This window comes from Parvibacter caecicola (assembly GCF_003725335.1).
Classification (GTDB): domain Bacteria; phylum Actinomycetota; class Coriobacteriia; order Coriobacteriales; family Eggerthellaceae; genus Parvibacter; species Parvibacter caecicola.
The window spans coordinates 57,672-111,379 of sequence record NZ_QIBY01000005.1 but is presented as its reverse complement, the minus strand read 5'-3'; the positions used below and the strand labels follow the sequence as shown (position 1 = coordinate 111,379).

Sequence of the window (53,708 nt, the reverse complement as noted above, 5' to 3'; positions counted from 1 at the left end):
TGTTTCAACGGGCCTTGTGGCATAATTGCGTTTACCGATAACATGGCGGCAAGGGGCAAGCAGCAGATATGGCTTACGGAGAAAACCACCAGCGCTTCAGCGATGCGGCACCGGGCGAAACCCCGGCTCCTCGTCGCACGGCCCGGTCCGTTCCCTCCGCTTCCGGCTCCCTCGGCAGCCCCCTTGCTCAAGAGCGCCCTGCGCACCGGGGCGCCCACGCGCGTCGCAGCGGTGGCAGTCGCGAGGTGATAGACGCCCGCGGCAGCATCGACTCCCGCACGTTCAACGAAACTCATGAGATCAGTTCTACCACCAAAGACGTGCGCGACCGCCATGCCGCCGAATTAGACTCCATGAGTCACACCAGCTGGCATTCCCGTGCTGGCCAGGGCTTCGACGCCGTGCCCGATGCCGGTGCCGCCCGCCGCATCGCGCCGCGGCCGCCGTCGAACATCGGCTTTTCCGGTGGTGTGATGAGCGGCGGTCCAAATTATGGTCGCGGCGTTGCGCCCCGTGGGCTAGTGGTGGCGCTTACGGTAGTGGCATTGGCGTTGGTGGCTGTGATGGTGTTCCTGTTGCTGCGGTAGTGTTTTTCGCAGGAAAGAGCGCTGTCGCTTAAGGTTTTCTAAACGGGTGGGAAAACTGCCAACGAGCGCGCACGCCGGCCCTCAAGTTCGCTACAATGAATCCCATGATTGAGAACGAACGCATATTGGTCGTAGACGATGAGCGTGCCATTGCCGATTTGGTGGTAAGCCTTCTGCTACGCGAGGGGATGCAGGCGCGAGCCTGCTACAGCGGCGTACAGGCGCTGGAAGCATTGGAAAAGGAGCCGTTTGATTTGGCCATTCTCGACATCATGATGCCGGGTATGGATGGCTTCGAGCTCTGCGTCCGCATGAGAAAGATGCGCGACATCCCCATCATCTTTCTGTCGGCGAAGGACGAAGAAGCCGACCAAGTGGTGGGCTTCACCCTGGGGGCCGATGATTACGTGACTAAGCCCTTTCGTCCCCGCGAGCTGGTGGCCCGGGTGCGGGCCCGATTGCGCCGCGCCGCCGCTGTGCCGGCGCCGAACGATTCGCTGATTGCCGTGGGGCCGCTGGAAGTGGACGTGGCCGCCCATAGCGCATCGCTGCACGGTCAGAAAATGAAACTCACCCCCAAGGAGTTCGCTATTCTAACGCTGCTGGCGCAGCAGGCGGGGCGTCCAGTTTCCGCGAAGGACCTGTTTGAGGGCGCGTGGGAAGAGCCCTTCGACGACGCCGCCAGCAACACCATCATGGTGCACATCCGCCATCTGCGCAAAAAGCTGGCTGCCATCGATTCCTCCACTCAGTTCATCGAAACCGCTTGGGGCGTTGGCTATCGCCTGAAGGCCAGCCACGGCGGCGATGGCCGTACCGGCGATATGGAGCCAGTGGGCCCTGAGATGCCGGAGTTGCCCGCGACTCCCGCCGAGCAGCCGGCGGTCCACCCCAAGCGCGGCGCGGGTAAGGGCACTGGCCGCCTGCCGCTGCTGGGCCGGCGCGGGGGCACTCGTGGCGCTTAGGAGCGACCAGGCGAAAATCCTGCGGCGCAAGGTGGTGCGCTCCGCCTTCGTGCGCATCGGCGTGTTTACTTTGGTAGTGGCACTGGCGGCCGTGGGATTCACCTTGTTTTTGCGCGACAGTGTGGCCAATTTCGTGGCCGATAACACCTCCCGCTGGGTGTCGCTGAACTCTGATGCCCAGCTGCAGCACGTGCTGCGGGAAAACGGCCTCATGGACACTTCGGTGGCGCTGGCCTACGCTGATTCCAGCCTCGACCCGCTGGCCATTCCCTTTTCCGGCGAAGAGTACGACGAGGAGCTGGCGGCCATCGAGGAGATGAGGGAGTTGGGCAAGGAGTCTGCGTCGGCGGACACTTCCCAGAAGGCGGACGGTCCGACCGAAGGGGCCGGGGACGTTTCCGTTTTCGTTGAGGGCGAAGGGGAAAACGACGCCGAGGGCGCCCCGTCTGCCGACAACACGCTTCTCACCTGGGAAGAGGCCCAGGAGCAGCAGGCGCGGGAAAACTATTTCCGCGCGGTGAAGAACCGGCTGCACACCGAGGACGACGTGCTGGCTCGCACTGTGTACGGCTGCGCCCGCATGGCGGAGTTGAGCGAATCGGAGGCGGCCACCATGCTGGAGGGGCTCTACCGCGAGTCCCAACAGCAGGCGCTGGACGTGTGGCGCGAGCAAGATCCGCAGCAGCAGGCGCAGCAGCTGTCGCTTTCGTTGGTCACCCCCGATCCGGTGTACCAGGTGCTCACCGATAGCGCGGGCCAGGTGCAGATCCGCGACATCTCCATTTACTCCTTCATCCGCAGCCTGCGCATACCGCTGTTGCTGTTGGTGCTGGTAGTGGGCTGGTTCGTGATCATTTGGCTGTCGCTGAACAAGTCAATGCGCTACTTCGACGACCTCTCTGAAGCGGTGGCGGGGCTGCTTTCCAACCGCCAGGCGAAGATAGAGCTGCCGGATGATTTGTCCATCGTGCAGAACGAGCTGGCGGTTATCCGGGCCCAATCGCTGGCGGACGAGCGGGCGGCCCAGGCGGCCGAAACCCGCAAAAACGAACTGGTGGCCTATCTGGCCCACGACATCCGCACGCCGCTCACCTCGGTGCTGGGGTATCTGGACCTGCTGCGGGAGGGGCGCGAGCTGCCCCGTTCGGTGCAGCAAAAGTACGCCGACATCGCCTACGCGAAGGCGGTGCGGCTGGAAGACCTCATCAACGAGTTCTTCGAGATTACCCGCTACAACCTTTCTGCCATTCCCATCGAGCGGGAAATGGTGAACGTGCGCTTCTTCTGCCAGCAGGTGGCGGAGAGCTTTTTCCCTGAAGCCCAGTCACGCCACCTGGAGATTCGCGTGGTGGCCGGCAGCGAGATGCAGTTTTTCATCGACCCGGACAAGCTGGCCCGCGCCATCGGCAACATCATGCGCAACGCGGTGGCCCACGCCGAGGAGGGCACGCCCATCACGCTGGAGGCCGTCCAGGGGGAGGACAACGCCACGGTGATCGCCGTCACCAATTACGGCCGCGAGATTTCCCCGGAGCACCTGAAGACGGTGTTCGAGAAGTTCTACCGTGAAGACAGCGCCCGTTCGTCCGATTCCGGCGGCACGGGGCTGGGGCTGGCCATTACTCGCGAGATTGTGGTGGCCCACGGCGGCATCATTACCGCCGCCAGCGAATCCGGCCGCACCGTGTTCACCATAGTGCTGCCATACGTGGACCGCGGGTGGTAATGTTCCGCGGTTCTGGCGAACCGCGGAAACCCTCGGCTGCTGGCGTGGACCTGAAATGATACGAAGGCGCATCGCGCGGTTTTCGGAGGGCAGAGATTCTATCTCTGCCTAATGCCACAAGGGCGAATCGGCCGTGCCTTTGGGCCGGAGTGGAACCCGGCCCGGCATTGAGCGCTTACAGCATATGGGCGCGGAGGTAATCGGGGGTTTGGGGGGCCAGCAACGCCGGCGCGATGTCGAAGATGGTGCGGCAGCCGGTTTCTCCGGCGTCGGCCAGGCGCTTGGCGGCGCGGGCCACGGCCACCAGCACGCTGCCGGTGAACTCGGGATTGGAATCCAGCTTCAGCGAGTATTCGATCACATGGGTGTTCTCGCCGTTTTGCCCGGTGGTGCCGGCGCGGATGACCGAGCCGCCATGGGGAATGCCGGCATGGTCGCGGTTCAGCTCTTCCTGGCTTATGAAGGTGACGGTGGTGTCGTAGTCGGCGAAGTAGTTGGGCATGGTGACGATGGCCTCGCGGATGGCGTCGGTGTCGGCGTCCTCTTCCGCCACCACATAGCACTCGCGGGTGTGCTTTTCGCGGGTGGTCAGCTGCGGGTTCTTGCCGGCGCGCACCGCTTCAAGCGCCGCGGGCACCGGCACGGTGTACTGGCGGGCGTCCGCCACGCCGGGGATGCGGCGGATGGCGTCGCTGTGACCTTGGGAAACGCCGCGGCCCCAGAAGGTGTAGTCGGCGCCGCCGGACAAGATGGCGTTGGCGTACAGGCGCGCCACTGAGAACATGCCCGGGTCCCAGCCCACCGAAATGACGCCGATGTGGCCAGTTTCCTTGGCGGCGGCGTCCACGGCGGCGAAGTGCTGCGGGATGTTGGCGTGGGTATCGAAGGAGTCCACCACGTTGAACAGACGCACCGCTTCCGGCGTTTGCTGGGGCAGGTCGGTGGCGCTGCCGCCGGCGAGCACCAGCACGTCCACCTTGTCCGTCCATTGCTCCAGCTCGGCAGCGGCCACCACGGCGGCGCCGGGAGTGAGCAGCGTCAGCGACTCAGGATTGCGGCGGGTGAACACCGCCATCAGTTGCATGTCCTCGTTGGCGGCGCAGGCCAGCTCGACGCCCCGCCCCAAATTGCCGTATCCCAAAATGCCAATGCGGATAGGTTCCATTGCGCAACTCCTTTTAATAGCGAAGGGATGCCCCGCCGGCGATCGGGTTCCAGGGCCGTGGCGGGGGCGGCGCCGCGAGGGGCGCCGGATTCAAACGGGTAAATGGTACCAGCGAATTGCCCATTCGCCCGCAGCCGCCCGCAACTCATCGCAAAAAAAAGCCTTTGTGGCGCGCGGGGTGCGGGTCGGCTGTGAGCGGTGGGCCGGGCGAGGCCGCCGCCCGCTCTGCGCGGGCTAGCGGCCCAGCCCCAGCAGTTGGCGGCTGGTGGCGGCGACGGTGGCCCCCAATTCTGCGGCGTCGGTGCGGCGAAGGGTGGCCAGCTGCTCCAGCGCTCCCTCCAGCTGCGAGCGCCAGGCGGCGCCGTCCAGCACGGCTCCCTGCGGCGGTTCATCGGTTTCCAGCAGCAGCTTTGACAGGGGGATTTGCGCTCCGTAGGCGCGTCCCCGGCGGCTGGCCAGCATGTGGGGGCCTACCGAGAAGTAGCAGCCGGCCTGCCGCGCCGCCGCCAGCTCTTCCCCGGAACCGGAAAACCAGTGCAGCACCACCTGGCAGTTTTCAAGGGCGCCGGTTTTCCGCAGCGCTTCCAGCACGGCGTCGGCCGAGCGCACCGCGTGCAGCGATAGCATGGGAGGGGTTGCCGATTGCCGCGCTCGGGCGACGATGGCCTGCAGCAGGTGATGGAAGGCAGCCATTTGCGCATCGGCGCTGCCCTGGTGACGGGCGGAGAAGTCCAGCCCCACCTCCCCAAAGGCCCTGACCTGTGGCATCAAGGCTTCGAAGGCCTCCACTTGGGGGCGCCAGTTCTCCGCCACGTACCAGGGGTGCAGCCCCAGGGCCCACGTGACGGGGGAGCCGCTGCACCGTCCGGCACCGCCGTCGGCACCTCCGCCCCCCACGCCGCCAGCCGCCCCCCGCGCCGCGAACTCCTCCGGCGTCACCGTGCAGGAAAGGGCCCCGATGTGCGCTGCGGCCGCGATGGCGCCCGCCTGTGCGCTGTTGGCGGCGAACCCCAGATGGCAGTGCATGTCGTAGAGGGCGTCCACGGGCGTTCCTTCCGCTTCACATAAATGATGCATTTCTGAAAGTATAGAATGCCCCCGCCGGCTTCTGGTACCATTTGTTGCCGATTTGCCCCCGCGCGGGGCGGTAGGGTTCATTTCCGCACATCAGCGGCGGGTTCGATTTTTAGGAAGCGGCGAAACATGATCACGGAAATCCTGAAGGCACTGGTCATCGGCATCGTGGAGGGCATCACCGAGTGGCTGCCCGTTTCCTCCACCGGCCACATGATCTTGGTGGACGAGTTCGTCAAGCTGGCGGTGAGCCCGGAGTTCCTGGAGCTGTTTTTGGTGGTCATCCAGATCGGTGCCATTTGCGCGGTGCTCATTCTGTACTTCCACAAGCTGAACCCCTTTTCGCCGCGCAAGACGCCGGCTCAGAAGCGCAGTACCTGGCGCTTGTGGGGCATGGTGGTAATCGGCTGCATTCCCGCTGCCATCATCGGGTTCACGCTGGACGACTTCTTCAACGAACACTTCTACAACGCCTGGACGGTGGCCATCGCCCTTATCGTGTACGGCGTTGTGTTCATCGTGCTGGAGCACCACAACCGCAAGCGGGAGGCCGCCTACCTGGCCGGCCGCAATGCCCGCAGCGGTCGCGCCCAGCGCCCCCGCGGCCGCCATGCGCGCCCTGAGGTTCAGCCGGCTGCGGCGCAAAGTAGCCGCCTGGTGCGCAACACTGCCTCTTATTACAACGATCCCTCCATTTCGGGGCGCCTGCCCAAAACCCAGCTGCGGGAAACCGCGCTGGGCCATGAGGAGCCCCGCCCCGGCTTCGACGGCGACGACGCCGAGAGGGCCCTGTTCAAGGTGCAGACGGTGGACGACATCGATTGGAAGACGGCGCTCAAGATCGGCTGCTTCCAAATGCTGGCCATCATTCCCGGCACCAGCCGCTCTGGCTCTACCATCATCGGTGGCATGCTGTGCGGCTGCTCTCGCACCGCGGCGGCCGAGTTCACCTTCTTCCTGGCCATTCCCGTGATGTTTGGTTGGGGCCTGCTGAAGACGGTGAAGTACATCGCCGAGCTGGGGCTTGCCATGACCGGCACCGAGGTGGCGGTGCTGGTAACCGGTATCCTCACGGCGTTCGTGGTGTCGGTGGTGTCCATCAAGTTCCTGATGGGCTACATCAAGAAGAACGATTTTACCGCGTTCGGCGTGTATCGCATCGTGGTGGGCGTAGTGGTGCTGGCTTACTTCGGCGCCAAGGCGGTTGGGGTGCTGTAGCGCCCGCCCAAACGCAGCAGTTCGCTTACTGCACGGTTTCGGATTGTCCCTGTGTGCCCTTTTCGGGGCCTGTCCTTTTATCATCGGCGAAAAGTTTCACCGGCCGGCGTGGGTGTCGGCCACGAATGCCCCGAGGAGGACGTCATGGGAAACCTGATGAACACGCTTCGTTCCAATACGCTGGCCCAAGCGGTGGTATCGCTTCTGTTCGGCCTGCTTCTGCTGGTGTGGCCCGGTGCCACCATTGTAACCGTCATTTACCTGCTGGCAGCAGGGCTGGCCATTTCCGGCATCGCCAGTCTGTTCAGCTACTTCCGCGACAAGAGCGACCGCTACCGCAACGGCAGCGTGCTCACGGTGGGCATCTTCTACCTTATTTTGGCGCTGGTGGTGTTCATCTTCCCCGAACCCATCGCCTCGGTGGGGGCCATTGTGCTGGGGGCGGCGCTGGCGCTGTGCGGCGTGGTAAGCCTGGTGCGGGCGCTTGACCTGCGGCAACTGGGGGGCTACCACTGGGTGGCTGGCGTGGTGCCCAGCGCGCTGGTGGCCCTGGGCGGCATCCTCATCATCGCCAATCCCTTCGGCGCCACTTCGGCTTTCGTGATGGTGCTGGGGGTGGTGCTCATCGTGAACGGCGTGGTGAACCTCTACGTTTCCGGCGAACTGCACCGGCTGGTGAGCGCGCCGGCCAAGTAGGCCGCCGGCTTCGCGCTGCGCCGCCACTGTTCCTGATTGCATTTTACGGGGCTGTAACGCTGGGTTGCGCCCCGTTTTGCTATCATGTGCCCACACGAGTCAGCCGCCCGCGCTTTTGCGGGCGTTTCTCTCGTTAAAGCATCACGGGAAAGGACATTCAATGTCTGAAGAGAACGCGAATCTTGAGGAAATTCAGAAGCATCGCGAGCAGATCGACGCCATCGATCGCCAGCTGGTGGAGCTGCTGAACAAGCGCGCCGGCCATGCGCTGGTGATTCGCGGCCTGAAGCCGGGCGCCCACATGGGGCTCTACGACGCGCGCCGCGAGGAAGAGATCATGGACCGCATTGCCTCCTACAACGACGGGCCGCTGTACAACGAGTACCTGCGCGAGATTTACACCACCATTCTCAAGGTTATGAAGGAGACGCCGGCCCTATGAGCGTGAACGAAACCGTTATCCCGGGCATCCCCGATTTGGGCACCCGCGACGATACCATCACCATCTACGCCGGTCCCTGCTCGGTGGAGTCGGTGGAGCAGTTCGACGAAGTGGCCTCGTGCATTCACGATTTGGGCCTCACCTGGATCCGCGGCGGCGCCTTCAAGCCCCGCACCAACCCCCACTCCTTCCAGGGCCTGGGGGAAGAGGCGCTGAGGATCATGCACGACGCCGGCCAGAAGTACGGGCTGAAAACCCTCACCGAGGTGATGGACTCCGCCCATTGCCAGATGGTGGCCGATTACGTGGACGGCCTGCAGGTGGGCGCCCGCAACTTCCAGAACTTCAGCCTGCTGAAGAAGATCGGCCAGGTTACCGCCGACAGCCACCAGATGGTGCTGTACAAGCGCGGGTTCGCCGGCACCATCGCCGAATGGCTGGCTGCTACCGACTACATCACCGCCTGCGGCAACAACAACGTGGTGCTGTGCGAGCGCGGCATCCGCACGTTTGAAACCGCCACCCGCTTCACGCTGGACATCGCCGCCGTGCCGGTGATTCACAAGCAGTCGCTGTTCCCGGTGTGCATCGACGTGTCGCATCCGGCCGGGCAGCGCGACCTGGTGCCGTCGCTGGCCTACGCCGCCATCGCCGCCGGCGCCGACTCCATCATGATCGAGGTGCACCCGCAGCCGGCCAAGGCCCTCTCCGACGGCCCGCAGCAGCTCACCCCCGCCCAGTTCGAGGTGCTGGTGGCCCAGCTGCGCGACATCGCCGCGGTGTTCGGCAAAACCATCGCGTAAAATTATTCCGATGTCCTGTCGAACATCGGAACTGCTTGGCGCTGCGAAGCCCCCTGCCACCCAATATTGCCCTTCAGAGCTTTCCCTCGCGCACCGAAGTGCGCTCGGCCGCTCTTCAGGGCAATCTTGGGCACCAGGGGGCTTCTCGCTTGCTTTGGTGGATTCGTGAGGGCCACGCGGTGTGGTTGCGTAGGGCTTTGCTTACTTCGGGGGTTGCGCGAAGGCCGCGCGGCGCTTGCTTTGGCGGATGCGCGAAGGGCGCGCGGCGCCCCGCGTAGGTTTCGTTTCTTTGCCGAGGCTTAGGGCCGTGGTGTTGTGGGCTGCGATACAATAGCGAGCCGTTGACTTCTCCGCGCCTCAGCGCGCGTTTTGTTCGCCCCAGGAGGTTTTTATGCCCATCGACATCGATTCTCTGAACGAGCCGCAACGGCAGGCGGTGCTCACCACCCAGGGGCCGCTTTTGGTGCTGGCAGGGGCCGGGTCGGGCAAAACCCGCGTGCTCACCTACCGCATCGCGCATTTGCTGGAGGACGAGGAGGTTTGGCCGTGGCAGATTCTGGCCATCACCTTCACCAACAAGGCGGCCGCCGAGATGCGCGAGCGTTTGGGTCGCTTGGTGGGGCAGCGGGCCCGCGGCATGTGGGTGTCCACCTTCCACAGCATGTGCGTGCGCATCCTGCGCCAAGATGCCGACCGGCTGGGGTTCACCAACAGCTTCACCATTTACGACACCGACGACATGAAGCGGCTGTACAAGGAAGTGATGGCCGAACTGGACATCAACCCCAAGGTGTTTCCGCTGAACAACATCATGAACCGCATTTCTGATGGCAAGAACAAGCTGTTGGTGCCTGGCGAGTTCGCGAAGGCGGCAACCGACCCGGTGGGGAAGGTGGCCGCGCGGGTGTACACGCGGCTGCAGGAGCGGTTGCGCGCGGCCAACGCCTTCGACTTCGACGATTTGCTGCTGTACGCCTACCTGCTGCTGAAGCATCACGAAGACGTGCGGGAGGCCTACCAGCAGCGCTTCCGCTACATCATGGTGGACGAGTACCAGGACACCAACCACGCTCAGTACGCCATCACCATGATGCTGGTGGGGCCCGAGAAGAACATCATGGTGGTGGGCGACGACGACCAGTCCATTTACTCGTGGCGCGGCGCCGACATCACCAACATCTTGAATTTCGAGCAGGATTTCCCCAATGCCAACGTGGTGAAGTTGGAGCAGAATTACCGCAGCGTGGGCAACATTTTGGCCGCCGCCAACGCGGTGATAGCCAATAACTCGAAGCGCAAGGAGAAGCGGCTGTTCACCACTGCCGGCGACGGTGAGAAGATTCAGGTGTACCTGGCCACCGACGAGCGGGACGAGGGGCGCTGGATTGCCGGCGAGATTGAGAAGCGCCATAGTCGCGGCCAGTCCTACGACGACATGGCGCTGTTCTACCGCACCAACGCCCAGTCCCGTATGCTGGAAGACATGTTGCTGCGGGCCGGCGTGCCCTACCACATCGTGGGGGGCACGCGCTTTTTCGACCGCGCCGAGATCCGCGACGTGATGGCCTACCTCACGCTGGCGGTGAACCCCGCCGACGATTTGGCCGCCAAGCGGGTGATCAACGTGCCCAAACGGGGCATCGGCAAAACCACGGTGGAGCGCATCGAAGGGCTGCAGCGCACCTTCGGCATTACGTTTTTGGAGGCTTGCGAGCAGGCGGTGACCGAGGACGACCTGCGGGCCGCCACCCGCAACGCCCTGGCGGCCTTCGTTTCCCTGATCAAGGAAGCGGGCACCTGGAGCGGCGATCTGCGCCAGGTGATTTCGACGATTGTGGACCGGGCCGGGCTGGTGGAGGCGCTGCTGGCGGAGGGCACCGACGAGGCCAAGAGCCGGGTGGAGAACATCCAGGAGTTCATGGGCGTGGTGCAGGAGTTCCAGGAAACCCACGAGGACGACGACGCCCTGTATGCGGCGCCGGCTGTGGGAGAGGGCGCCCAGGTAGCGGCCGTGCCGGGAGAAGCGGTGGCGGTCGAGGCGGCTGCTGGCGCGGCCACAGGCGAGGGGCTGTTCGCTGGAGTTGCCGATGTGGCGGCCGATGACCAGCCGGTGCGGGTGCTGCGGGGCAATTCGCTGGCGGACTTCATCGAATGGGTGCGGTTGCGCACCGATTTGGACACCATGACCGACGACGGCCACGCGGTGACGCTGATGACGGTGCACGCCGCCAAGGGCCTGGAGTTCGATTGCGTGTGGGTGGCCGGCATGGAAGAGAGCCTGTTCCCGCACGTGAATTCCATGCGCGACCCGGTGGCGGTGGAGGAAGAGCGGCGGCTGGCCTACGTGGCCATCACCCGGGCTCGCAAGTGCCTGTACCTCACCTGCGCCCAGCAGCGGCAGATTTTCGGCCAGACGTCCGCCAATCCCACATCGCGGTTTCTGCAGGAGATTCCGGCAGAGCTGCGCCAAACGTCCGGTTTGGGGTCTTCCGGCTTTTCCGGTACCGGTTGGGAGAAGCGCGGCAGCCGTCGCGGCATTGCCGGCAGCGGCACCGAGGCGGGGGAGGGGCGCGTGTTCGGCCGCTCCAGCGCGTCCGGGTCGGCCGGCCGCGGCGACCGCGACCGGGCGGGACGCAGCGGTTATTCCGGCCGCGGCTCGTTCGGTTCAGGCACGGGCCGCTCCTTCAATGAGATGACCCGCGGCGGCAGCGACGGCGGGCGCGCGTTCGGCGCCAGCGGATCGGGCGGATTGGGCTCGGCGGCTTCCCGGAAGAAGTCCGGTGCCGGCGCCACCTTCGCCGTGGGAGACACGGTGGACCACAAAACCTTCGGCCGCGGCCGCGTGGTGAAGGTGGACGGCGACACCCTGCACATCAAGTTCGCCAAATCAGGCCAAACCAAAAAGCTGCTGAAAGACTATGCCCCCATAGTGAAGGTAGGGTAGTTCCGCCGAGGCTTCCCCATGCACCCCATCTTGCGCCGGGGGTTCCGCCGTCCTGGCGGACGACGGAACTGCTCGTCCGCCGAGGCTTCCCCATGCGCCCCATCTTGGCGCTCAGGCCTTACCCTCGCGCACCGAAGTGCGCTCGGCCGGCCTTCGGGCCAATCTGGGGCACCTGGGAAACCCTCGGCTACTGTCGTGGACCTGTGATGTGTCGGGGGTGTGCCGGGGGCCGTTCACTTTTGGCACGCGCGGGTTCTTCGTAGGGCAGAGATTCTATCTCTGCCTGGGCCACGGGCCCCTAGTTGCAGGGCTGGGCGCCGGGGGCGCAGGCGCCGCACAGTTGGCAGGCGCTGGGGGTGGCGGCCAGGCCGCCCAAGGCGCTTTCCCGCAGCTCGAAGGGCAGGCTGCGGCCCACCGCGTACATGGCGGTCACCGTTTCGTCGAACCCCACGTAGCTGTCGATGCCGGCCAGCGCCAACTGGGCCGCGGCCAGGGCATTGGCGGCGCCGGTGGCGTTGCGCTTCTGGCACGGGGCCTCCACCAGGCCGCCGATGGGGTCGCACACCAGCCCCAGCAGTCCGGCGATGGCGATGGCGGCCGCCTCCAGGCACTGGGCCGGGGTGCCGCCCATTAGCTCCACCGCGGCGCTGGCCGCCATGGCGCTGGCACTGCCCACTTCCGCTTGACAGCCGCCCTCGGCGCCGGACACGCTGGCGTTCTCCATGATCAGCATGCCTATGGCGCCAGCGTTGGCCAGGCCGCGGGCCAGTTGCTCGTCGGTGAAGTGGTACACGTCTTGCAGCGCCATCAGCACCGCCGGCACCACGCCGGCCGACCCGGCAGTGGGTGCGGCAACGATGCGGCCCATGGAGGCGTTGGTTTCCAGCACCGCTTGGGCGTACATCACCGCGCGGGTTTGCAGGCTGTCGCCGAACCCGTCGCCTTTCTGCATCTGCTGCCACAGCTTTTGGGCCTCGCCGCCAATGAGGCCGCCCATGGATTTTTTGGGGTCGGTGAGGGGGCCAGTGGCCGACGCCTTCATCACCTGCAGCGCTTCGCCCAGGTAGCGGTGGGTGTCGTCCACGGCAATGCCCAGCGACGCCAGCAGGCAGCGCTCGCGGCGGCAGATGGCGTCAGACAGGGCCAGATGCTCTTTTTCGGCGAAGGACAGCAGCTGGGCGCCGTTTTTGAAGTCCACCGCTTCGAACAGCAAGCTGGCCTCTTCGGCGGAAAGATCGGCCCCGAAGCCGGTGGGGGCAAGCCCTTCTTCCAGCGCTTCCTGTTCGCTGATGGGGGCCGCGCTTTCGGCCGAGCGGTCGCTGGGCACGATGCGCACCTGCAGGATCTTCGGGTTGGCGGCCAGCATCTGCCCGATGGCGGGCGGGATGGGGTCGTCGGTTTCCATCACCGTGTAGGCCACGTCGCCCTTGCGCTCGCGGAACAGCTTGGTGGTGGCGATGTTCACTTCCATCTCCGCAACGCAGGCGGCGATGAAGGCCAGCACGCCGCGCACGTCCTTCTGCTTCACCACCAGCGAGTGGTACTGGCCGGTGAGCAGCACGTCCACGCCGTTGATGGCGGTGATCTGCGCCGCGCCGCCGCCGATGGATTCGCCGCGGATTTCGGTGACGGCGCCGGAGGCGTCCTTCACGCGGATGTCCACCGTGTTGGGGTGGGGCGTTTGGGTTTTGTCGTCGGGGTGGAAGGAGAAGGCCAGCCCCGCCTCCTTCGCCAGTTGGAACGAGTCGCGCACCCGCAAGTCGTCGGGGGCCAGCCCCAAAAGCCCCGCCACCAGGGCGCGGTCGGTGCCGTGGCCGTGGTAGGTGTGGGCGAAGCTGCCGTACAGTTTGAACACCGCTTCCACCGGCTCGGCGCCCAAAAGGCGACGGGTCATGAGCGCGATGCGCAGGGCACCGGCCGTGTGCGAACTGGACGGGCCCACCATGAAGGGGCCGATAACGTCGCGGATTCCGTAAGTGGTCATGGCGAACTCCTTTGAGCTTCTCGATGGGAAAATGATAGCCCATGCGCCCCGTTTTCCGCCCGCCGGGCCCGTTCCGTCAACAGGATTTCGCTTTTCCTCTTGACGTCAACGCGTGGTCGGCGTTTACAGTTTCAGCCAACAGCTGAGGAACGGCGGCGCCCGCAGCGCTAAAATTGCCGCATGACGTGGAGAAACGGGAAAGAGGAACCCAGATGGAAGAGTTGCTGACGGTTCGCGAAGTGGTGCGCATGACCGGCGTGAGCGAGCGAACGCTGTACCTCTACGACAAAAGCGGCCTTGTTACAATTGCGCTGTCTGTCAGCAACGGTGGGGGTGAATGCTGCGCTCGATTGGGATGGCGCCGATTTGGGGTCGTTGAAACAGGAGGATCACTACCATTTCTCGATTCCATTCGAATACATTAGGACAAATCATGGTAACGACAATTACGACATTGCTACGGCCTGTATGGAAGTCGACGTCGATTGGGACGATTCTGTCGGAGGGTATGGCGTGTGTTACTATTGTCCGGATGAGAGCCATATTGATCAGTCGCAGGGTGATAGCGACATAGATGGTTTTTTCGAATACGGTGTCAGCGATGCATTGCGTGAAATGCTTGAGGATGAAGGAATTGGCGGTGAGACAATGAGCTTCTAGCCGGACTGGCTTGAGAAGTCGGCACAGTTTGGTCTCAAGGATCCTCATTACTTGGAATTGCGGTGGCCATGAGTGCCTTCCTGCTTGTCTGGGCAGCAAAATGGAGCGTGCGTCTGAACGCAGGCATAATATTCACGTTTCATTTGGAGGATTTGAAAGGGAGTAATATGGGTATTTTGGATGGCGTTTTGAGTGCCTTTTCCGGCAGCAGTTCGGAAGACTCAGATTATTACGAGACGGGAACATGTCCAAATTGCGGGAGCGAAATGCATCGGCGTTATAGCTATAGCGGTTGGTGGTGTGATACGTGTCACAATAGCCCGTATGGCGAATGCGATGATGACGACGGCGAAGGAGAGTCAATCAGCGTATACGATGCGGCTGATATCTGGATGTCCAATGGCAAGGATGAGGATTACATGTTTGGCTATACGAGGGAAGAGCTAGAGGACGCTTTGTAAGCTCACTTTATGGATTCGAAATGGATCCAGATGGCGCTGCATCGGGCTTTCGCGTTAGGTTTTATCGCCGCGACGATGGGCGAATGTTTATAATGCATCCCCCGTCCGTCAAGCGAGGTGAATGCGGCGCAAGCGTGCATCGCGTTGCTTCGCAAAGGGAACGTTTCGTGTGCAATGTGCTTACTTGCAAGGGGTATTACGCGACGGCGGAGTTCGACGGGGATTCCAAGTTACTTTGCGGGTCCGTTGTGGGCATGCGGGACGGCATTTACTTCGAGGCCGAATCGGCCGCCGATGTCGAGCGGGCCTTTCATGAGACCGTAGACGATTATCTAGCTTTCTGCGTGGAGAAAGGCAAGAGTCCTGAGGAATCTGCATTGACTCATTCAGCATTTGCGTAAGCCTTGTGTTTCACGGGTCCGGCGTCCAGAAGGCGGTGGGCCATGGGCGCGATGGTCTGGGCATCGGCTGTGTGCGGTCTGGAGGGACCCACTGTGAAGCGCTCGATAGCGTCAAGAATTTCATCGACGACCATGGTGAGCTCTTTTGAGTTTCTCAATAGGGGGTGTGATGGCCCACGCGCTCCGTTTCCGGCCGCCGGGCCCCGTCAATTTCGCCCCTTCTTTGACATCGTCGCGCGGTTGGCATCTGCGGCGGCGCAGATCGGCGTAAAGAAGATAAGAGAGTTTTGCTGTGATGGATGCCTCTGGAACCTTGCGGAATAAGGTATCGAAAGTAGTGCAGACGGTCGGTGGGTATCCGCATTCCATCGATCGTCTGTTTAGCGCATTTATGCTGGGCAGCCATCCGGGAAAGACCTTAGGTCTTTCCCGGTGATGAGTCGCAGATCTCACGAGTTCCGTTTTTGCTTGGCAAGAATCTCGAATAACTCGTCATCATTATGCGGCATTTCGTCGTCTTCGAACTCGCCTAAGTATGCGATGCTGTGGTAGCGCTGCCCATCATATTCGTAACCCGTGTACGGATACCCCTCTTGAGTCGTTCCCTCGTACTCTTCAAATTCCGTCCTGGCTGCCTCTTCTGTGTACTTGTCCGAGTCGAACCAGATACCCTCTTTCTCTTCGTCCCATCCAAGTTTTGTTGCTTTGAAAAGGTGCTTCATGATTCTCCCTCTCTATTTATTTGTCTTCTTTCGCAATGTGCCGAGCTTCATATCGCTCCGGATGTCTCGACCGCTTGGGTGGCGAAATGCTCCTTTGCCCAAACCGAGCTTCTTCTCTAGGGTGCCGATCCTGCAATCGCTCCGCGTTCTCCTGGCCATTGTTCTCTCCTTTTCTTGTTCTGCGACCTTTAGCCTCGATACTTGCTATTCTTTCGGAATTTGAATTTCATGTAGGTGCCGGTAAAGGAAGTGATGAGTTTCTTCTTCGTCGGCAACCCACTCATCGTCAAAACGGCTATCAGCCCAAGAGGTTTTTCCTCGAGCTCGGATATGAAGCTCACCGCCTTCAATGCTGTAATCGCGCTGCTCTCGGAAGTTCTTACCCTCGTAGTAGGTCGAGGTGGTGAAGCCGTCGTTGTCGTCCAACAGCTGCTGCCTTACAGCCTTGGTCAATCTCAGTCCCATGGTTTCTCTCCTTCGGTCTCGGGAACTTTGATGTTTCATATTTTGGGGATTAAGGGGAAAATAGACGCATGCAGGATTCGTGGAAACCGGGGTCTTTTTTCCTCAATTTTCGCGAAAATAACGAAGGGTTCCGCGATGAGCGACAGCAAGAAAAAGCGATATTCGAGTCTGTACGAGCAGATCAGGTGTGAAAAATTGCACTGGACTAGGGCAAAGGCTGCTCTTGAATTGAAGTGCATAGACGAGAACAGGCTCGAGCGGATAGAAAAGAACCGGGCGGCAATTAGGCCCGATGAGGTGCTTGTTCTGGCCGAGGTTTATGACGAGCCGTCTCTGTGCAATTATTACTGTGCAATGCAGTGTCCGATTGGAAGGGATGAGGGTGTTCCCTACATTGAGCAGCCTGAGCAATCAGAGCTGCCTATTATAGTGCTGCAGATGATCGCCTCTCTAAATAGCACGAGCCAGATGAAGAACAGGCTTATAGAGATTGCTGCAGATGGGGATGTTAGCGAAGACGAATTAGCTGAGTTTGAGAAAATACGCCAGGAGCTGGAAAAAATTACGTCTACTGTAAAGGCGCTTGAAATGTGGTCGGGTAAGGCGATTAAGCAAGTTGCGAAATAGGATGACGCGACCATTTCCTGATTCCGTTTGGACGCGTTGAGATAAAACATGGTAACGGCCATTGCGGTATTACTACGGCCTATGTGGAGCCCGATGCCGGTTGTGGAAAACGAAGGATGCTGGCATAATCGGCCCGAGTGCGCTGCTATTGCAGTTGATAGCATCGGGGCGATTGGTCCGATGCTGAGCTGGGCCTCCTTATAGAAGAAGGATTCGTGTGGATGAGATGGCAAAGACGGAAATTTGGCTGGATGCTGTTCCGGTAGGGGAAAAACGGAACAGAGTGGCGTGCATCGATGTCGCAAAGCTGTCGGAAATTGCTGCAAGCTCTATGGCCAAAATCGCCCAGTATGCGCAACTGGGCAAGGATGTTCTTGAGTCGTTTGAGCCCGAAGAAGTGCTCATTATCAAAATTCCTAACGATGTAAAATCGGAAATCGATAAAGGAGTTGCCTGGCTAAACAAAAGAAAAGATGGGAGCGGGATACTGCCGCAGGTCATGGTTGAAACCGAAAGCGGTCGAAAGCAAGTTAAGAGAATGCTTACAGCTGAAGCAATGCCTTTGGTGCCCGACGACATGCGCAGAGCGTTGACTCAGGATCTAAATGGCATTTACCTACAACAGCAGTTGCCAATGATTGCGGCACAGCTGGAGGAGACTTTAGACTGCGTTTGCCGAATCAAGCAAGGGCAACAGGGCGATCAACCAGATTCGTTATGCCCTGGATACGGGCGATAAGGCGGCGCTAAAAAACGCGATAGGCGCTCTTCAAGGCAGCGTAGGGGTACTTGGGGAATCTCTCAAGACGCTCGTATCCTCTTTCGAGAAAGTGCCTGATTCAAAACTTGGGCTTGCTGCGAAAATGCTTTTCGGGGTGGATTATTCGGGCAAAAAGAAAAGCGAATTAGAGGAAATTTCTGAATACTTCGATTTGTACGAAAAAGCACAGGAGGCTCTGGTGGTTGGGGCCTATTTGGCCAACGGAGAGAGTGGAATAAAATCAATTTTGGCTCAACGAAGGAGTTTTTTGGAGGGCCTCAATGTGACTGAGCTTCAGACGTTGAAGCATCTCTTGCCGGCGACCACGCTTGAGTACCGCTGGATTAATGAGCTTGAAGCATATATCGATGAAGGGGAGGCCGAATATCGGCTTCTTCCAGAAGGGCCCCACGGCTCAATAGAGGTGAAGGTTGCCGCTGGTCAGCTGATGCAAGCATTGGAGGATGTCGATGCAAATGAATAAAAATAGGGTGGAAGAAGAGGTCGAGCGAAAAAACATCGCCGTGAACAAAGTAATTGATGTGGCAAAGTTGGCTGTCCCTGTTGTGGCGGGAGCGGCTATGGCGGCGGTAAAGGCTGTGCCACGAGTCGTAAGGCTTATCAAGCGGTAAAGGACATTTCATGAGCAATGTGCTTGCTTATAAGGGGTATTGTGCGACGGTGGAGTTCGATGGGGGCTCCAAGCTGCTTTGCGGTTCCGTCGTGGGTATTGCGGGACGGCATTTATTTCGAGGCCGAATCGGCTGCCGACATCGAACGGGCCTTCCGTGAGGTGGTTGACGACTACCTTGCCTTCTGCGCGGAGAAGGGCAAGAGCCCCGAGAAATCCTACAAGGGCTCGTTCAACGTTCGCATAAGCCCCGAGCTTCATCGGGCGGCCGCAACTGTTGCCGCAATCAAAAACGAATCCCTCAATCAGTTCGTTTCCAAAGCCATCGCGGCGGCCCTGTAGGAGGCCCGCTAGCCGCCGTTTGCTGTGGAAATACTGGGGGTTTATCGACTGGTCGGGGGCGTCTTCGCTGTTTGGCGCCGTTTGCCCCCTATACTCATCGGCTTTGTGAACCTGTTTGCATAAGAAGCCAAAGCGTTAAGGAACCACCCCATGCCCAAACCTGTTGTAGTAATCGGCCACCGCAATCCGGACAACGACTCCATTTCGTCCGCCGTTGCGTATGCCTACCTGAAAAACCAGCTGGCCGCCCGCGACGGCAGCGCCCAGCGCGTGGAGTACGTGCCCGGCCGTCTGGGCCCGCTGCCGCCCGAAAGCGCTTGGGTGCTGAAGGAAAACGGCCTGCCGGAGCCGCGCAAAATCGCTCACCTGCACACCCGTGTGGCCGACGTGATGACCCCGAACCCGGTGTCCATCGGCCATGACGAAACCATGCTGGAAGCCGGTCGCCGCCTGCGCAAGCACAATGTGCGTGCCCTGGTGGTGGAAGGGGCCGACGGCCAGTTCGAGGGCCTCATCTCCACCCGTGCCATCGCCGAGCGCTACATCTCCGCCACCGACCTTTTGGAGGACGACAACCCCAACCACATGGCCGTTGCCGCATCGCTCATCGAGTCGCTGGGGCAGAAGGTGGGCGAGCTGATGGCCACCGATGTGCTCACCCTGGATAAGGAGACCCTGCTGAAGGACGCCGCCGAAGACCTCGTGGCCTCCGAGCTGCGGGAAGGCGTGGTGCTCAACGACGAGGGCCGCGCCATCGGCATCGTCACCCGTTCCGACATCGCCAACCCGCCCAAGCGCAAGGCCATCCTGGTGGACCACAACGAAACCCGCCAGGCCGCCAATGGCATCGAGGAGGCCGACGTGGTGGAAATCATCGACCACCACCGCATCGCCGACGTGTCCACCACCAACCCCATCCAGTTCATCAACTTGCCGGTGGGCTCCACCGCCACCATCGTGTGCATGGAGTACCGCAAGTACGGCGTGGACATCCCGCCGGCCATGGCGGCGGTGCTGCTTTCCGCCATCATGACCGACACGATTATCCTCAAGTCGCCCACCACCACCGACACCGACCGAGAGCAGGCGCAGTTCCTGGGCGCCATCATCGGCGAGGACCCCACCGAATTCGGCCTCAAGGTGTTCAAGGCCCGCGGCAGCGTGAACGACGTGCCCATCGACCGGCTGGTGGAGGCGGACTCCAAAGAGTTCCCCTTCGACGACACCACGGTGCTCATCTGCCAGCGGGAAACGGTGGATTTGGCCGGCGTGCTGGAGCGCGAGCAGGAGATTCGCGAGCACATGCGCAAGCTGGCTGCCGACCACGGTTACGAGTTCGTGCTGTTGATGGTGACCGACATTCTGGCCGAGGGCAGCCAGTTCATCTGCGAGGGCAACCGCCGCGTGGTGAACCGCGTGTTCGGCATCAACTGCACCGGCGTGGGCGGCACCTGGATGCCCGGCATCCTGTCTCGCAAAAAGCAAGTGGCCCCCCGCATTTTGGGAAATTAGGCGAAGACGAAGACCGCCAGACTCTTCTCGGGGCGCGGGCGGAAAGGGGAGAGATATGAACTCCGAGCGGCTGATTGACAGCTTTGTGACGTTTGCCCAGATAAGTTCGCCGTCGCGCCACGAGGGCGCCATGGCCCGCGTTCTGCAGCCGCTGCTGGAGGAGCTGGGCTTTACGGTGCGCTTCGACGATTCCGCTGCCGCTACCGGCTCCGACACCGGCAATCTGATCGCGCACCTGCCCGGAACGGTGCCCGGCCGCATCGCGTTTTCCGCCCACATGGACACGGTGGAACCCTGCGAGAACATCCAGGTGAAACGGGAAATGCGCCCAGCCGGCAGCTTGGCCCAGCGTCCGGTGGACGCCGCCGGCAACCTGTTTGCCGAGGACGACCTGGTGGAGGTGCTGTGCTCGGCGGGAAACACCATCCTTTCCGGCGACGACAAGGCGGGGCTTGCCGCCATCATCGAGGGGGTGCGCACCACCTTGGAAAAGGGCACGCCGCGCCCCGACATCCAGCTGGTGTTCACCACCTGCGAAGAGCTGAGCCTGTTGGGCGCCTCCGCGCTGCCAGAAGACGCTTTCGCCCCCGGCACCCCTTGTTTCGTGCTGGACGCCAACGGCCGCCCCGGGTCCATCGTCACCCAGGCCCCGTGCCACCTCACGTTCTTCGCCGACTTCTATGGCACAGCGGCCCATGCCGGCATCGAGCCGGAGCATGGCAAGAGCGCCATCCGCATGGCGGCCGCTGCGGTGGATGCCATGCAGCTGGGCCGCCTGAACGACCACACCACCGCCAATGTGGGCTATATCATGGGCGGTTGCACGGTGAACGTGGTGCCGGAGCATTGCGAAGTGCGCGGGGAGTGCCGCTCGCTCATTCGCGAGGAGGCGCTGGCCCAGCGCGACGCCATGACCGCTGCCATGGAGAAGGCGGCCGCCGATGGGGGCGGCACGGTGGAGGTGCGCTGGGAGTTCAGCTACCCGGAGGTGGCCTACGACGCCGAAGATCCGCTGGTCATCCGCATCAAGGACGCCGCCCGATTGGCAGGCCTGGTGCCGCGGCGGGTGAAAACCGGCGGTGGTGCCGATGCCAACGTGATGGGGGAGAAGGGGGCCCGCGCCATCACGCTGGGCATCGGCATGACCGACATCCATTCCGAAGAGGAGTACATCGCCGTCCGCGACATCGAGGGCTGCGCCCGCTTGGTGCAGATGCTGATAGCCCTCTACGCCCGCGATGGCCAGAAGGCGGTCGCCGCCGGTTAAGCGGCCCGTTTCCCGGCATTTGTGAAGCCTTCGTGCCGCTTACCGGCAGCGATGGATACGCCCGGGTGCGTGGCGTTTGACATACTGGTTAACCCTGATAATATGCATCCTCGCGTCTCTATGAGGCGCTTGTTTTTGTGCGCTTTTAACCCAGCGCGCGAAAGTGTGAGATGTAGTAGAAGAAGCGATAAGAAGAAGGAGTTGAGACTTTGCCTACTATCAATCAGCTCGTACGCAAAGGCCGTCAAAAGACGGTCGACAAGTCGAAGACCCCGGCTCTGAAGGGTAACCCGCAGAAGCGCGGCGTGTGCACCCGTGTGTACACCACCACCCCTAAGAAGCCGAACTCGGCACTGCGCAAGGTGTGCCGTGTGCGTCTCGTGAACGGAATGGAAGTGACCGCTTACATTCCCGGCGAGGGTCACAACCTGCAGGAGCACTCGATGGTGCTCATCCGCGGCGGTCGTGTGAAGGACCTGCCTGGTGTGCGTTACAAGGTTATCCGTGCCGCTCTGGACTGCGCCGCTGTTGACAAGCGCAAGCAGGCCCGCAGCCGCTACGGCGCCAAGCGCCCCAAATAAGTAAGCCGTTAAGCCGTGCGGGGCGCTTCGGATAAGCGCCTTAATGGGGAAGAAGGGCTTCCCTCGAAGCACGCAGGAAAAAAGGAGTAAAAGTATGCCGCGTCGTGCAGCAGCTGTCCGCCGTGAAGTAACGCCGGACGCCCGTTACAGCAACCGTCTTGTCACCCAGCTCATCAACAAGGTGTTGCTGGACGGCAAGAAGTCCATCGCCGAGAACATCGTCTACGGTGCCTTCGACATCGTAGCCGAGAAGACCGGGGAAGATCCCCTGACCGTGTTCAAAAAGGCCATGGACAACGTTCGCCCCACCCTTGAGTGCAAGCCCAAGCGTGTTGGCGGCGCCACTTACCAGGTGCCGATGGAAGTGAATTCCCGTCGCGCCACCACGCTGGCCATCCGCTGGATCGTGGACTTCTCGCGCAAGCGCAAGGAGCACACCATGCAGCAGCGCCTTGCCGCCGAAATCATGGACGCTTCCAACAACACCGGCGCCTCCGTGAAGAAGCGCGAGGATATGTACAAGATGGCCGAGGCAAACCGCGCCTTCTCACACTATCGCTTCTAAGAACAGGCAGGATTGACTTTTATGGCTAAAATCGATCTTAAAGATACGCGCAACATCGGTATTATGGCCCACATCGACGCGGGCAAAACCACTACTACCGAGCGCATTCTTTACTACACGGGTAAAACCCACAAGATCGGCGAGGTCCATGACGGTGCAGCCACGATGGACTGGATGGTGCAGGAGCAGGAGCGCGGCGTAACCATTACCGCCGCCGCCACCACTTGCTTCTGGAAATACCCCGGCGGCAAGGCCGACGGCAAAGAGTACCGCTTCCAGATCATCGACACGCCCGGCCATGTGGACTTTACCGCCGAGGTGGAGCGCTCGCTGCGCGTCCTGGACGGCACCGTTGCCGTGTTCGACGCCGTGGCCGGCGTTCAGCCCCAGTCCGAAACCGTTTGGCGTCAGGCCGAGCGTTACCACGTGCCCCGCATCGCTTTCATCAACAAGTACGACCGCGTGGGCGCCGATTTCTTCCATGCCATCCAGACCATGCGCGACCGCCTGGACGCCAACGCCGTTGCCGCCCAGATTCCCATGGGCGCCGAGGACAATTTCTGGGGCGTCATCGACCTGGTCACCATGACCGCGTGGGACTTCAAGGCCGACGAAAAGGGCATGACCTATCCCGAGCCCATGGCCGAGATCCCGGCCGAATTCAAGGACGATGCCGAGATGTACCGTCAGGAGCTTCTGGAGGCCGCCGCCGACTGCGACGACGACCTGATGGAGAAGGTGCTGATGGAGGAAGAGGTGACGGTCGAGGAGTTCAAGGCCGCCATCCGCAAGGGCGTCATCGACTGCAAGATCAACCCGGTGTTCGTGGGTTCTGCCTACAAGAACAAGGGCGTGCAGGAGCTGCTGGACGCCGTGGTGGACTACATGCCCTCCCCGGTGGACATTCCCGCCATCCAGGGCGAGAACCCCGAGACCGGCGCGGAGGAGTCCCGTCCGGCCGATCCGAAGGCGCCGTTCTCGGCTCTGGCCTTCAAGATTATGACCGACCCCTACGTGGGTAAGCTCACCTACCTGCGCGTGTACTCTGGTTCGCTGGATGCCGGCAGCTATGTGCTGAACGCCTCCAAGGATAAGAAGGAGCGTATCGGCCGTCTGCTGCAGATGCACTCCAACCAGCGCGTCGACATCGACAAGTGCGGTGCTGGCGACATCGTGGCCGTGGTGGGCCTGAAGGACACCTCCACCGGCGACACCCTGTGCGCCGAGGACGCCCCGGTCATCCTGGAGTCGATGGAGTTCGCCGAGCCGGTTATCGACATCGCCGTGGAGCCCAAGACCAAGGCCGAGCAGGACAAGATGGGCATCGCCCTTCAGAAGCTGGCCGAGGAAGACCCCACCTTCCGCGTGTCCACCAACCACGAGACCGGCCAGACCATCATCGCCGGCATGGGCGAGCTGCACCTGGAGATCATCATCGACCGCCTGCTGCGCGAGTTCAAGGTTGAGGCCAACGTGGGCAAACCGCAGGTAGCCTACCGCGAGCGCCCCGGCAAAGAGGTCATGGGCGCCGAGGGCAAGTTCGTGCGCCAGTCCGGTGGTCGCGGTCAGTACGGCCACGCCATCATCAACATGTACCCGCAAGAGCCGGGCAAGGGCTACGAGTTTGTCAACAAGATTGTTGGCGGCGTGGTGCCCAAGGAGTACATCCCCGCCATCGACAAGGGCATCCAAGAGGCCCTGCACACCGGCGTTCTGGCCGGCTACCCGGTGGAGGACATCAAGGTGGAGCTAATCGACGGTTCCTACCACGAGGTGGACTCCTCCGAAGCCGCGTTCAAGGTGGCCGGTTCCATGGCCATCAAGGACGCCCTGCGCAAGTCCAACCCGGTTATCCTGGAGCCCGTCATGAAGGTGGAGGTGGAAACTCCCGAGGAGTACACCGGCTTCGTCATGGGCGACATTCCGTCTCGTCGCGGCATGATCCAGGGTCAGGACAAGCGCGGCAACGCGCTGGTGGTGGAGGCCAAGGTGCCCCTGTCCCAGATGTTCGGCTACGCTACCGATCTTCGCAGCGGCACTCAGGGCCGCGCTGTGTACACCATGCAGTTCGACTCCTACGAGCCGGTGCCGAAGAACGTGGCGGAAGAAATTATCAGCAAGGCTGGCGGAAACGCCTAAGGGCGCGCCGCAGCAGCATTATTGGAGGTAAGGTAAGTGGCTAATCAGAAGATTCGCATTCGCCTGAAGGGCTACGATCACGAGATCGTGGATCAGTCCACCAAGCTCATCGTGGACACCGCCCTTAAGACGGGTGCCAAGGTTTCCGGACCTATCCCGCTGCCGACGGAGCGCAACCTGTACTGCGTCATCCGTTCGCCGCATGTGAACAAAGACTCCCGCGAGCAGTTCGAGATGCGCACCCACAAGCGCCTCATCGACATCCTGGAGCCCACCCCCAACACGGTGGACTCCCTGATGCGCCTCGATCTGCCGGCCGGTGTCGACATCGAGATCAAGCTGTAAGGAGGTTTGGGCATGATTAACGCTATCTACGGCAAGAAGCTGGGCATGACCCAGATCTTCGCAGAAGACGACACCGTGATTCCCGTTACGGTTATCCAGGCCGAGCCCAACAAGGTGTGCCAGGTGAAGACCGCTGCCACCGACGGCTACGAAGCGGTGCAGATGGGCTTTGGCGCTATCAAGCCGAAGAAGGTGAACCGCCCCATGGCCGGTCACTTCGCTAAGCAGGGCACCGAGCCGGTGCGCTACCTGCGCGAGGTGCGCGTGGAGGACGCTTCCCAGTACCAGGTGGGCGACACCCAGACGGTGGCCGCTTTCGCCGAGGTGAAGAAAGTGGACGTCACCGGCACTTCCAAGGGCAAGGGCTTCGCCGGCGTTATGAAGCGCTGGGGCTTTGCCGGCGGTCCGGGCGGCCATGGTGCGCACTTCCATCGCGCCCCCGGTTCCGTGGGCCAGTGCGCCACCCCTTCCCGCGTGTTCAAGGGCCTGCACCTGCCCGGCCACATGGGCTGCGAAACGGTTACCGTGCGCAACCTGGAAGTGGTGCGCGTGGACGAGGAGCAGAACCTCATCCTGGTGAAGGGCGCCGTACCCGGCGGCAAGAACGGCATCGTGCGCGTGCGCATGGCTTAATCCGACTTTATCGAGGAGATTTGAATGACTACCATCGAGATCAAAGACGTGAAGGGGGCAGCTGTCGGCACCGCTGAGCTGAGCGACGCAGTGTTTGCCATCGAGCCCCACATGCACGTCATGCATTCCGTGGTGCGCGCGCAGCAGGCCTCTTGGCGCCAGGGCACGCACGACACCAAGACCCGTGGCCAGGTGCGCGGCGGCGGCAAGAAGCCGTGGCGCCAGAAGGGCACCGGCCGCGCCCGTCAGGGTACCATCCGTGCTCCCCAATGGGCCGGTGGCGGTACCGTGTTCGGTCCGCATCCCCGCTCCTACGAGCTGAAGACCAACCGCAAGGAAGTGAAGCTGGCCATGCGCAGCGCCCTTTCCGCCAAGTTGGCCGACGGCGAGCTGATCGTGGTTGACGACTTCGGCTTCGAGAAGCCCTGCACCAAGGACGCGGTGGCTTTCCTGAAGGCCTTCGGCCTGGACGGCAAGCGCATTACGCTGGTGATCGGCGACGAGGACGTGGAGACGTTCCTGTCGTTCCGCAACATCCAGCGCGTGAACATCCTGCCCGCTTCCTGCATGAACACCTACGACTTCCTGGACAACAAGGCGCTCGTGGTGACCAAGCAGGCCCTGGAGAAAATCGAGGAGGTGCTGGCATAATGAAAGACCCCCGCGAGGTAATCATCCGCCCGGTCATCACCGAGCATTCCTACGACCTCATGGAGCACAACACCTACACCTTCGAGGTGGCCAAGGACTCCAACAAGGTTGAAATCGCGCAGGCCATCGAGGCTATCTTCAACGTGAAGGTGGTCAAGGTGAACACCCTGAACGTGAAGCCGAAGCCCAAGCGCGTGCGCTATCATGCGGGCAAAACCCGCACCTGGAAGAAGGCCATGGTGACCCTGAAGGAAGGCGACACCATCGAAATCTTCAGCGCCTAGTGTAGCCAAGCGCTGAGCCAGCTTTCTGACACGGCCCCGAGGTTCAATCATCGAGCCTCGGGGCTTTTTCATGCTCTGGGGGGGGGCGAGGCAAAGGGACAACCCTGATGTCTCATGTTGCATGAGACATCAGGGTTGTCCCTTTGCCTCCCTTCCTTTGCCTCCCTTCTCATTCCCCGGTGGCATTCTCTGATGCGGTAATGGAATTACAGGCCTTGGGTTTGCGGCTCGCGCCTGAGCTTTTGGGCCGGGGCGTTTGCTAGAATGCGAAAGAAGGGGAAGAAAGTCGAGGGGCGGCAAACGGGTGCTTCCGTTTGCTTTCAAGGGGGTGACATCCGTGGACTTGAACTATCTGCGCGAGTTCAAAGAACTGGCGCAAACGCTGAATTACGCCAAAGCGGCCAGCCGGCTTTACATTACGCAGTCTACGCTGAGCAAGCACATCAACGCGCTTGAACGCGAGTTGGGTTGCCGCCTGTTGGATCGCGATCGCCGGAAGGTGGAGCTGACGGAGGCGGGGCGCCGATTCGCCGCCGCATCCATGACCATTATCGACACTTTCGATCGCATGCAGGAAGAGTTGGGGGCCTTGGAGCAGCAGGAGCCGCTGCGAGTAGATGGCGTGCTGTACGACAACACCCTCTCGTCAATTTTTTCTGTTGCCACCATGTTGCTGGAAAGCGCGGGGCTCCCGCCGGTGGATTACTCTCATAAAGCTGAAAAGGACTGCCTGGACCTCCTGATGGAGGATGAGATAGATATCGCGTTTTCGTCCGTGTCTCCGCAGGAGTGCGAGGAGGCTGGTTTCGTTACCATCCCCATGACCCGTACCCGCTTTGTGGGGCTCATGAGTAAAAACCACCCTCTGGCCTCGCGAAAGTTCCTCACCATAGACGCTTTGCGCGATACGTGCCTGCTGAAATTCGCAGACACTTATTCCATCAATGGCTGGACCATTATTGAGCAGCGGTGCAAGGATCGCGGTTTCACGCCCACTTCCCGCACGGTGCTGGGGCGCAATCAGAACAATTACGTGACCACGCCGGTGGGGGAGAATGAGGTTTCCATCCTCTCGTCCAATATCCCCCAGATGCGGTTTTTGAGCGAAGTGGCGCCAGTGGTTGCCTTGCCCTTCACGGACGAGGACGCTTTCTTTCCGCTGTACGCAATATATAAGAGGGACAAGGAAGAGAAGGTGCGGGCGGTGATGGACGTGTACCGCCAAGCCCGCGACATGGTGGTGCATCGAGAGGATTAGCGGGGGTTCGGCATGGCGCCATCCCCGTCCCCTGTCAGCCAGCCCCTACTGTTTCCGTTCCTGCCGGGCTGCCCTGCGGGCGGCTTCTTTCTTTTGCGCGTAGGCTCGCCGTTCGGCCATCTCTCCGGGTTTGTTGGTGGCCTGCGGGTCTTGCACGGCATCAGTGGCGAAATAGCGGGCCATGCGGGTGGATATGGAGTCGGGCGCACTGGGGTTCCAGCCAATGGGGTCCATCTTGAAACGGAATTGCTTGCCTGTCAGAAATTCCTCAAGGGACACCTCGTCCGAAACGGATATCGCCCGCTCGGGGCAGATGGTTTCGCACAGTCGGCATTGCATGCAAAGCGCACTGCGGTGACTGATGCCGAAGGAGCCATCCGACTTGTCGTAGGGGGAAATGGCAGCTGTCGGGCAGAACACAGCGCACATGCGGCAAGAGCGGCAGATGTCGGTGTCCACGCTCACTTGCCCCCACAGCTTGGTGTTGAGCGTTTGCTGGCACGGTTCCCCCAGGGCTTTCAAGCTGTTGAACAACCGCAGACGTCTTTGTGGTACGAAATGGGGGAGGGTGCCATCGCTCTGCACATGCTGGAAGCTCAGTTCCTCGGCCGCGGGTTTGGGGAGCGGGACGGGCGATTCGGAGGGGTTGTCCGAGCGGGAGAGGGCGCTGGCGGCCTGCTGGGGTTCAACTTGGGCCAACGTAAGCTTCTGCAGCGGAACATTACGGCCGAAGCATGCCAGCAGTCGAGCGGCCGACGCCAACGCTGCATCGCATTCCTGGCCGCCGCGCTGGTGGGGGCAATCGCTGCAGTTGCCGCTTATCAGCGTGATGGATACGGCCCCGCGAACGACGGCTTCTACCAAGAACGTTTCGTCGATGCGCCCCAGGCATTCCACTGTAGGACGCGTGCCCGCAGCGGCGGCAGCGGTGGCGCAGGTGAGCACTACGGGGGCGCCGCCTTCCGTGAGCTCCTCGGCCATGGTGCCGAATAGGGCTTCATCGGGTGGATTCTGAGGCTCTAAGCACCCGCTGGGGCACACGGTGGCGCAGGTGCCGCATCCAATGCAGAGCTGCGGGTTTACGGCGATGCCGCCTTCGGGTGCGCGTGAGATGGCCCCGGTGGTGCACACGGCGGCGCAGCGCAGGCACTCTGCCTTGCGATGGCGCACCAGCACGCAGCGATTGCCTTCCACTGCAAGCAGCGGGCTGTTCATCTGGCTGATGATGTACAGCATGTCATCGGTGCGTATCACTGCGCGTCGCCTTCCGCGTTCGCCCCCAAAACGTCGGCCAGGAATTCCCGGTCGGCCTCAAGGAACCCTTCGGTTAGTTGGGCAACGCCCTGGTAGAACTGGGTTTTGCAAAAACGGCGCACATCGGCGGTGAACATGGGCGCCCAAGCAAGCAGGCGCTCGTCCAAGAAGTTGGCCATGGTGGCAATCAGCCGCTGCGCTTCTTTCTCGTCCTCGCTGCGCAGCGCGACGGCGCTTCGCAGGCAAAGTACCCGCATGAACTCCAGCTCTACGGCAATGTGGTCTTCTCCCACGTTCCATTCCGCCTGCTTGTCCAGCCCGCAAGAGCGGTAGATGGCCAGCACCTCATCGCGGGCCTCTTGCATCAGCAGCCGCTTGGGGGAGGTGTAGACCGATTCGTAGGGGTAGGCGCAGGAATACGTGTCCATGCCATCACCCAGGAAGGCCCGGGCGTAATCCACCCCCAGCTTGCGTAGCGGGTCAACCCATTCGTTGCTCAGGTATTTCGCGATGGCGTAATGGCCCGCGTCAATCTTTTCGTTGCCAGACTTCACCGGGTACATGGTGGCGCAAAGGGCCTGAAGGAACTCCTCGTCCACTTCCGTGCGGAAGAAGCGGGAGAGCAGCGCGTAGGTTTCCGACCGTGTTTCGCAAGCATCGGCAAGCTCCTCGAAATCGTTTGCAATTGTTTCTTCGGCCATGGTCTACTCCTCGCTCTCATCGGTGGAATCTGCCAGGTAATCGCGGCCTGCGGCGGTTGCCATCCACGAACCCTGCCAGTCCACGGCGCCCGTCCGCTCAAGTTTGTCCATGAAGTAGGTGGCGTAGCGCTTGGGGTTTTGCGCAGCCTCGTCGGCCAGGATGAAGGGGTCCAGCTGGCCCACCGTTGCTCCGCCATCGAGGGCCGTCTGTTCCAGCACATGGCGATAGAGGTGGGCGTAATGGGGCTCATCGGCGAAGAGGGTGCGGATCTGCTCTAATGGCTGGTAGGCGTCGAAATAGGCGCGCCCCTCGTCGGTGAGGGTCCAGAACACTTCTGGCGGCGGGGCCACCATCCAGAAGTCCTCGCCGTCCACCGTTACCACGTCCGGCTCCCGCTCGATATCCTTGAGAGGCACCCCTTCTTCGTTGGTTTGGCAGATGGCCCCCGCGCGATCCAGCAAATCGCAGAAGGTGGAGGGGGCGTACACCGAGTGATGGTGCTGCTGCAGTTCGGTTATCTGGTCGTTCACCTCTCGGGGCGCCACGGGCTGCTGAGCCAGGTCCATGATGGCCATGAGCACGCGCGTGTGGGGCACCATGCGCTCGAACAGCGTAGAGATGCGCTCCTCGGCGCTTTCCGCCTTGTCGAAGGCGTCTGAGCTGAGCTTGGGGGCGTTGGCCCCCACCGGCAGGCCGTACGGGCCGTCGTCCAGCGTGCCCGGGTCCGCCTCGCCTTCCAGGTCGTCGTCGAAGGCGAAGTCTTGCAATGGGTCGAAGCCCTGCAGCGGGCTGAAATCTTCGTTGCTCATCGATCCCCCAAATCAAACGGTTGCCTTTGTCCGCCCGGCTCTTGGGTCCGCGGCGGTTGTCCGTGCAAGCAGCATACGAAAGCGTGAAACCCAGTGTCAAACTGCTGGTGATGGCGATTCCGCACCGTCTGATTCCGTATGCGAAAGAGCAGCCGCAGCCCTGGGGCGTACAATGCGGGTGTTTAGCCTCGGCGCATTGCGCCCTCGACGGAAGGAGCCGTCATGCCGCTTCCAAGACCTTCAGTGGTGATCAAGGCGTTTCTCGAACCCCAGCTGTGCTCGGAGGCGATGGAGTGCGAATTCAAGCGCAGTTTCATGATCATCGCCCAAAGTCTGGTTGAGCCGCTGCCGGATGAAGAGGCCGGCGAGGGCAACTGCCTGCGCTTGTGCGTGCGCATGCATCGTCCTTATTGGGACTGCACCGACCCCGCTGCCCAGGAGCTGTGGGAGGGTTCGCTCAGCCTGTGGCTGGAAAACCTGCTGCGCAACCTCAACAACACCATGCGCACGTTCAACCAGGTGCTTCACCCGGCAGGAGCCGATAACCTGGACTTCGCTTCGGTGGAGCTGGAGTTCGGCGGCAACGTTTCGGTGCGCTTCGCTCTTGCGGACAACCGGCTTCCGGAAAGTGCTGCCGCGATGGTGGAAGAACTGCGCCGGCTTATGGCCGACGGCTCTTTTGGGGAAGGGGAAGTGGCGACAGTGGCCATCCCTTCGGCTGCCTCTTTGGCGGCGCGAAGGGCAGCGCTAGAGGAGGCCGCGATGGCTGCTGAAGAGTGCGAAGCGGAAGGGGAGGGCGAGCCTGCGCCCGTTTCGGACATCCCGCTCGATTACAACGCCTGGGGCATTTCCTTTTCCGATGGCCGTCAGCAGGAGTATGCCTTCCAAGGGGGAATCAACTGATTCCCGAAAGGAATCACAACGCGCTAGCATTCTCAAACATCGCTTCCTTATTCGCATCCGCCTTCCCATAATGGCCGTTGGGAAGGCGGATGTTTTTGCTCCGGAAGCTGCGGGGCCGTTCGCCAAAGGAAACTCCAAGAGAGAAGGAGGAGGAAATGAGTACGCTAACAATGTCGCGTCGCTCGTTTGTCAAGACTGCCGCAGCCAGTGCGGCCGTCGCTGCCTTCGTCGGTACCGGTGCCCCTTTGCAGGCGCTGGCCGAGGGCGAGGCGAAAACGACGGGCAGCGGCGCTGTCACGCGCATTCGTTCCACCTGCCGTGGGTGCGGCAAGGTGGAATGCGGCGTGTGGGTGTACGTGCAGGACGGCAAGGTAATCCGCACCGAGGGCGACGAGGATTGCTTCCTCACCATGGGCAATCATTGCTCTAAGGGGCAGGCGTCCATTCAGGCGGCTTACCACCCCGATCGCATCAAGTACCCCATGAAGCGCACCAACCCCAAGGGCGACGACGACCCCGGTTGGACCCGCATCACCTGGGACGAGGCCTATCAGACCATCGCCGACAACATTATGGAAATCACCGACAAGTACGGCCGCGAAGCCACCTTCACCTGGTGCGGCACTGGCCGTCAATGGTGCATGCAGTCCGACGCCGGCATGGCGCTCACCCACTTCGGCACCCCCAACATCGTGGCCGCCTACCAGGTGTGCAAGGGCCCGCGCCACTTCAGCTCGCGCTTGGACAACGTGCAGGCCTATTCCTGGTCGGAGCTGATCAACCACTCCACCAAGTTCGTGCAGTGGGCCACCGACCAGTCCATGTCCAACTACGACGATGCTTCCCGTACAGTGGTTGACGTCGCCCGGTGCGCCGATGCGTTTATCTCCGTCGACCCGCGCCAGACCAACCTGGGTCGCACTGCCAAGTACTGGCTGCCCATCCGCCCTGGCACCGACAACGCTCTTGCCCTAGGCTGGTGCCACATCATCCTGAAGAAAGACCTGGTGGACTGGCCGTTCATCAAGCGCTGGTCCAACGCTCCGTTCATCGTAGTGCCCGACATGGACCCCACCGGTTACATGGAGGCGGTGCAAAACGGCGGCTATCCGTGGCAGTACCAAACCCGCTTGCTCACCGAGGCGGACATCGACCCCGCTATGGTGGACTGGGAAGTGGAAGGCGAGGGCGATCCGCAACGCTACCTGGTGTTCGACCAGCTGAACAACCGCTGGACCTACTGGCAGGCCCATCCGGCCGTGGGCGAAGCCCATTGGGAAGGGGAGAACTGGCAGAAGTCCACGTCCTACTTCGATCAGGATCTGTCCCGCCTGCGCGACGACGAGTCGAAGAAGCCTGGCAAGATCTACGACATTTCCGAATTCAATCCGCTGATCGATCCCGCCCTCTACGGCGAGTTCGAGGTGAAGCTGAAGGACGGCAGCACCCATCAGGGCCGCCCGGTTTGGGATTTGTGGGCCGAGTACCTGGAGGGCTTCGACCCCCAGACAGTGTCGGAAATCACCACAGTGGACGCCGACCTCATCGAGATGGCTGTGACCGAATGGGCCACCCGCGACGACCCGCGTATCCCCAACGGCGGCATCAACTACGGCCTTGGCGTCGAGCATGCTGGCAACTCCACCCAGAACTGCCGTGCCATCATGGCCGCCTGCGCCATGGTGGGCGCCATCGACACCCCTGGCGGCCAGCGTGGCGCCACTAACGGCTGGACCACCCAGTCCGGTCCCACGGCCATGATGCCCGGCACCGACATCGGCATCGGCTTCGATCGCTTCCCCATGGACATCTACGATCGCATCGCCGGTTACGAGAAGCACCCGCTGCTGTACTGGTACGCGGTGTGGGCCGACGCCAACGCCACCATGGAGGCGGCGCACCGCGAAACCGATGCGCCGTACCACATCCATGGCGGCATGATTGGCTCTGGCGACCACATGAACATGGGCAACGCTGCCTATAACTGGGAGGCGCTGCTGATGCAGGACTTCCTGTTCGAGGCCAACCTGTGGCACTCGCCCACCTCTGGCGCCGCTGACATTCTGTTGCCGGTGTGCCACTGGCTGGAAATGAATGCCCAGCGCATCGCCCAGGGTTCTGGCGGCAGCTTCAGCCTGTGCGTCCGCGCCGTTGACCCTCCGGGAGAGTGCAAGAGCGACCCGCTGTACTTCATGGAGCTGGCCCCGTACTTCGGTTTGGCCTCCAGCCCCTATCCGGACGACCCGAACTACGAAAAGGCCATGGCTGCTACCGGCAAGACCATCGACATCCTGGCGCTGGAGCACGAGTGCTTCGAGAGCGAATTGAACGGCGGTTGCGCTCCCTACAGCTCCTGGGAGGAGTTCGTGGAGGCCTATCAAGAGCACGGCACCTGGAACATGAAGGAGGTGTTCCCCGACGACTGGGGCACCTATCGTCGCTTCGAGGTGGGCCAGGCTTACCGCAAGGCGCCGCATCAGCAGCCCACGAAGCTGGACATCAACATCCCCGGCTTTCCCACGCCCACGATGAAGCACGAGTTCTGGTGCACCGCCATCGAGTCCCATTATCCCGATGGCGCCGACGGCCCCGAGCTGGCTCCCGGGTTCAAGTCCGAGGCGCTGCCCTATTACGTGGAGCCGGCGCATGGCCCGGTGGCGGACGCGGAAACCTACAAGGAGTACCCGCTCACCTGCATCACCGGCCGTCGCATTCCGGTGTACTTCCACAGCGAGCATCGCCAGCTGCCCTGGTGCCGTGAGCTGTGGCCGGCGCCCCGCATGGAGATCAACCCCGAAACCGCTGCCGAGCTTGGGCTCGACCAGGGCGATTGGGTGTGGATCGAAAGCCCCTGGGGCAAGGTGCGCGAAACTGTGGACCTCTACTACGGCATTCGCCCCGGCATGATCAACGCCGAGCATCAATGGTGGTATCCCGAGCTGGGACAGGCGGACAAGGGCTTCTCGCTCTCCTGCATCAACTGCATCACCGACCGCAATGCCCAGGACAAGTACAATGGCTCGTCCACCGTGCGCTGCTATCCGGTGAAGGTGTACAAGGCCACGGCAGAGAACAGTCCCTTCGGCAACCCCGTGCCCTGCGGCAATGACGGCACGGAAATCATCCACGATGCCTCCGATCCGCGCCTCAAGCTGTGGGAGATCGGCGCCGAGGGCATCCATCCCGACAATTTCGGTGAATAGGGGGAGGAGCGAACATGACCCAGTATTCCATCGTCACCGACCTCGACCGCTGCGTGGGTTGTTTGGCCTGCAGCGTTTCCTGCAAGGTGGTAAACGGCGTTCCCACCGGAAACTTTTGGAACAAGACCCTGCGCATCGGGCCCCACCCCAAAGAGGGCGGCTCCGGTCAGTATCCGGATGTGGAGATGTACTTCCTGAACGTGCAGTGTCAGCACTGCGAGAACCCTGAGTGCGTGAGCGTGTGCCCCACCGAGGCAAGCCACAAGACGGCCGACGGCACTGTGCAGATTGACAAGGAGCGCTGCATCGGCTGCCAGTTCTGCGCTATGGCCTGCCCTTACGGAGTGCGATACCTCAACGAGGAAGAGCGCGTGGTGGAGAAGTGCACCCTTTGCGAGCAGAAGATCTCCCAAGGTGAGCTGCCCCAGTGCGTTTCCCAGTGCTGCGGCATGGCCCGCTGGTTCGGCGATGCCGAACAGGGCATTGAGGGTTTCAAAGGCCCGCGCGGCGAGACTCTCGGCTCATTCCTCAACCCCTTCGACGATTCTCAGGTGTATCGCCTGGTGAACGTGGGCAATGGCCCCTCCATGGCCTATATCATGCGTGAGATGAAATGGCAAGGCATGGCTTAGCCTAGTTAAGCTTCTAGACGGCAGCGGCCGCCGCCCCCTCCGCGGCGGCCGCTTGTTGCAAGACAAAGGGACGACCCTAATGCCTCATATTGCATGAGACATTAGGGTCGTCCCTTTGTCTCTCTTCCTTTGCCTTCCTTTATGTGCGCAGCTGTTATAACGTGTTATAATGACGCCAACGAAAGGAGTTGGCATGACTACGGCTACTCTCACGAAGGTTGGCAACAGCATGGCGGTTGTGCTGCCGAAGGGCCTGCGGCAGCAAGCGGGGTTCGAAGCGGGTGAAAAGCTGAGCATCGACTCGCCGCGCAAGGGAGTGGTGGTGATAACGGCTATTCACGACGACGTTGAAGACCGTCTTGCCCGTCTGGAAAAGGTGGAGGCCCGCATTTCGAAGCGCAGCAGGCTGGCGCCATGGCCAAAAGGCAAGACGGCAGACGATTTCATTCGCGAAGCGCGGGATGCGAGGGCAGATGAAATCGTTTCTCTTTGACGCCAATGCCCTCATTTACTGGGTTAACGAAGGGGCGGAGCCCCATGGCGATGTTTCAGCGCTCATTCGAAAGGCCGTTTCGGAGAATATGCCTGTATTTGCTCTCGCCTCGTCGCTGAACGATGTTTATTACGCTATGCGCCGCCATTATTCGAGCGAGGCGGCTGCGCGCGAATCCGTCCGCGATATTGCCGAGCTGTTCGATTTGGTGGATTTGGCGGGGCCGTTTGTCTTCGAGGCCCTTGATTCCGACGAGCCTGACTATGAGGATGGGCTCATCCGCGCTGCCGCCGAGGCGTTACAGGTGAGCGCCATCGTTTCCTATGACAAAAAGGCTTTCCAGCGGTCGGTTGTCCCCAGGATAACCGCCGCCGAAGCTCTGACAAAAACGATTGTTTAGCCCAGGGCCACGTCCAGCACCATCATGAGGGTGAAACCCAGGGCCACGCCGATGGTGCCGATGTTGGTGTGGGTGCCCATTTGGGTTTCGGGGATGAGCTCTTCCACTACCACGTAAATCATGGCGCCGGCGGCAAATGCCAGGATAAAGGGAAGGAAGGGCTGCAGGATGCCGGCGATGGCCAGCATGATGAGGGCCCCCAGCGGCTCCACGGCGCCGCTGCCCACGCCGTAGGCGAAGGCGCGCCTCTTCGACAAGCCGTTGCCCAACAAAGGCGCCGCCACTATGGCTCCTTCCGGCACGTTTTGAATGGCGATGCCGATGGCCAGCGCCGCCACCGCCGCCAGGCTCATGCCGGCGTCTCCCGCTAGCCATCCCGCCAGCACCGCGCCCACCGCCATACCCTCGGGCAAGTTGTGCAGGGTTACGGCGAAGATGAGCATGGTGGGCTTCTTGAGCGCGCTGGGCGGCCCTTCCACTTCTTCGTCCAGGTGCATGTGGGGCAGCAGGTGGTCGAAGGTGAGCAACATGCCCACCCCCAAGAGGAAGCCCACGGCGGCCGGCAGCCAGCCCACCATGCCCTGGGCCTCGGCCGACTCGATGGCGGGCGCGATGAGGCTCCACACGCTGGCGGCGATCATCACGCCGGCGGCAAATCCCAGAAGCGCCTTTTGCACGGAGGGGCGCATCTCCCGTTTCATGGTGAGGGAAAACGACGCCCCCAGCGCCGTGCCCATAAACGGCAGCAGCAGCGCCAGCAAGATGCCCAATGCGGTTTCGTCCATAGTCCCTCCTGTGAAGCTCGCGGTTTTGGCAAAACCTTAGGGCAACGGGGGCCCCGCCGCATCGTGCGCAGCAATCTGTGACGTAATTGCTGCGAATCGGACACGCTCGGACGTGCGTCCACCCCCGTGAGGGGCGGGCAGTTCAGGCGCAGGCGGTAACTGTTGGGTGTGGATATGGTTGAATCCCCAAGCTTGCTTGGGCGCCGGCGCCTTCGATGCGCTAGAATAGCGCGGATATTGATTCGCGGGGCCGGCGCTGCGGCGCTGGGGGCCCGCCTTACGGCAGAGGAGACCGAACCGATGAAAGTCAACATGCGCAAGACCAGCGACAACACGCTGCGCCTGGAGTGCGTTGCCAATGAGAAGGAAGTGGGCCACGTGCTGGACATGGCCAGCTGGGCGTTTGCCGAGGCCAACGGCGTGCAGCCGCAACCGGGCAAAACCGTGGGCCAGTGCTGCCAGGAGCAGTTGGGCATTAAGAACCTGGACTCGCTGGTGGAGAAGGATGCGGTGGAGCTTCTGCCCCCCTTCGCGCTGGACGAGAAGGAAATCATCCCCGCCTGGCCCCCTAAGCCCATCATCGACGGCGCCCTGAAGCGCGGCGACAGCTTCCGGTTTGTCATAAACGTCACCACCAAGCCCGAGTACGAGCTCACCTCCTATAATCCCATCACCATCGATGTGCCCCCCTTCCGCTTTGACGACAGTGTGGTGGAGGCTCAGCTGAACCAGATGGTGCAGGGCTTCCCGCAGTTCGAGACCGCCGACCCCAAGCCGCTGGAAATGGGGGACAACTGCCTGATCGCCCTCAAGTGCTTCGAGGACGGCGAAGAGCTGAAGAACCTCACCACCGAAAGCCGCTCCTACAAGCTGGGGGTGGGCTACATGCCCCCCAGCTTCGACGAGGGGCTGCTGGGGATGCAGCCGGGCGACGAGAAGGAATTCACCTTCAAGGCCCCGGGCGTGGACGCCGAGGGCAAACCCACCGAAAACGATGTGCAGGCTCAGGTACGCATCATCGAGATTCAGAAGCCGGTGGCCCCCGAACCCAACGACGAGTGGGTGTCCATGAACTTCCCCATGTACTCGTCGCTGCAGGCCCTGAAAGACGACATGACCCTCACCATGAGCATGCAGGCGCGCCGCGAGTACGACCAGCAGGTGGAGGGCATGGCCATCGCCGAAGCCGCAAAGCGCTTCACCGGCAAAATTTCCGATGAGATGTACGAGCGCACCCGCGAGGCCATAATCCAGAACCTGCAGCAGGAAGTGGCCCAGCAGGGCATGAGCTGGGAGCAGTTCATGCAGCAGAACGGCGGCGAGCAGCAGATGGGCATGATGCTGATGCTGCAAACCCGCGAGATGCTGGTGCAGGGCTTCACGCTGGATGCCATTTACCGTCACGAGAAGTTGAAGATTGGCGACAACGACCTGCTGAAGGCCTGCAACACCATGAACCCCGGCGCCGACCCGCGCCAAACCCTGGCCCGCTTCAAGGACGGCGGCCGCATGTTCGCCCTGCGCGAAACCGCCCAGCGCATGAAGGCGGCCCAGTGGCTGGTGTCCACCGGCACCATCAACCCCCTGGGCGACCCCACCGCCGCCGTGGTTTCCCCCACGGCGCAGGAAGTGGCCGACGCCCTGAAGGAATCGGACATCTCGCTGCACTAGCGCGAGGCAAAAAGGCAGAAGGCGAAGGGCCGCCGAAACCGGCGGCCCTTGTACTTTCTGCCCCGAGAAGAAATGGGAGAACCCCCATGCTGGGCAAAACTCTGCTGATAGCCAATCCCGCCGCCCAAAACGGCGAAGGGGCCCGGGCGGCCCGCGAGGTGGCGGGGCTGCTGAAAGAGCGGCTGGGGGAGGGCCGGCTGGAAGTGAGCACCACCCTTTATCCCTATCATGCAGCTGAGATTGCCGCGAGTGCCCGGGGGTTCGATTCGGTGGTGGCGCTGGGAGGTGACGGCATCATCCACGAAACCGTCAACGGCCTCATGAAGGTGGACGCCGCCGAGCGCCCCGCCCTGGGGGTTGTGCCGGTGGGCTCGGGCAATGACTTCGCCAAAACCCTGCGCATATCCCCCAAACTGCCCCAGGCGGTGGCCCAGCTGGCCGACGCGCAGCCGGTGCCGATGGATTTGGGCCTGGTGAACGGCCGCTTCTTCGTGGAAACCCTGTCGTTCGGACTGGACGCCGCCATTGCGCTGGATACCGTGCAGCGGCGCCAGCGCACCGGCGCTACCGGTACAAAGCTGTATTTGGCCGCCGCTCTCGACCAGCTGATCAACCACCTGGAGCGCTACCGCTACCGCATCGCGCTGGACGGCGGCGCGGCCGAGAGCGGCGAGATGTATCTGATGGCAGTGCAAAACGGCATCACCTACGGCGGCGGGTTCGCCATCTGCCCCCACGCGTCGCTCGCCGACGGCCAATTCGACATTTGCATCGCCCGGCCGCCGCTGGCCAAGCCCAAGGCGGTGGCGGTGCTGCTGATGGCCAAGGACGGCCACCACATGGGCTTCAAGAACCTGCAGTTTTCCCGTGCCCGGGAAGTGGAGGTAACCTTCGACCGCTCGGTGCCCGCCCAGGTAGACGGCGAAGACCTCACCGGCAGTAGCTTCCGCGTCTCGATGGCGCCCCGCGCCCTCAAGGTGCTGGCACCAAAGGGCTGGCAGAGCAACAGCGCCTTCAGCCAGCGCCCGGAAGGGTATCCGGCCCCGGTGCCCGTAACGGGGAAGTACGTCGATGTGCCCGCGCAGTGAGGCCGCATTCCTGCCCCTGACGCGGCAGGAGGCAAGTGCCCGCAGTTGGGATGAGGTGGATTTCGTCTACGTCACCGGCGATGCCTATGTGGACCATTCCTCGTTCGGCACCGCCATCATCGCGCGGCTTTTGGAAGCCAAGGGTTTCCGGGTGGGCATCATCGCCCAGCCGGATTGGAAAGACCCCGCCTCTGTAACCGAGTTTGGCCAGCCGCGGTTGGGCTTTCTGGTGTCCGCCGGCAACATGGATTCCATGGTGAACCACTACACGGTGGCCAAGAAGCGCCGCCACCAGGACGCCTACACCCCTGGCGGCGCGCCGTTTCGCCGACCCGATAGGGCGGTGGTGGCCTACAGCCAGCTGATCCGCCGCACCTACAAGCACGCTCCCATCATCTTGGGCGGGGTGGAGGCCAGCCTGCGGCGGTTGGCCCATTACGACTACTGGGCCGACAAGATGAAGCGCTCGGTGCTGCTGGACGCTGGCGCCGACCTCATCTCCTACGGCATGGGGGAGCGTTCCATCGTGGCCATCGCCGAGGCGCTGGAAAGCGGCCTTGCGGTGGGCGACCTCACCTTCATCCCTGGTACGGTGTACCGCGCCAAAACCACTGATAACCTGGTGGATTTCCAGATGCTGCCCAGCTGGCAGGAGGTGAGCGAAAGCAAGCGCGCCTACGCCGCCAGCTTCGCCGTCCAGTACGCCAACAGCGACCCCTTCACCGCCAAAACCCTGGTGGAAGACTACGGCCGCGAAGGGCTGGTGGTGCAGAACCCGCCGGCCGAACCCTTAAGCACCGCCGAGATGGACGCCGTGTATCGGCTGCCCTTCGCGGGCACCTGGCACCCGTCCTACGACGAGGCCGGGGGAGTGCCGGCCCTGGCCGAGGTGCAGTTCTCCCTCACCTCCAACCGCGGCTGCTTCGGGGAATGCGCCTTTTGCGCCCTCACGTTCCATCAGGGGCGCATCGTTTCCGCCCGCAGCCACGAATCGCTTTTGGAAGAGGCACGGGCCATGACGGCCCACCCCGATTTCAAAGGGTATATCAATGATGTGGGCGGCCCCACCGCCAACTTCCGCGCTCCCGCCTGCGCCAAGCAGCTGAAGGCGGGCGCCTGCACGGACAAGCGCTGCCTGTCGCCAGTGCCCTGCAAGGCGCTGAAGGCCAGCCACAGCGACTACACGCTCCTTTTGCGCAAGCTGCGGGCGCTGCCGGGGGTGAAGCGGGTGTTCGTGCGCAGCGGCATCCGCTTCGACTACGTGATGGAAGACCCCAAAGGCGGCGAGTTTTTGCACGAGCTGGTGGCCCATCACGTGTCCGGCCAACTGCGAGTGGCCCCCGAGCACGTGTCCCCGGCAGTGCTGGAGGCCATGGGCAAGCCGCCGCGGGAGGTGTACGACCGTTTCTGCGAGGCCTTCCGCAGCGAAACCGAAGCGGTGGGCAAAAAGCAGTACGTGGTGCCCTACCTGATGAGCTCGCACCCTGGCTCTACCTTGAAAGAAGCGGTGGAGCTGGCGGAATACGTGCGGGACATGGGGTTCAACCCCGAACAGGTGCAGGATTTCTACCCCACTCCCTCAACGGTGGCCACCTGCATGTACCACACTGGGCTGAACCCCCATACCATGCAGCCCATCTACGTGCCCAAAACCCCGCACGAGAAGGCGCTGCAGCGGGCGCTCATCCAGTACCGCAACCCCGCCAACTGGGAACTGGTGCGCGAGGCGCTGCTGAAGGCCCATCGCCCCGATCTCATCGGCTGGGGGGAGAAGTGCCTCATCCGCCCGAAGCGCCCGAAGGCAGAAGGGGGGAAGGGCAGCGCGCCGAAGGGCGGCCGGCCCCGCGGTGGGGGGAAACCACCGAAGGGGAATCCGCCGCGGCCCCGCGCCAGCGCCGGCGGCCGCCAGGGCGGGCGCCCTCCCAAGGCCAATGGCCACAAGGGAGGCATCCGTTAGGGGCGCCTTTGTGGCAACCTTGTGACATTCGCCGAAAACCGAAAATACATCTTGCCCCGCAAATCTCCGCTATTTATACTATCGGGTTGCGTCTGTGTGCGTTATGGACACACCCGGACGCGTGGACAAGCGGCGTCGCGATGGAGAGCCTCCATCTTCACCGATCGGCAATCGCCTGTTCACCCTAGTAGGGGATCTTCCGGTGTGCGGAGAGGCGCGCGAGCGGAAGTTCCGAAGAAGGGGCCCGGCCCGAAGGTAGTTGCCGTTACCAGCTATCGGATGGCGAGTGGTCCAAAGTAGAAAGGTTGTGTTACTGTGGGTATCAAACAGTACAAGCCGACGAGCCCCGGACGTCGTTTCCAGACGGTCTCGGATTTCTCCGAGATCACCACTTCGACTCCGGAGAAGTCTCTGCTGGCACCGAAGCCGAAGAAGGCGGGCCGCAACAATAACGGCCGGGTGACCACCCGTCACCAGGGCGGCGGCAACAAGCAGCGCTACCGCATCATCGACTTCAAGCGGAACAAAGATGGCGTGCCGGCCAAGGTGGCCACCATCGAGTACGACCCCAACCGTTCCGCCCGTATCGCTCTGCTGCACTACGTTGACGGCGAGAAGCGCTACATCATTCACCCCAAGGGCCTGAAGGTGGGCGACATCGTGGTTTCCGGCCCCGATGCCGACATCAAGCCCGGCAACACCCTGCCGCTGGCCAACATCCCCGTTGGTACGCTCATCCACAACGTTGAGCTGCAGCCGGGCAAGGGCGCTGCCATCGCTCGCTCCGCGGGCACTTCCATCCAGCTCATGGGCAAGGAAGGCAACTACGCCATCCTGCGCATGCCTTCCTCCGAGATGCGCCGCGTGCTGATCACCTGCCGCGCCACCGTGGGCGAGGTGGGCAACGCCGAGCACTCCAACATCAAGATCGGCAAGGCTGGCCGCAATCGCTGGAAGGGCATCCGTCCCTCCGTTCGCGGTACCGTTATGAACCCTGTGGATCACCCCCATGGCGGCGGCGAGGGCAAGAACAAGTCCGCTGGCCGTCACCCGGTTACCCCCTGGGGCGTTCCTACCAAGGGCCATCGCACCCGCAACCCGAAGAAGGCCTCTAGCCGCCTGATCATCCGTCGCCGCAAGAAGTAGCGGATAAGACTTAAGGAGTAAGAATGAGTCGTAGCCTGAAAAAAGGTCCTTACGTCGAACCGCGCCTGCTTGCCCGCATTGAGGCAATGAACGCGGCCGGCGAGAAGAACGTCATCAAAACCTGGTCTCGCGCCAGCACCATCTTCCCGGACATGGTGGGCCACACCATCGCCGTGCACGATGGCCGCAAGCACGTGCCGGTTTACGTTACCGAATCCATGGTCGGGCACAAGCTCGGCGAGTTTGCCCCCACGCGTACCTTCAAGGGTCACGCGGCCGATAAGAAGAAGCGATAGGAGAGGGAATCATGGAAGTAAGAGCAGTTGCGCGCTTCGTCCGCGTGAGCCCTCGCAAGGCCCGCATCGTTGTGGACCTCATCCGCGGCAAGTCCGTGGCCCAGGCCCAGGAGATTCTGGCCTTTACCAACCGCGGCATTGCCGAAACCGTGGAGAAAACCCTGAACTCCGCCGTGGCCAACGCCGAGCACAACAACCAGCTGAACCCTTCGACCTTGTTCGTCAAGGCCGCCTATGTGGACGAAGGCCCCACCCTGAAGCGCATTCGTCCCCGCGCCAAGGGCTCTGCGTCGCGCATTCGCAAGCGCACTAGCCACATCACCATCGTTGTCGCACCGCGAGAGGAGGCCTAAGTTCATGGGTCAGAAAGTAAGCCCTACTGGGTTCCGTCTCGGCATCACCGAGGATTGGCGCAGCCGCTGGTACGCCGGCAAAGACTACGCCGAAACCCTTGAGAACGACCTTGCCATCCGCAAGTTCCTGGACAAGTACCTGGCCCGTGCCGCCGTGTCCCGCGTGGACATTGAGCGCGCTGGCGACAAGATCAAGGTGTCCATCACCACCGCCCGTCCCGGCGTGGTGATCGGCAAGAAGGGCGCCGAGATCGACGTGCTGCGCAAGAAGCTGGACAAGATCGCTAACGGCCCCGTGTCCATCGAAGTGGTTGAGGTGAAGCGCCCCGAGCTGGACGCCGAGCTGATCGCCCAGTCGGTGGCCGAGCAGCTGGAAGGCCGCGTGGCTTTCCGTCGCGCCATGCGCAAAGCGGTGCAAGCCGCCATGAAGTCGGGCGCCAAGGGCATCCGCATCCAGTGCTCCGGCCGTCTGGGCGGCGCTGAGATGAGCCGCCGCGAGTGGTACCGCGAAGGCCGTGTGCCGCTGCACACCCTGCGCGCCAAGATCGACTACGGTTTCTCCATTGCCACCACCACCTACGGCGCCATCGGCGTGCAGGTGTGGGTGTATCACGGAGACGTGCTGCCGGGCCAGAAGGCTCCCCAGCCGGCTCTGGAAGGCAGCAGTCGTCCCAACAACCGCAATCGCCGCAACGATCGTCGTGAAAGGGGGCAGAAGTAAATGCTCGTACCTAAGCGCGTGAAGCACCGCAAGGTGCAGCGTGGTTCCATGAAGGGCAACGCCAAGGGCGGCACCCGGCTGAACCACGGCTCCTACGGCATCCAGGCCCTGGAGCCCCACTGGATTACCAACCGCCAAATCGAGGCTGCCCGTATCGCCATGACCCGTCACATGAAGCGTGGCGGCAAGGTGTGGATCACCATCTTCCCGGACAAGCCCATCACCTCCAAGCCGGCTGAAACCCGCATGGGTTCCGGTAAGGGCAACCCCGAAGGCTGGGTGGCTGTGGTGAAGCCCGGCCGCATCATGTTCGAAATCGACGGCGTTGATGACGAGGTGGCCCGCGAGGCCCTGCGCCTGGCCATCAACAAACTGCCCATCAAGTGCAGGATCGTCACTCGTGAAACGGAAGGGCAGGAATAGATGAAAGCAGCAGAGATTCGTGAGCTTTCTGCCGAAGACCTGCAGGCAAAGCTGAAGGACGCCCGTGCAGAGCTTTTCAACCTGCGTTTCCAAATGGCCACCAGCCAGCTGGACAACACTGCACGCGTGAAGCAGGTTAAGAAGGACATCGCGCGCATCCTCACCGAGATGCGTGCTCGTGAACTGAGCGCGTAGGCCCGGAAGGAGATTTGAAATGACTGAAGAACGCAATCTGCGCAAGGTGCGCCAGGGTGTCGTGGTCAGCGACGTCAACGACAAGACCATCGTGGTGATGGTGGAGGAGCGCAAGCCCCATCCGGTCTACGGCAAGATGATGACCAGCACCAAGAAGCTGCACGCCCATGACGAGAACAACGAGGCCGGCATCGGCGACACCGTTCAAATCATGGAAACCCGCCCGCTGTCCAAGCAGAAGCGCTGGCGTTTGGTGAAGATCGTAGAGAAGGCCAAATAGCGGGTGTGCGAAAGCACGTCAGCTGTTATCAGGAAAGATAGGAAAAGCATATGATTCAGATGCAATCCATGCTCGCGGTGGCCGACAACTCCGGCGCTCGCAAGGTGCAGTGCATCAAGGTGCTGGGCGGTTCGAAGCGCCGCTACGCTGGTCTTGGTGACGTGATCATCTGCAGCGTGAAGGAAGCCATGCCCAACGGCAACGTGAAGAAGGGCGATGTGGTGCGCTGCGTTATCGTTCGCGTGAAGAAGGAAGTGCGCCGCGCCGATGGCTCCTACATCCGCTTCGACCAGAACGCCGCTGTGCTCATCAACAACGATGGCTCTCCTCGCGGCACCCGTATCTTCGGGCCCGTCGCCCGCGAGCTGCGCGACAAGAAGTACATGAAAATCGTGTCTCTGGCACCGGAAACGCTGTAGGGGAGGTGCGATAAATGACCAAGATACACGTGAAAAAGGGCGATACCGTTAAGGTGATCTCCGGCAAAGACCGCGGCAAGGTGGGCGAAGTGAAGCGCTCCATCCCGTCCACGGGCCGTGTGGTGGTGGAAAAGGTCAACATGATGAAGAAGGCCATGCGCCCCACCCAGCAAAACCCCCAGGGTGGTATCTCCACCATGGAGGCTCCGCTGGACGCTTCCAACGTCATGCTGGTGTGCCCCAGCTGCAACGAGGCCACCCGCGTGGCCCACAAGCGTACCGAAGCCGGTAAGCTGATCCGTGTCTGCAAGAAGTGCGGCAAGGATATCGATACCGAGTAAATTGGTTGCGCTGGCCTTCCCGGCCGGCGCAACCCCTCGGCGCTGCGGCTTCCCCATGCACCTGGGAAAGCCTCGCTCGCTGGCTTGGACCTGTGTTGGGTTCGGGGTGGTGAGCAAAAACGCCAAATGGCCCCTCTGGTTGGATGCTTGAGGGGACGCAGGGTCGGAAATCCTGCGTTTAATTCATCGAACGAAAGGTTTTAGCGAAATGGCTACTCCTCGTCTGAAGGAAAAGTACAAGAACGAAGTTGCCCCCGCCATCAAAGAAGAGCTGGGCATCGACAACGTGAACGACATTCCCCGTCTGGAGAAGATCGTGGTGAACATGGGCGTGGGCGCCGCTTCCGGCGACTCCAAGCTGCTGGACGCTGCCATGAACGACATGCGTATCATCACCGGGCAGCAGCCCATGGTGTGCCGTGCCCGCAAGTCCATCGCCGGCTTCCATGTGCGCGAAGGCCAGGCCATCGGCTGCAAGGTTACCCTGCGCGGCGACCGCATGTGGGAGTTCCTGGACCGTCTGCTGGCCACCGCTCTGCCCCGCGTGCGCGACTTCCGCGGCATCTCGCCGAAGTCCTTCGACGGCCGCGGCAACTATTCGCTGGGCGTCACCGAGCAGCTCATCTTCCCGGAAATTGACTACGACAAGGTTGACCGCACCCGCGGTATGGACATCACCGTGGTCACCAACGCCGGCACCAACGAGCGCGCCTTCGCCCTTCTGAAGGCCCTCGGCTTCCCGTTCAAGGCGGAATAACGGCAATCTCGCCACCAAAACGCACGGTCTGGCGTACAATAGCCGGCCGTGCGTAAAAACCACTTAGGGCAAAAAGGTCGTAATCCTGCGGCCTTTAAGCATAAGAAAGAAGGAAATGCATGGCTAAGAAATCGATGATCGCCAAAGCCAAGCGCGAGCCCAAGTTCTCAACGCGCCAGCATAATCGCTGCCATCGTTGCGGACGCCCCCACGGCTACTACCGTAAGTTCGGTCTGTGCCGTATCTGCTTGCGTGAACTGGCCAACAAAGGCGAACTGCCCGGCGTTACCAAGGCTTCCTGGTAAGTCACCCCGGTAACGCGCACAAGGGTGGGCCGGCGCGTCGAGGCGTTTGGGTTAAGGGCTCAAGCGAACCGGACAGCGCGGTTCATCACGAACCAAAGGAGAACAAAACATGACAATGACCGATCCCATCGCAGACATGCTTACGCGCGTGCGTAACGCTCAGTCTGCCGGCAAGGACACCGTGTCCATGCCGTCGAGCAAGAAGCTCATCGAGATCGTCCGCATTATGGAGCAGGAAGGCTACATTCGCGGATACGACGTCATCGAGGGCGAGCCGCGCGCTACCCTCGAAATCACGTTGAAGTACGGGCCCAAGAAGGCCAAGACCATTCGCGGCATCAAGCGCATCTCCAAGCCGGGTCTGCGCATTTACGCCGGTAAGAATGATCTGCCCCGCGTGCTGGGCGGCCTGGGCACCGCCATTGTGTCCACGAGCAAAGGCGTGATGACCGATCGCGACGCCCGCAAGGCCGGCGTCGGCGGCGAAGTCATCGCGTACATCTGGTAGGAAAGGAGGGCTTTACATGTCTCGTATCGGTAAACTGCCCATCGCCGTTCCTTCCGGTGTCACCGTTACCATCGACGGTTCCACGGTAACGGTAAAGGGCCCCAAGGGCGAGCTTTCCCGTTCGTTCCAACCCGTCATCTCCATCAAGCAGGAGGGCGACCAAATTGTGTGCGCCCCGCTTGATGAAACCCGCGAGGCCAACGCGTTCCACGGCCTCACCCGCACGCTGATCGCCAACATGGTGGAGGGCGTGTCCAAGGGCTTTTCCAAGAAGCTGCAGCTGGTGGGTGTTGGTTACCGCGCCGCCCTCAAGGGCAAGAACCTTGAGATGCAGCTGGGCTATTCCCATCCGGTGCTGGTGGAGGCCCCCGAAGGCATCACCTTCGAAGTGCCCAGCCAGACGGAAATCGTCGTGACCGGCCCCTCCAAGGAGCAGGTGGGCCAGGTGGCCGCCAACATCCGCAAGTGGCGCAAGCCGGAACCCTACAAGGGCAAGGGCATTCGCTACGAGGGCGAGTACGTACGCCGCAAGGTCGGCAAGGCCGGCAAAGACTAAGCGCTTACTGGCATTTCATCGAAGGGATCATTATGAACAAACTTCAGAAAAAGCAAGCCGGTCTGCGTCGTCGCCATCGTCGTGTGCGCGGCAAGATTTCCGGCACCGCTGCCCGTCCGCGTTTGTGCGTGACCCGCAGCAACAACAACATCTACGCTCAGGTAATCGACGACGTTACGGGCCACACCCTTTGCGCCGCTTCCACCCTGGGCCCCGAGTTCAAGGCCACTGGCGCCAAGGGCTCCACGGTGGAAGGTGCCAGTGCTCTGGGCACCATCATTGGCAACAAGGCTCAGGAGATCGGCGTGACCACGATCGTGTTCGATCGTGGCGGTAACCTGTACCACGGCCGCGTCAAGGCTTTGGCCGAGGCGGCTCGTGAAGCCGGTCTGAAATTCTAGAAGGGAATCAAGCTTATGGCTCGTAATAACAACCGTCAGCAGGAGAGCGCCGTTCCCGAGCTTCAGGAGCGCGTGGTCTTCATCAACCGCGTGGCCAAAACCGTCAAGGGCGGCCGCCGCATGCAGCTGTCTGCCCTCGTGGTAGTGGGCGACGGCAACGGTCGCGTGGGCGTGGGCATGGGCAAGTCCGCCGAAGTGCCCTCCGCCATCAAGAAGGCCGTCGAGGATGCCAAGAAGAACATGTTCAGCGTGCCGATCACCGCTGAGGGCACCGTTCCCCATGAGATCATGGGCGAGTTTGGTGCCGGCCGCGTGCTGATCAAGCCCGCTGTTCCCGGTACCGGCGTTATGGCCGGTGGCCCGGTGCGCGCCATCATGGAGCTGGCCGGCGTGAAGAACGTAATCACCAAGTCGCTGGGCACTTCCAATGCCATGAACATTGTGAAGGCTGCGGCCGAGGGCCTCAAGGGCCTGGAGAACCCGCAGGACGTGGCCAACCGCCGCGACCTGTCCGTGGCCCAGGTGTTTGGCTGGAAGGAGCAGTAATCATGGCTGATGCTAAGAAGACGCTGCGTGTGACCCAAACCCGCAGTGCCGTGGGCCGTCCCGCCGATCAGGGAAAAACCCTGAAGGCGCTGGGCCTGGGCAAGATTGGCCGCACCGTTGACCAGGTGGACAACGAGAGCGTGCGCGGGATGATCTTCAAGGTGAAGCACCTTGTGGAAGTGGAAGAGCTTTAAGTAGCCTTCGGCTTGGCGCTGCGGTTTCGTCGGGCACCCGCCCTTGGCTTTCAAAGCTTGCCTTCGCGTATCTAAGTACGCTCAGCCGCTTTTCAAGCCAATTGCGAGTACCGGACGAACCCTCGCTCACCCTTCAGAATCTACGAGGTTCAGAGGGAAAAAGTGATGGAAATTGGCGTGCCCGAAAGGGCACGCCATTGCCATGATAAATGGAAGTTAGCTGGCGGCGATCTGCCAGCGCCGCCCCGAAGGCGGGGCGGTAAGCGAAAAGCTAGGAGTAAACATGGAACTCAAAGACTTGGTCCCCAACGAGGGGTCCACTAAGAACCGCAAGCGCGTGGGCCGTGGCAACGGCTCCGGTACCGGCAAGACCGCCGGTCGCGGCCTGAACGGCCAGAAGTCCCGCGCTGGTGGCGGCAAGGGCGCCGGCTTCGAGGGTGGTCAAACCCCGCTGGCCCGTCGTCTGCCGAAGCTGCCGGGCTTCCGCAACGTCAACCGCGTGGAGTACCTGCCGGTGAACGTCAGCCGCCTGGAGGAGAAGTTCGAGGCCGGCGAGGTTGTGGACGGCGACTCCCTGAAGGCCAAGGGCATCATCAAGCACTCCGATGCTCCTGTTAAGGTGCTGGGTGACGGTGAGATCACCAAGGCCCTTACCGTGAAGGTGGACAAGGTTTCGGCTTCTGCCAAGGCGAAGATCGAGGCCGCCGGAGGAAAGGTCGAAGAGCCTTGCTAAGCTCCATTATCGATGCGTTCAAGGTACCCGAGCTTCGCAAGAAGATTCTCTTCACCCTTGCGATTCTCGCGCTGTACCGTTTCGGCGCCTATGTACCGGTCCCGGGCATTCCGTTCCATGACTTCGCCACCGCTTTCGAGGATTCCGGCGTAGCCATGACCATGCTCGACCTGTTCACAGGCGGAGCGCTTTCCAATTTCTCAGTGTTCTCGCTGGGCATCATGCCCTACATCACCGCATCCATCATCATGCAGCTGATGCAGGGCGTAATTCCCGCGGTGGGGCGCTGGGCCAAGGAGGGTGACGCCGGTCGCCGTAAGATCACCCAGGTAACCCGCTATCTCACGCTGGGTCTGGGCCTCATCAACGCCATCGGTTACCTGCTGCTGTTCCAGTCTTCCGCTTACGGTGTGCAGTTCTCCACGGAGGTGCCTTACTGGCTCACCAGCGTCATCATCGTGTTCACGCTGGTGGCGGGCACTGCCTTCATCATGTGGATGGGCGAGCTTATCACCCAGCGGGGCATCGGCAACGGCATGTCCCTCATCATCTTCGTGTCCATCGTGTCCCGCGTGCCTTCCGCCATCTTCTCGTCGGTGAACCTCACCGCCGATACCGGCATGGGCATCGCGCTCACCATTCTCATTATCGCGGTTGTGGTGGTGTGCATCCCCGCCATCATCTTTGTGGAGCGCGCTCAGCGCCGCATCCCGGTGAACTACGCCAAGCGGGTGCAGGGGCGCCGCATGATGGGCGGCCAGTCCACCTACATTCCGCTTAAGGTGAACGCTGCGGGCGTTATCCCCATCATCTTCGCCAGCTGCATCATTTACTTCCCGGCCCAGTTGGCCGCCATTTTCAACGTGGGTTGGCTCACTGCTTTCGCGAACGCTATTTCCACGGGCTGGCTGAATTGGCTGATCACGGTGCTGCTGATTGTGTTCTTCGCCTACTTCTACACCTCTATGGTGTTCAATCCTGAAGAAACGGCGGACAACATCCGCAAGCAGGGCGGCTTCATCCCCGGCGTTCGTCCGGGCGTGGCCACCGTGCAGTACATCAAGAACGTCATCAACCGCGTGACGCTTCCCGGTGGCCTGTACATCGCCTGCATCGCGGTCATCCCCACCATCATCTTCTACTTCACCGGCAACCAGCTTATCCAGGCGTTCGGTGGCACGTCCATCCTCATCATGATCGGCGTTGCCCTCGATACCATGAGTAAAGTGGAGTCGCAGTTGAAGATGCATAACTACGAGGGCTTCTTTAAATAGGGTGTTCCGTCGGCCTGACGGCCGACGGAACCACTTGTCCGCATAAAAGCCGCCGGGCACCCCATCTTGCCATTCAGAGCTTGCCTTCGCGCACCACAGTGCGCTCAGCCACTCTTCAAGGCAATCTGGGGCACCGGGCGGCTTTTCTGCTGCTTGCGGTGGGATGTTCGTCATTCGCCGTTGAAGCCTTCCTGCGTGGACCTGTTGTTTTCGATCTATTCTATTTTTAAGAGGCCGCTGGGGCGGCTTTTTTAATTCACTCTGAACCATTTATCGGTTATTCGTGGAGTAGGTGAGGGGTTTCTTTGGCGATTGCTACAATGGGCCTACCGATTTAAATACTTCCGGAAAGGAACTGCCAATGAACATTGTGCTGTTGGGCGCTCCGGGCGCTGGCAAGGGCACGCAAGCGGCCAAACTCATCGAAGAGTACGGGCTTACCCACATTTCTACTGGCGACATGCTGCGCGCTGCGGTAAAGGAAGGCACAGAGCTGGGTCTTCAGGCTAAGAAGTATATGGATGCCGGCGATTTGGTGCCCGACGACGTGATTATCGGCCTGGTGACCGAGCGCCTTTCCCAGCCCGATACCGCCAATGGCTTCATCCTGGACGGTTTCCCCCGCACCACGGCTCAGGCGGTGGCCCTCGACGCCGAGCTGGGCAAGCTGGAGCGCCCGCTGGATGCCGCCTTGCTGATCGACGTGAAGCCGGAAGTGATAGTGAATCGACTGTGCTCCCGCCGCATGTGCCGCGAGTGCGGCTACATCGGCAGCGTTGCCGATGCGGTGTGCCCCGTGTGCGGCGGGGAGATGTACCAGCGCGATGATGACAACGAGGCAACGGTGCGTAATCGCCTGGACGTGTACGAAAAATCCACCAGCCCGCTGATCGATTACTACCGCGGCTGCGATCTGCTGGTGTCCATCGACGGCGACCGCGACGTGGACGTGGTGTACGCTGATGTAAAAGAGGCACTGCAGTAAGCGTCCGCATCAACCGACGGCACAGGGCCGGAAGTCGCGCGCTTCCGGCCCTCTTTTTGTGCCTCGTTCTTGCCGCTTGCCGCCATTCCCTATAATGGACCCATGGACAATCTCATCGCCCACATGCGCTCTTTCGTCATGAAGGCCTTCCACAACGACATGGAGGAGGCCAAACGCTGCGTTATCTCGTGGGTGCTCATTGTGCTTCTGGCGCTGGCGGCCGAGGTGTTTCTGTTCAACATGAACCACTTTCGCACGCTGGGATACCAGCCGGTGGACCTCACCTCTCAGATAAACCTGCAGCGGGCCGACAACGGCAGCTACCGCATGACAGTGGAAGACCACGTGCTGGACTTCCGCGACTTGGATTGCGAAGTGCACAACCTGTACCTGGGCTTCGACTCGCAGCAGCCGGCCCAAAACCTGCCCATCAAAATCCAGTTCACCGACGAAGCTCACCTCACCTTCTTCGATACCACCGATTACACCGAGGGCGTACCGTTGGTGGAGGTGGCCACTAACGGCAGCCAAAGCAAGTACATAAACCTCAATACGGCGGGCAAAGTGGGCAACATGCGCATCGAGATAGTGGGGGAGGACACCGCCTATCCCATATATCTGGACCAAGTGCTCATCAACGTGCCGCGCCCCTTCGCCTTCAATACCACCCGCTTTTTGGCGGTGCTGCTGGTGATATCGGTGGTGTACCTGTTCAGGCCCGGGTCGGGCATCTATTCCATCGACATGCGGAAGAATCCGCTGCGTTCGAAGGCGGCCATCGTGGCAACGGTGGCGGTGGAGGCCATAGCGCTTTCCATGTTTTGCCTGTACGGGTCGAACCTGGTGGGAGTGGCCACTTCCAGCTACAACTATGGGGCCTGGGATGGAACGAGCCTGGTGAACACCTTTGAGGTGGGGGGAGATAACGCCCAGCAGTACGCCGATCTGGCCCGGGCCATGGCCGATGGCCATCTGTACCTGGACGAGGAACCGCCTCAGTGGCTGCAGGAAATGGAGGATCCCTACGACAAGGGCGCCCGAGACGAGGCCCAGAAGCAGTCGGGGGAGCCTTACCTGTTCGATGTGGCCTATTATGACGGTCATTACTACGTGTACTTCGGCGTGGTGCCGGTGGTGCTGTTTTACCTGCCATTCTATTTGCTCACCGGGGCGAACTTCCCCACCGCCATCGGGGTTTTGGTGATGGCCATCGCCTTCATGCTGGGCTGTTCGGCCCTGCTCGACCGCTTCAGCCGCAACAACTTCAAGTCGGTGAGTCTGGGGCTGTACCTGCTTCTGCAGGTGCCGCTGGTGTGTTGTTGCGGCATTCTGTACCTGGTGAAGTTCCCCACGTTCTACTCGTTTCCCATCATGTGCGGCCTTACATTCTCGGTATGGGGGCTGTACTTCTGGATGCGGGGGCGCACCAGCCGCCGCCCCTGCTTGTGCTACTTCGCGGGATCGCTGTGC

Annotated in this window: 64 protein-coding genes (1 of these 64 only partly in view); 55 read left to right on the top strand and 9 right to left on the bottom strand. The window is 61.8% G+C overall.

What is annotated here, in order from left to right; genetic code table 11:
- Positions 1-68: 68 nt before the first annotated feature.
- The 3 genes from DMP11_RS04895 (at position 69) to DMP11_RS04885 (ending at position 3,278) form a co-directional block, all read left to right on the top strand.
- Positions 69-587, top strand: coding sequence for a hypothetical protein (locus DMP11_RS04895; protein ID WP_123185387.1), 519 nt, complete (start codon positions 69-71; stop codon positions 585-587).
- Positions 588-691: 104 nt separating this feature from the next.
- Positions 692-1,552 carry a response regulator transcription factor gene (locus DMP11_RS04890; protein ID WP_123185386.1) on the top strand — a complete coding sequence of 287 codons (861 nt, stop codon included), beginning with the start codon at positions 692-694 and terminating at the stop codon, positions 1,550-1,552.
- Complete coding sequence (locus tag DMP11_RS04885) at positions 1,542-3,278, top strand: sensor histidine kinase (protein ID WP_123185385.1); 1,737 nt, start codon at positions 1,542-1,544, stop codon at positions 3,276-3,278. Before DMP11_RS04890 ends, DMP11_RS04885 begins: the two co-directional genes overlap by 11 nt.
- A 175-nt stretch (positions 3,279-3,453) precedes the next feature.
- Here the strand turns inward: DMP11_RS04885 and DMP11_RS04880 are convergent, their stop codons facing one another.
- Positions 3,454-4,443 (bottom strand): diaminopimelate dehydrogenase, encoded by a 990-nt coding sequence (locus tag DMP11_RS04880; protein ID WP_123185384.1) that lies wholly within the window; start codon positions 4,441-4,443, stop codon positions 3,454-3,456.
- A gap of 234 nt (positions 4,444-4,677) precedes the next feature.
- A complete protein-coding gene (locus DMP11_RS04875; protein ID WP_161555302.1) occupies positions 4,678-5,487 on the bottom strand; it encodes a TatD family hydrolase in 810 nt (269 codons plus the stop codon).
- 159 nt (positions 5,488-5,646) lie between these two features.
- On the opposite strand from DMP11_RS04875, the gene DMP11_RS04870 reads away from it, so the two are divergent.
- The 5 genes from DMP11_RS04870 (at position 5,647) to DMP11_RS04850 (ending at position 11,620) form a co-directional block, all read left to right on the top strand.
- Positions 5,647-6,735, top strand: a complete 1,089-nt coding sequence (locus DMP11_RS04870) for an undecaprenyl-diphosphate phosphatase (RefSeq protein WP_123185382.1) — start codon at positions 5,647-5,649, stop codon at positions 6,733-6,735.
- 144 nt (positions 6,736-6,879) lie between these two features.
- Complete coding sequence (locus tag DMP11_RS04865) at positions 6,880-7,431, top strand: HdeD family acid-resistance protein (protein WP_123185381.1); 552 nt, start codon at positions 6,880-6,882, stop codon at positions 7,429-7,431.
- A gap of 160 nt (positions 7,432-7,591) precedes the next feature.
- The gene (locus tag DMP11_RS04860; RefSeq protein WP_123185380.1) at positions 7,592-7,873 is read left to right on the top strand and encodes a chorismate mutase; all 282 of its coding nucleotides are present in this window, start codon (positions 7,592-7,594) and stop codon (positions 7,871-7,873) included.
- Positions 7,870-8,676, top strand: a complete 807-nt coding sequence (aroF, locus tag DMP11_RS04855) for a 3-deoxy-7-phosphoheptulonate synthase (protein ID WP_194950501.1) — start codon at positions 7,870-7,872, stop codon at positions 8,674-8,676. Before DMP11_RS04860 ends, aroF begins: the two co-directional genes overlap by 4 nt.
- Positions 8,677-9,067: 391 nt before the next feature.
- Complete coding sequence (locus DMP11_RS04850) at positions 9,068-11,620, top strand: ATP-dependent helicase (RefSeq protein ID WP_123185379.1); 2,553 nt, start codon at positions 9,068-9,070, stop codon at positions 11,618-11,620.
- A gap of 298 nt (positions 11,621-11,918) precedes the next feature.
- Here DMP11_RS04850 and sdaAA read toward each other — a convergent pair whose 3' ends face one another.
- On the bottom strand, positions 11,919-13,604 hold the full coding sequence (gene sdaAA, locus DMP11_RS04845) for an L-serine ammonia-lyase, iron-sulfur-dependent, subunit alpha (protein ID WP_123185378.1): 1,686 nt from the start codon (positions 13,602-13,604) through the stop codon (positions 11,919-11,921).
- Positions 13,605-13,816: 212 nt separating this feature from the next.
- Here sdaAA and DMP11_RS10215 point away from each other — a divergent pair, with 212 nt between their 5' ends.
- The 4 genes from DMP11_RS10215 to DMP11_RS10205 all read left to right on the top strand — a co-directional run bounded on the left by DMP11_RS10215 (position 13,817) and on the right by DMP11_RS10205 (position 15,126).
- Positions 13,817-14,029: a MerR family transcriptional regulator gene (locus DMP11_RS10215; protein ID WP_148041087.1), complete on the top strand. Its 213-nt coding sequence runs from the start codon at positions 13,817-13,819 to the stop codon at positions 14,027-14,029.
- Between the two features lie 43 nt (positions 14,030-14,072).
- Positions 14,073-14,264 (top strand): hypothetical protein, encoded by a 192-nt coding sequence (locus DMP11_RS10210; protein ID WP_148041086.1) that lies wholly within the window; start codon positions 14,073-14,075, stop codon positions 14,262-14,264.
- A 62-nt stretch (positions 14,265-14,326) separates the two neighbouring features.
- The gene (locus DMP11_RS04835; RefSeq protein WP_211329071.1) at positions 14,327-14,725 is read left to right on the top strand and encodes a hypothetical protein; all 399 of its coding nucleotides are present in this window, start codon (positions 14,327-14,329) and stop codon (positions 14,723-14,725) included.
- 20 nt (positions 14,726-14,745) lie between these two features.
- Positions 14,746-15,126, top strand: coding sequence for a hypothetical protein (locus tag DMP11_RS10205; RefSeq protein ID WP_148041085.1), 381 nt, complete (start codon positions 14,746-14,748; stop codon positions 15,124-15,126).
- Positions 15,127-15,575: 449 nt separating this feature from the next.
- Here the strand turns inward: DMP11_RS10205 and DMP11_RS04825 are convergent, their stop codons facing one another.
- Both DMP11_RS04825 and DMP11_RS04820 read right to left on the bottom strand, forming a co-directional pair.
- On the bottom strand, positions 15,576-15,848 hold the full coding sequence (locus DMP11_RS04825; protein WP_123185375.1) for a hypothetical protein: 273 nt from the start codon (positions 15,846-15,848) through the stop codon (positions 15,576-15,578).
- Positions 15,849-16,052: 204 nt separating this feature from the next.
- Positions 16,053-16,313 carry a hypothetical protein gene (locus tag DMP11_RS04820; protein WP_123185374.1) on the bottom strand — a complete coding sequence of 87 codons (261 nt, stop codon included), beginning with the start codon at positions 16,311-16,313 and terminating at the stop codon, positions 16,053-16,055.
- 135 nt (positions 16,314-16,448) lie between these two features.
- On the opposite strand from DMP11_RS04820, the gene DMP11_RS04815 reads away from it, so the two are divergent.
- The 15 genes from DMP11_RS04815 to DMP11_RS04750 all read left to right on the top strand — a co-directional run bounded on the left by DMP11_RS04815 (position 16,449) and on the right by DMP11_RS04750 (position 27,908).
- Positions 16,449-16,940 (top strand): XRE family transcriptional regulator, encoded by a 492-nt coding sequence (locus DMP11_RS04815; RefSeq protein ID WP_123185373.1) that lies wholly within the window; start codon positions 16,449-16,451, stop codon positions 16,938-16,940.
- A gap of 217 nt (positions 16,941-17,157) precedes the next feature.
- The gene (locus DMP11_RS04810) at positions 17,158-17,679 is read left to right on the top strand and encodes a hypothetical protein (protein ID WP_123185372.1); all 522 of its coding nucleotides are present in this window, start codon (positions 17,158-17,160) and stop codon (positions 17,677-17,679) included.
- Between the two features lie 91 nt (positions 17,680-17,770).
- Entirely contained in the window at positions 17,771-18,184 is a 414-nt protein-coding gene (locus DMP11_RS04805; RefSeq protein WP_148041084.1) for a hypothetical protein, read from the top strand.
- Positions 18,171-18,332 carry a hypothetical protein gene (locus DMP11_RS10270; protein ID WP_161555301.1) on the top strand — a complete coding sequence of 54 codons (162 nt, stop codon included), beginning with the start codon at positions 18,171-18,173 and terminating at the stop codon, positions 18,330-18,332. The genes DMP11_RS04805 and DMP11_RS10270 overlap by 14 nt, the downstream gene beginning before the upstream one ends.
- Positions 18,333-18,391: 59 nt before the next feature.
- Positions 18,392-18,673 (top strand): type II toxin-antitoxin system HicB family antitoxin, encoded by a 282-nt coding sequence (locus DMP11_RS04800; protein WP_211329070.1) that lies wholly within the window; start codon positions 18,392-18,394, stop codon positions 18,671-18,673.
- A 150-nt stretch (positions 18,674-18,823) separates the two neighbouring features.
- Positions 18,824-20,185 carry a putative manganese-dependent inorganic diphosphatase gene (locus DMP11_RS04795; protein ID WP_123185370.1) on the top strand — a complete coding sequence of 454 codons (1,362 nt, stop codon included), beginning with the start codon at positions 18,824-18,826 and terminating at the stop codon, positions 20,183-20,185.
- Between the two features lie 55 nt (positions 20,186-20,240).
- A complete protein-coding gene (locus DMP11_RS04790; protein WP_123185369.1) occupies positions 20,241-21,452 on the top strand; it encodes a M20/M25/M40 family metallo-hydrolase in 1,212 nt (403 codons plus the stop codon).
- Positions 21,453-21,661: 209 nt separating this feature from the next.
- Positions 21,662-22,033, top strand: coding sequence for a 30S ribosomal protein S12 (rpsL, locus tag DMP11_RS04785; protein WP_123185368.1), 372 nt, complete (start codon positions 21,662-21,664; stop codon positions 22,031-22,033).
- Positions 22,034-22,127: 94 nt separating this feature from the next.
- Positions 22,128-22,598: a 30S ribosomal protein S7 gene (gene rpsG, locus DMP11_RS04780; protein ID WP_123185367.1), complete on the top strand. Its 471-nt coding sequence runs from the start codon at positions 22,128-22,130 to the stop codon at positions 22,596-22,598.
- A gap of 21 nt (positions 22,599-22,619) precedes the next feature.
- Entirely contained in the window at positions 22,620-24,737 is a 2,118-nt protein-coding gene (gene fusA / locus DMP11_RS04775) for an elongation factor G (protein ID WP_123185366.1), read from the top strand.
- Positions 24,738-24,773: 36 nt separating this feature from the next.
- On the top strand, positions 24,774-25,082 hold the full coding sequence (gene rpsJ / locus DMP11_RS04770; RefSeq protein WP_123185365.1) for a 30S ribosomal protein S10: 309 nt from the start codon (positions 24,774-24,776) through the stop codon (positions 25,080-25,082).
- A 12-nt stretch (positions 25,083-25,094) separates the two neighbouring features.
- Entirely contained in the window at positions 25,095-25,715 is a 621-nt protein-coding gene (gene rplC, locus DMP11_RS04765) for a 50S ribosomal protein L3 (RefSeq protein WP_123185364.1), read from the top strand.
- A 24-nt stretch (positions 25,716-25,739) separates the two neighbouring features.
- A complete protein-coding gene (gene rplD, locus DMP11_RS04760; protein WP_123185363.1) occupies positions 25,740-26,366 on the top strand; it encodes a 50S ribosomal protein L4 in 627 nt (208 codons plus the stop codon).
- Entirely contained in the window at positions 26,366-26,650 is a 285-nt protein-coding gene (gene rplW, locus DMP11_RS04755; RefSeq protein ID WP_123185362.1) for a 50S ribosomal protein L23, read from the top strand. Before rplD ends, rplW begins: the two co-directional genes overlap by 1 nt.
- A 337-nt stretch (positions 26,651-26,987) precedes the next feature.
- A complete protein-coding gene (locus DMP11_RS04750) occupies positions 26,988-27,908 on the top strand; it encodes a LysR family transcriptional regulator (protein WP_161555300.1) in 921 nt (306 codons plus the stop codon).
- Positions 27,909-27,953: 45 nt separating this feature from the next.
- Here DMP11_RS04750 and DMP11_RS04745 read toward each other — a convergent pair whose 3' ends face one another.
- Genes DMP11_RS04745 through DMP11_RS04735 form a run of 3 tightly spaced genes read right to left on the bottom strand, consistent with a single transcriptional unit; the run spans position 27,954 to position 30,673 of the window.
- Complete coding sequence (locus DMP11_RS04745) at positions 27,954-29,162, bottom strand: 4Fe-4S dicluster domain-containing protein (protein WP_123185360.1); 1,209 nt, start codon at positions 29,160-29,162, stop codon at positions 27,954-27,956.
- Complete coding sequence (locus DMP11_RS04740; protein WP_123185359.1) at positions 29,159-29,863, bottom strand: TorD/DmsD family molecular chaperone; 705 nt, start codon at positions 29,861-29,863, stop codon at positions 29,159-29,161. The genes DMP11_RS04745 and DMP11_RS04740 overlap by 4 nt, the downstream gene beginning before the upstream one ends.
- 3 nt (positions 29,864-29,866) lie before the next feature.
- Positions 29,867-30,673, bottom strand: a complete 807-nt coding sequence (locus DMP11_RS04735; RefSeq protein WP_123185358.1) for a hypothetical protein — start codon at positions 30,671-30,673, stop codon at positions 29,867-29,869.
- A 222-nt stretch (positions 30,674-30,895) separates the two neighbouring features.
- Here DMP11_RS04735 and DMP11_RS04730 point away from each other — a divergent pair, with 222 nt between their 5' ends.
- The 5 genes from DMP11_RS04730 to DMP11_RS04710 all read left to right on the top strand — a co-directional run bounded on the left by DMP11_RS04730 (position 30,896) and on the right by DMP11_RS04710 (position 36,304).
- Positions 30,896-31,576, top strand: coding sequence for a hypothetical protein (locus DMP11_RS04730; RefSeq protein WP_136846098.1), 681 nt, complete (start codon positions 30,896-30,898; stop codon positions 31,574-31,576).
- A 155-nt stretch (positions 31,577-31,731) separates the two neighbouring features.
- Entirely contained in the window at positions 31,732-34,779 is a 3,048-nt protein-coding gene (locus tag DMP11_RS04725) for a molybdopterin-containing oxidoreductase family protein (protein WP_123185356.1), read from the top strand.
- Between the two features lie 14 nt (positions 34,780-34,793).
- On the top strand, positions 34,794-35,411 hold the full coding sequence (locus DMP11_RS04720; protein ID WP_123185355.1) for a 4Fe-4S dicluster domain-containing protein: 618 nt from the start codon (positions 34,794-34,796) through the stop codon (positions 35,409-35,411).
- Positions 35,412-35,604: 193 nt separating this feature from the next.
- Entirely contained in the window at positions 35,605-35,904 is a 300-nt protein-coding gene (locus tag DMP11_RS04715; protein WP_123185354.1) for an AbrB/MazE/SpoVT family DNA-binding domain-containing protein, read from the top strand.
- On the top strand, positions 35,885-36,304 hold the full coding sequence (locus DMP11_RS04710; protein ID WP_136846097.1) for a type II toxin-antitoxin system VapC family toxin: 420 nt from the start codon (positions 35,885-35,887) through the stop codon (positions 36,302-36,304). Before DMP11_RS04715 ends, DMP11_RS04710 begins: the two co-directional genes overlap by 20 nt.
- Here the strand turns inward: DMP11_RS04710 and DMP11_RS04705 are convergent.
- Positions 36,301-37,089, bottom strand: a complete 789-nt coding sequence (locus tag DMP11_RS04705; protein ID WP_123185352.1) for a ZIP family metal transporter — start codon at positions 37,087-37,089, stop codon at positions 36,301-36,303. The genes DMP11_RS04710 and DMP11_RS04705 overlap by 4 nt on opposite strands.
- A 300-nt stretch (positions 37,090-37,389) precedes the next feature.
- Between DMP11_RS04705 and DMP11_RS04700 the strand changes: the two genes are divergently transcribed.
- The 23 genes from DMP11_RS04700 to DMP11_RS04590 all read left to right on the top strand — a co-directional run.
- On the top strand, positions 37,390-38,760 hold the full coding sequence (locus tag DMP11_RS04700; RefSeq protein ID WP_161555299.1) for a trigger factor: 1,371 nt from the start codon (positions 37,390-37,392) through the stop codon (positions 38,758-38,760).
- Positions 38,761-38,846: 86 nt separating this feature from the next.
- Positions 38,847-39,848 (top strand): diacylglycerol/lipid kinase family protein, encoded by a 1,002-nt coding sequence (locus DMP11_RS04695; protein WP_123185350.1) that lies wholly within the window; start codon positions 38,847-38,849, stop codon positions 39,846-39,848.
- Entirely contained in the window at positions 39,832-41,805 is a 1,974-nt protein-coding gene (locus DMP11_RS04690; RefSeq protein ID WP_123185349.1) for a YgiQ family radical SAM protein, read from the top strand. The genes DMP11_RS04695 and DMP11_RS04690 overlap by 17 nt, the downstream gene beginning before the upstream one ends.
- 315 nt (positions 41,806-42,120) lie before the next feature.
- The gene (gene rplB, locus DMP11_RS04685; RefSeq protein ID WP_123185348.1) at positions 42,121-42,951 is read left to right on the top strand and encodes a 50S ribosomal protein L2; all 831 of its coding nucleotides are present in this window, start codon (positions 42,121-42,123) and stop codon (positions 42,949-42,951) included.
- A 23-nt stretch (positions 42,952-42,974) separates the two neighbouring features.
- A complete protein-coding gene (gene rpsS / locus DMP11_RS04680; RefSeq protein WP_123185347.1) occupies positions 42,975-43,247 on the top strand; it encodes a 30S ribosomal protein S19 in 273 nt (90 codons plus the stop codon).
- 11 nt (positions 43,248-43,258) lie between these two features.
- Positions 43,259-43,600 carry a 50S ribosomal protein L22 gene (gene rplV / locus DMP11_RS04675; protein WP_123185346.1) on the top strand — a complete coding sequence of 114 codons (342 nt, stop codon included), beginning with the start codon at positions 43,259-43,261 and terminating at the stop codon, positions 43,598-43,600.
- A 4-nt stretch (positions 43,601-43,604) separates the two neighbouring features.
- Complete coding sequence (gene rpsC, locus DMP11_RS04670) at positions 43,605-44,321, top strand: 30S ribosomal protein S3 (RefSeq protein ID WP_123185345.1); 717 nt, start codon at positions 43,605-43,607, stop codon at positions 44,319-44,321.
- Positions 44,322-44,744: a 50S ribosomal protein L16 gene (gene rplP / locus DMP11_RS04665; protein ID WP_123185344.1), complete on the top strand. Its 423-nt coding sequence runs from the start codon at positions 44,322-44,324 to the stop codon at positions 44,742-44,744.
- Positions 44,745-44,939: a 50S ribosomal protein L29 gene (rpmC, locus tag DMP11_RS04660; RefSeq protein WP_123185343.1), complete on the top strand. Its 195-nt coding sequence runs from the start codon at positions 44,745-44,747 to the stop codon at positions 44,937-44,939.
- Positions 44,940-44,958: 19 nt separating this feature from the next.
- Positions 44,959-45,219 carry a 30S ribosomal protein S17 gene (rpsQ, locus tag DMP11_RS04655; protein ID WP_123185342.1) on the top strand — a complete coding sequence of 87 codons (261 nt, stop codon included), beginning with the start codon at positions 44,959-44,961 and terminating at the stop codon, positions 45,217-45,219.
- A 50-nt stretch (positions 45,220-45,269) separates the two neighbouring features.
- A complete protein-coding gene (gene rplN / locus DMP11_RS04650) occupies positions 45,270-45,638 on the top strand; it encodes a 50S ribosomal protein L14 (protein ID WP_123185341.1) in 369 nt (122 codons plus the stop codon).
- A 14-nt stretch (positions 45,639-45,652) separates the two neighbouring features.
- Positions 45,653-45,979 (top strand): 50S ribosomal protein L24, encoded by a 327-nt coding sequence (gene rplX, locus DMP11_RS04645; protein ID WP_123185340.1) that lies wholly within the window; start codon positions 45,653-45,655, stop codon positions 45,977-45,979.
- Between the two features lie 208 nt (positions 45,980-46,187).
- Positions 46,188-46,736, top strand: a complete 549-nt coding sequence (gene rplE, locus DMP11_RS04640; RefSeq protein ID WP_123185339.1) for a 50S ribosomal protein L5 — start codon at positions 46,188-46,190, stop codon at positions 46,734-46,736.
- A 119-nt stretch (positions 46,737-46,855) separates the two neighbouring features.
- Entirely contained in the window at positions 46,856-47,041 is a 186-nt protein-coding gene (locus DMP11_RS04635; RefSeq protein ID WP_123185338.1) for a type Z 30S ribosomal protein S14, read from the top strand.
- A gap of 109 nt (positions 47,042-47,150) precedes the next feature.
- The gene (gene rpsH / locus DMP11_RS04630) at positions 47,151-47,549 is read left to right on the top strand and encodes a 30S ribosomal protein S8 (RefSeq protein ID WP_123185337.1); all 399 of its coding nucleotides are present in this window, start codon (positions 47,151-47,153) and stop codon (positions 47,547-47,549) included.
- A gap of 16 nt (positions 47,550-47,565) precedes the next feature.
- Positions 47,566-48,105: a 50S ribosomal protein L6 gene (gene rplF, locus DMP11_RS04625; protein WP_123185336.1), complete on the top strand. Its 540-nt coding sequence runs from the start codon at positions 47,566-47,568 to the stop codon at positions 48,103-48,105.
- Between the two features lie 32 nt (positions 48,106-48,137).
- A complete protein-coding gene (gene rplR, locus DMP11_RS04620) occupies positions 48,138-48,506 on the top strand; it encodes a 50S ribosomal protein L18 (protein ID WP_123185335.1) in 369 nt (122 codons plus the stop codon).
- Between the two features lie 15 nt (positions 48,507-48,521).
- A complete protein-coding gene (gene rpsE / locus DMP11_RS04615) occupies positions 48,522-49,052 on the top strand; it encodes a 30S ribosomal protein S5 (protein ID WP_123185334.1) in 531 nt (176 codons plus the stop codon).
- A gap of 2 nt (positions 49,053-49,054) precedes the next feature.
- Entirely contained in the window at positions 49,055-49,246 is a 192-nt protein-coding gene (gene rpmD, locus DMP11_RS04610; RefSeq protein WP_123185333.1) for a 50S ribosomal protein L30, read from the top strand.
- Between the two features lie 283 nt (positions 49,247-49,529).
- Entirely contained in the window at positions 49,530-49,979 is a 450-nt protein-coding gene (rplO, locus tag DMP11_RS04605) for a 50S ribosomal protein L15 (RefSeq protein WP_123185332.1), read from the top strand.
- Positions 49,973-51,253, top strand: a complete 1,281-nt coding sequence (secY, locus tag DMP11_RS04600) for a preprotein translocase subunit SecY (protein ID WP_123185331.1) — start codon at positions 49,973-49,975, stop codon at positions 51,251-51,253. Before rplO ends, secY begins: the two co-directional genes overlap by 7 nt.
- A 361-nt stretch (positions 51,254-51,614) precedes the next feature.
- Complete coding sequence (locus tag DMP11_RS04595) at positions 51,615-52,238, top strand: adenylate kinase (RefSeq protein WP_123185330.1); 624 nt, start codon at positions 51,615-51,617, stop codon at positions 52,236-52,238.
- Between the two features lie 102 nt (positions 52,239-52,340).
- On the top strand, positions 52,341-53,708 hold the 5' portion of the coding sequence (locus tag DMP11_RS04590) for a hypothetical protein (protein ID WP_214647043.1). It continues 810 nt past the right edge of the window; only the first 1,368 of its 2,178 coding nucleotides appear in the window; the start codon lies at positions 52,341-52,343; its stop codon lies off the right edge, out of view.

Excerpts from the sequence above, each read along its gene's own strand:
- DMP11_RS04895 (WP_123185387.1), top strand. The coding sequence starts at position 69 with ATGGCTTACGGAGAAAACCACCAGCGCTTCAGCGATGCGGCACCGGGC.
- DMP11_RS04890 (WP_123185386.1), top strand. The coding sequence starts at position 692 with ATGATTGAGAACGAACGCATATTGGTCGTAGACGATGAGCGTGCCATT.
- DMP11_RS04880 (WP_123185384.1), bottom strand. The coding sequence starts at position 4,443 with ATGGAACCTATCCGCATTGGCATTTTGGGATACGGCAATTTGGGGCGG.
- DMP11_RS04870 (WP_123185382.1), top strand. The coding sequence starts at position 5,647 with ATGATCACGGAAATCCTGAAGGCACTGGTCATCGGCATCGTGGAGGGC.
- DMP11_RS04865 (WP_123185381.1), top strand. The coding sequence starts at position 6,880 with ATGGGAAACCTGATGAACACGCTTCGTTCCAATACGCTGGCCCAAGCG.
- DMP11_RS04860 (WP_123185380.1), top strand. The coding sequence starts at position 7,592 with ATGTCTGAAGAGAACGCGAATCTTGAGGAAATTCAGAAGCATCGCGAG.
- aroF (WP_194950501.1), top strand. The coding sequence starts at position 7,870 with ATGAGCGTGAACGAAACCGTTATCCCGGGCATCCCCGATTTGGGCACC.
- DMP11_RS04850 (WP_123185379.1), top strand. The coding sequence starts at position 9,068 with ATGCCCATCGACATCGATTCTCTGAACGAGCCGCAACGGCAGGCGGTG.
- sdaAA (WP_123185378.1), bottom strand. The coding sequence starts at position 13,604 with ATGACCACTTACGGAATCCGCGACGTTATCGGCCCCTTCATGGTGGGC.
- DMP11_RS10215 (WP_148041087.1), top strand. The coding sequence starts at position 13,817 with ATGGAAGAGTTGCTGACGGTTCGCGAAGTGGTGCGCATGACCGGCGTG.
- DMP11_RS10210 (WP_148041086.1), top strand. The coding sequence starts at position 14,073 with ATGGAAGTCGACGTCGATTGGGACGATTCTGTCGGAGGGTATGGCGTG.
- DMP11_RS10205 (WP_148041085.1), top strand. The coding sequence starts at position 14,746 with ATGGATCCAGATGGCGCTGCATCGGGCTTTCGCGTTAGGTTTTATCGC.
- DMP11_RS04825 (WP_123185375.1), bottom strand. The coding sequence starts at position 15,848 with ATGAAGCACCTTTTCAAAGCAACAAAACTTGGATGGGACGAAGAGAAA.
- DMP11_RS04820 (WP_123185374.1), bottom strand. The coding sequence starts at position 16,313 with ATGGGACTGAGATTGACCAAGGCTGTAAGGCAGCAGCTGTTGGACGAC.
- DMP11_RS04815 (WP_123185373.1), top strand. The coding sequence starts at position 16,449 with ATGAGCGACAGCAAGAAAAAGCGATATTCGAGTCTGTACGAGCAGATC.
- DMP11_RS10270 (WP_161555301.1), top strand. The coding sequence starts at position 18,171 with ATGCAAATGAATAAAAATAGGGTGGAAGAAGAGGTCGAGCGAAAAAAC.
- DMP11_RS04800 (WP_211329070.1), top strand. The coding sequence starts at position 18,392 with ATGGGGGCTCCAAGCTGCTTTGCGGTTCCGTCGTGGGTATTGCGGGAC.
- DMP11_RS04795 (WP_123185370.1), top strand. The coding sequence starts at position 18,824 with ATGCCCAAACCTGTTGTAGTAATCGGCCACCGCAATCCGGACAACGAC.
- DMP11_RS04790 (WP_123185369.1), top strand. The coding sequence starts at position 20,241 with ATGAACTCCGAGCGGCTGATTGACAGCTTTGTGACGTTTGCCCAGATA.
- rpsG (WP_123185367.1), top strand. The coding sequence starts at position 22,128 with ATGCCGCGTCGTGCAGCAGCTGTCCGCCGTGAAGTAACGCCGGACGCC.
- fusA (WP_123185366.1), top strand. The coding sequence starts at position 22,620 with ATGGCTAAAATCGATCTTAAAGATACGCGCAACATCGGTATTATGGCC.
- rplC (WP_123185364.1), top strand. The coding sequence starts at position 25,095 with ATGATTAACGCTATCTACGGCAAGAAGCTGGGCATGACCCAGATCTTC.
- rplD (WP_123185363.1), top strand. The coding sequence starts at position 25,740 with ATGACTACCATCGAGATCAAAGACGTGAAGGGGGCAGCTGTCGGCACC.
- rplW (WP_123185362.1), top strand. The coding sequence starts at position 26,366 with ATGAAAGACCCCCGCGAGGTAATCATCCGCCCGGTCATCACCGAGCAT.
- DMP11_RS04740 (WP_123185359.1), bottom strand. The coding sequence starts at position 29,863 with ATGGCCGAAGAAACAATTGCAAACGATTTCGAGGAGCTTGCCGATGCT.
- DMP11_RS04735 (WP_123185358.1), bottom strand. The coding sequence starts at position 30,673 with ATGAGCAACGAAGATTTCAGCCCGCTGCAGGGCTTCGACCCATTGCAA.
- DMP11_RS04730 (WP_136846098.1), top strand. The coding sequence starts at position 30,896 with ATGCCGCTTCCAAGACCTTCAGTGGTGATCAAGGCGTTTCTCGAACCC.
- DMP11_RS04725 (WP_123185356.1), top strand. The coding sequence starts at position 31,732 with ATGAGTACGCTAACAATGTCGCGTCGCTCGTTTGTCAAGACTGCCGCA.
- DMP11_RS04720 (WP_123185355.1), top strand. The coding sequence starts at position 34,794 with ATGACCCAGTATTCCATCGTCACCGACCTCGACCGCTGCGTGGGTTGT.
- DMP11_RS04715 (WP_123185354.1), top strand. The coding sequence starts at position 35,605 with ATGACTACGGCTACTCTCACGAAGGTTGGCAACAGCATGGCGGTTGTG.
- DMP11_RS04710 (WP_136846097.1), top strand. The coding sequence starts at position 35,885 with ATGAAATCGTTTCTCTTTGACGCCAATGCCCTCATTTACTGGGTTAAC.
- DMP11_RS04705 (WP_123185352.1), bottom strand. The coding sequence starts at position 37,089 with ATGGACGAAACCGCATTGGGCATCTTGCTGGCGCTGCTGCTGCCGTTT.
- DMP11_RS04700 (WP_161555299.1), top strand. The coding sequence starts at position 37,390 with ATGAAAGTCAACATGCGCAAGACCAGCGACAACACGCTGCGCCTGGAG.
- DMP11_RS04695 (WP_123185350.1), top strand. The coding sequence starts at position 38,847 with ATGCTGGGCAAAACTCTGCTGATAGCCAATCCCGCCGCCCAAAACGGC.
- DMP11_RS04690 (WP_123185349.1), top strand. The coding sequence starts at position 39,832 with ATGTGCCCGCGCAGTGAGGCCGCATTCCTGCCCCTGACGCGGCAGGAG.
- rpsS (WP_123185347.1), top strand. The coding sequence starts at position 42,975 with ATGAGTCGTAGCCTGAAAAAAGGTCCTTACGTCGAACCGCGCCTGCTT.
- rplV (WP_123185346.1), top strand. The coding sequence starts at position 43,259 with ATGGAAGTAAGAGCAGTTGCGCGCTTCGTCCGCGTGAGCCCTCGCAAG.
- rpsC (WP_123185345.1), top strand. The coding sequence starts at position 43,605 with ATGGGTCAGAAAGTAAGCCCTACTGGGTTCCGTCTCGGCATCACCGAG.
- rplP (WP_123185344.1), top strand. The coding sequence starts at position 44,322 with ATGCTCGTACCTAAGCGCGTGAAGCACCGCAAGGTGCAGCGTGGTTCC.
- rpmC (WP_123185343.1), top strand. The coding sequence starts at position 44,745 with ATGAAAGCAGCAGAGATTCGTGAGCTTTCTGCCGAAGACCTGCAGGCA.
- rpsQ (WP_123185342.1), top strand. The coding sequence starts at position 44,959 with ATGACTGAAGAACGCAATCTGCGCAAGGTGCGCCAGGGTGTCGTGGTC.
- rplN (WP_123185341.1), top strand. The coding sequence starts at position 45,270 with ATGATTCAGATGCAATCCATGCTCGCGGTGGCCGACAACTCCGGCGCT.
- rplX (WP_123185340.1), top strand. The coding sequence starts at position 45,653 with ATGACCAAGATACACGTGAAAAAGGGCGATACCGTTAAGGTGATCTCC.
- rplE (WP_123185339.1), top strand. The coding sequence starts at position 46,188 with ATGGCTACTCCTCGTCTGAAGGAAAAGTACAAGAACGAAGTTGCCCCC.
- DMP11_RS04635 (WP_123185338.1), top strand. The coding sequence starts at position 46,856 with ATGGCTAAGAAATCGATGATCGCCAAAGCCAAGCGCGAGCCCAAGTTC.
- rpsH (WP_123185337.1), top strand. The coding sequence starts at position 47,151 with ATGACAATGACCGATCCCATCGCAGACATGCTTACGCGCGTGCGTAAC.
- rplF (WP_123185336.1), top strand. The coding sequence starts at position 47,566 with ATGTCTCGTATCGGTAAACTGCCCATCGCCGTTCCTTCCGGTGTCACC.
- rplR (WP_123185335.1), top strand. The coding sequence starts at position 48,138 with ATGAACAAACTTCAGAAAAAGCAAGCCGGTCTGCGTCGTCGCCATCGT.
- rpsE (WP_123185334.1), top strand. The coding sequence starts at position 48,522 with ATGGCTCGTAATAACAACCGTCAGCAGGAGAGCGCCGTTCCCGAGCTT.
- rpmD (WP_123185333.1), top strand. The coding sequence starts at position 49,055 with ATGGCTGATGCTAAGAAGACGCTGCGTGTGACCCAAACCCGCAGTGCC.
- rplO (WP_123185332.1), top strand. The coding sequence starts at position 49,530 with ATGGAACTCAAAGACTTGGTCCCCAACGAGGGGTCCACTAAGAACCGC.
- DMP11_RS04595 (WP_123185330.1), top strand. The coding sequence starts at position 51,615 with ATGAACATTGTGCTGTTGGGCGCTCCGGGCGCTGGCAAGGGCACGCAA.